General features: G+C 71.5%; 46 protein-coding genes and 3 pseudogenes (2 of these 49 cut by a window edge). 19 read left to right on the top strand and 30 right to left on the bottom strand.

Features of this window, described 5'->3' with window-relative positions; translation table 11 throughout:
- Positions 1 to 392, bottom strand: partial view of an NADPH-dependent F420 reductase gene (locus tag GA0070617_RS19860; protein WP_091440770.1) — the 5' portion only. The gene continues 301 nt to the left of window position 1, outside the view; only the first 392 of its 693 coding nucleotides appear in the window; the start codon lies at positions 390 to 392; the stop codon falls past the left edge of the window.
- Between the two features lie 199 nt (positions 393 to 591).
- Between GA0070617_RS19860 and GA0070617_RS30010 the strand changes: the two genes are divergently transcribed.
- Positions 592 to 1,452 (top strand): hypothetical protein, encoded by an 861-nt coding sequence (locus GA0070617_RS30010; protein WP_139135720.1) that lies wholly within the window; start codon positions 592 to 594, stop codon positions 1,450 to 1,452.
- Here GA0070617_RS30010 and GA0070617_RS32065 read toward each other — a convergent pair.
- The 7 genes from GA0070617_RS32065 to GA0070617_RS19895 all read right to left on the bottom strand — a co-directional run bounded on the left by GA0070617_RS32065 (position 1,436) and on the right by GA0070617_RS19895 (position 9,213).
- Entirely contained in the window at positions 1,436 to 3,160 is a 1,725-nt protein-coding gene (locus GA0070617_RS32065) for an ABC-F family ATP-binding cassette domain-containing protein (protein ID WP_268239643.1), read from the bottom strand. The genes GA0070617_RS30010 and GA0070617_RS32065 overlap by 17 nt on opposite strands.
- A 187-nt stretch (positions 3,161 to 3,347) precedes the next feature.
- Positions 3,348 to 4,244, bottom strand: a complete 897-nt coding sequence (locus GA0070617_RS19870) for a hypothetical protein (RefSeq protein ID WP_091440773.1) — start codon at positions 4,242 to 4,244, stop codon at positions 3,348 to 3,350.
- A gap of 539 nt (positions 4,245 to 4,783) precedes the next feature.
- On the bottom strand, positions 4,784 to 7,174 hold the full coding sequence (locus tag GA0070617_RS19875; RefSeq protein ID WP_091440778.1) for an ATP-binding cassette domain-containing protein: 2,391 nt from the start codon (positions 7,172 to 7,174) through the stop codon (positions 4,784 to 4,786).
- Between the two features lie 64 nt (positions 7,175 to 7,238).
- Positions 7,239 to 7,649 (bottom strand): VOC family protein, encoded by a 411-nt coding sequence (locus tag GA0070617_RS19880; RefSeq protein WP_175440593.1) that lies wholly within the window; start codon positions 7,647 to 7,649, stop codon positions 7,239 to 7,241.
- Positions 7,650 to 7,654: 5 nt separating this feature from the next.
- The gene (locus GA0070617_RS19885) at positions 7,655 to 8,101 is read right to left on the bottom strand and encodes a helix-turn-helix transcriptional regulator (protein ID WP_091440786.1); all 447 of its coding nucleotides are present in this window, start codon (positions 8,099 to 8,101) and stop codon (positions 7,655 to 7,657) included.
- Positions 8,102 to 8,150: 49 nt separating this feature from the next.
- Positions 8,151 to 8,336 carry a DUF397 domain-containing protein gene (locus GA0070617_RS19890; protein WP_091446726.1) on the bottom strand — a complete coding sequence of 62 codons (186 nt, stop codon included), beginning with the start codon at positions 8,334 to 8,336 and terminating at the stop codon, positions 8,151 to 8,153.
- A 22-nt stretch (positions 8,337 to 8,358) separates the two neighbouring features.
- Positions 8,359 to 9,213, bottom strand: a complete 855-nt coding sequence (locus tag GA0070617_RS19895) for a DUF5753 domain-containing protein (protein WP_091446727.1) — start codon at positions 9,211 to 9,213, stop codon at positions 8,359 to 8,361.
- Between the two features lie 179 nt (positions 9,214 to 9,392).
- Between GA0070617_RS19895 and GA0070617_RS19900 the strand changes: the two genes are divergently transcribed.
- The 4 genes from GA0070617_RS19900 to GA0070617_RS19915 are packed head-to-tail and all read left to right on the top strand — an operon-like array spanning position 9,393 to position 13,498.
- Entirely contained in the window at positions 9,393 to 9,887 is a 495-nt protein-coding gene (locus GA0070617_RS19900) for a hypothetical protein (protein WP_229688201.1), read from the top strand.
- Positions 9,888 to 9,896: 9 nt separating this feature from the next.
- Complete coding sequence (locus GA0070617_RS19905) at positions 9,897 to 10,385, top strand: Uma2 family endonuclease (RefSeq protein WP_229688240.1); 489 nt, start codon at positions 9,897 to 9,899, stop codon at positions 10,383 to 10,385.
- Between the two features lie 37 nt (positions 10,386 to 10,422).
- The gene (gene recQ, locus GA0070617_RS19910) at positions 10,423 to 12,363 is read left to right on the top strand and encodes a DNA helicase RecQ (RefSeq protein ID WP_091440796.1); all 1,941 of its coding nucleotides are present in this window, start codon (positions 10,423 to 10,425) and stop codon (positions 12,361 to 12,363) included.
- 34 nt (positions 12,364 to 12,397) lie between these two features.
- Positions 12,398 to 13,498, top strand: coding sequence for a hypothetical protein (locus GA0070617_RS19915; protein WP_091440799.1), 1,101 nt, complete (start codon positions 12,398 to 12,400; stop codon positions 13,496 to 13,498).
- Between the two features lie 12 nt (positions 13,499 to 13,510).
- Here GA0070617_RS19915 and uvrC read toward each other — a convergent pair whose 3' ends face one another.
- Positions 13,511 to 15,442, bottom strand: a complete 1,932-nt coding sequence (gene uvrC, locus GA0070617_RS19920) for an excinuclease ABC subunit UvrC (protein ID WP_091440802.1) — start codon at positions 15,440 to 15,442, stop codon at positions 13,511 to 13,513.
- Between the two features lie 166 nt (positions 15,443 to 15,608).
- Between uvrC and GA0070617_RS19925 the strand changes: the two genes are divergently transcribed.
- Positions 15,609 to 18,458, top strand: coding sequence for a penicillin acylase family protein (locus GA0070617_RS19925; protein ID WP_091446733.1), 2,850 nt, complete (start codon positions 15,609 to 15,611; stop codon positions 18,456 to 18,458).
- Between the two features lie 76 nt (positions 18,459 to 18,534).
- On the opposite strand, the gene GA0070617_RS19930 is transcribed toward GA0070617_RS19925, so the two are convergent.
- The 3 genes and pseudogenes from GA0070617_RS19930 to rsgA form a co-directional block, all read right to left on the bottom strand.
- On the bottom strand, positions 18,535 to 19,008 hold the full coding sequence (locus GA0070617_RS19930; RefSeq protein ID WP_091440806.1) for a Rieske (2Fe-2S) protein: 474 nt from the start codon (positions 19,006 to 19,008) through the stop codon (positions 18,535 to 18,537).
- A gap of 347 nt (positions 19,009 to 19,355) precedes the next feature.
- Positions 19,356 to 22,310, bottom strand: a pseudogene (gene uvrA / locus GA0070617_RS19935) (excinuclease ABC subunit UvrA); the annotation flags it as partial.
- A gap of 216 nt (positions 22,311 to 22,526) precedes the next feature.
- The gene (rsgA, locus tag GA0070617_RS19940) at positions 22,527 to 23,597 is read right to left on the bottom strand and encodes a ribosome small subunit-dependent GTPase A (RefSeq protein ID WP_091440808.1); all 1,071 of its coding nucleotides are present in this window, start codon (positions 23,595 to 23,597) and stop codon (positions 22,527 to 22,529) included.
- A 179-nt stretch (positions 23,598 to 23,776) separates the two neighbouring features.
- On the opposite strand from rsgA, the gene GA0070617_RS19945 reads away from it, so the two are divergent.
- Positions 23,777 to 24,493, top strand: a complete 717-nt coding sequence (locus tag GA0070617_RS19945; protein ID WP_091440811.1) for a maleylpyruvate isomerase family mycothiol-dependent enzyme — start codon at positions 23,777 to 23,779, stop codon at positions 24,491 to 24,493.
- A gap of 8 nt (positions 24,494 to 24,501) precedes the next feature.
- Entirely contained in the window at positions 24,502 to 25,155 is a 654-nt protein-coding gene (locus tag GA0070617_RS19950; RefSeq protein WP_091446736.1) for an MBL fold metallo-hydrolase, read from the top strand.
- 40 nt (positions 25,156 to 25,195) lie between these two features.
- Here the strand turns inward: GA0070617_RS19950 and GA0070617_RS19955 are convergent, their stop codons facing one another.
- On the bottom strand, positions 25,196 to 25,885 hold the full coding sequence (locus GA0070617_RS19955) for a class I SAM-dependent methyltransferase (RefSeq protein WP_091440814.1): 690 nt from the start codon (positions 25,883 to 25,885) through the stop codon (positions 25,196 to 25,198).
- 159 nt (positions 25,886 to 26,044) lie between these two features.
- On the opposite strand from GA0070617_RS19955, the gene GA0070617_RS19960 reads away from it, so the two are divergent.
- Positions 26,045 to 26,248, top strand: a complete 204-nt coding sequence (locus GA0070617_RS19960) for a cold-shock protein (protein WP_091440819.1) — start codon at positions 26,045 to 26,047, stop codon at positions 26,246 to 26,248.
- 215 nt (positions 26,249 to 26,463) lie between these two features.
- Here GA0070617_RS19960 and GA0070617_RS19965 read toward each other — a convergent pair whose 3' ends face one another.
- From GA0070617_RS19965 to GA0070617_RS19975, 3 genes and pseudogenes are all read right to left on the bottom strand, one after another.
- Complete coding sequence (locus GA0070617_RS19965) at positions 26,464 to 27,324, bottom strand: hypothetical protein (RefSeq protein ID WP_091440823.1); 861 nt, start codon at positions 27,322 to 27,324, stop codon at positions 26,464 to 26,466.
- A 261-nt stretch (positions 27,325 to 27,585) separates the two neighbouring features.
- Positions 27,586 to 28,086, bottom strand: a pseudogene (locus GA0070617_RS19970) (MarR family transcriptional regulator); the annotation flags it as partial.
- A gap of 162 nt (positions 28,087 to 28,248) precedes the next feature.
- A complete protein-coding gene (locus GA0070617_RS19975; RefSeq protein WP_091440828.1) occupies positions 28,249 to 28,764 on the bottom strand; it encodes a MarR family winged helix-turn-helix transcriptional regulator in 516 nt (171 codons plus the stop codon).
- A 135-nt stretch (positions 28,765 to 28,899) separates the two neighbouring features.
- On the opposite strand from GA0070617_RS19975, the gene GA0070617_RS19980 reads away from it, so the two are divergent.
- Positions 28,900 to 31,071 (top strand): MMPL family transporter, encoded by a 2,172-nt coding sequence (locus GA0070617_RS19980; protein ID WP_091440833.1) that lies wholly within the window; start codon positions 28,900 to 28,902, stop codon positions 31,069 to 31,071.
- Between the two features lie 31 nt (positions 31,072 to 31,102).
- On the opposite strand, the gene GA0070617_RS19985 is transcribed toward GA0070617_RS19980, so the two are convergent.
- Positions 31,103 to 32,518: a VTT domain-containing protein gene (locus GA0070617_RS19985; protein WP_091440835.1), complete on the bottom strand. Its 1,416-nt coding sequence runs from the start codon at positions 32,516 to 32,518 to the stop codon at positions 31,103 to 31,105.
- 132 nt (positions 32,519 to 32,650) lie between these two features.
- On the opposite strand from GA0070617_RS19985, the gene typA reads away from it, so the two are divergent.
- Complete coding sequence (gene typA, locus GA0070617_RS19990; protein ID WP_091440838.1) at positions 32,651 to 34,519, top strand: translational GTPase TypA; 1,869 nt, start codon at positions 32,651 to 32,653, stop codon at positions 34,517 to 34,519.
- Positions 34,520 to 34,586: 67 nt separating this feature from the next.
- Entirely contained in the window at positions 34,587 to 35,432 is an 846-nt protein-coding gene (locus GA0070617_RS19995; RefSeq protein WP_091446744.1) for a serine hydrolase, read from the top strand.
- A 17-nt stretch (positions 35,433 to 35,449) separates the two neighbouring features.
- Here the strand turns inward: GA0070617_RS19995 and GA0070617_RS20000 are convergent, their stop codons facing one another.
- The 3 genes from GA0070617_RS20000 to pnuC all read right to left on the bottom strand — a co-directional run bounded on the left by GA0070617_RS20000 (position 35,450) and on the right by pnuC (position 38,683).
- On the bottom strand, positions 35,450 to 36,448 hold the full coding sequence (locus tag GA0070617_RS20000) for a TerC family protein (protein WP_091446747.1): 999 nt from the start codon (positions 36,446 to 36,448) through the stop codon (positions 35,450 to 35,452).
- Between the two features lie 418 nt (positions 36,449 to 36,866).
- On the bottom strand, positions 36,867 to 38,033 hold the full coding sequence (locus tag GA0070617_RS20005) for an AAA family ATPase (protein WP_229688202.1): 1,167 nt from the start codon (positions 38,031 to 38,033) through the stop codon (positions 36,867 to 36,869).
- Positions 38,030 to 38,683: a nicotinamide riboside transporter PnuC gene (gene pnuC / locus GA0070617_RS20010; protein ID WP_091440842.1), complete on the bottom strand. Its 654-nt coding sequence runs from the start codon at positions 38,681 to 38,683 to the stop codon at positions 38,030 to 38,032. Before pnuC ends, GA0070617_RS20005 begins: the two co-directional genes overlap by 4 nt.
- A 156-nt stretch (positions 38,684 to 38,839) precedes the next feature.
- Between pnuC and GA0070617_RS20015 the strand changes: the two genes are divergently transcribed.
- The gene (locus tag GA0070617_RS20015) at positions 38,840 to 39,133 is read left to right on the top strand and encodes an antibiotic biosynthesis monooxygenase family protein (RefSeq protein WP_091440845.1); all 294 of its coding nucleotides are present in this window, start codon (positions 38,840 to 38,842) and stop codon (positions 39,131 to 39,133) included.
- Between the two features lie 181 nt (positions 39,134 to 39,314).
- A complete protein-coding gene (locus GA0070617_RS20020) occupies positions 39,315 to 40,076 on the top strand; it encodes an SDR family oxidoreductase (protein ID WP_091440849.1) in 762 nt (253 codons plus the stop codon).
- A 12-nt stretch (positions 40,077 to 40,088) separates the two neighbouring features.
- Here GA0070617_RS20020 and GA0070617_RS20025 read toward each other — a convergent pair whose 3' ends face one another.
- Entirely contained in the window at positions 40,089 to 40,982 is an 894-nt protein-coding gene (locus GA0070617_RS20025; protein WP_091440852.1) for a helix-turn-helix domain-containing protein, read from the bottom strand.
- A 171-nt stretch (positions 40,983 to 41,153) separates the two neighbouring features.
- Positions 41,154 to 43,259, bottom strand: coding sequence for an excinuclease ABC subunit UvrB (uvrB, locus tag GA0070617_RS20030; RefSeq protein WP_091440853.1), 2,106 nt, complete (start codon positions 43,257 to 43,259; stop codon positions 41,154 to 41,156).
- A gap of 300 nt (positions 43,260 to 43,559) precedes the next feature.
- Here uvrB and GA0070617_RS20035 point away from each other — a divergent pair, with 300 nt between their 5' ends.
- Entirely contained in the window at positions 43,560 to 45,179 is a 1,620-nt protein-coding gene (locus GA0070617_RS20035; RefSeq protein WP_091440856.1) for a hypothetical protein, read from the top strand.
- Here GA0070617_RS20035 and coaE read toward each other — a convergent pair.
- Together coaE and rpsA are read right to left on the bottom strand one after the other, a co-directional pair.
- Entirely contained in the window at positions 45,085 to 46,263 is a 1,179-nt protein-coding gene (gene coaE / locus GA0070617_RS20040) for a dephospho-CoA kinase (protein ID WP_091440858.1), read from the bottom strand. The genes GA0070617_RS20035 and coaE overlap by 95 nt on opposite strands.
- Positions 46,264 to 46,425: 162 nt before the next feature.
- Positions 46,426 to 47,925 (bottom strand): 30S ribosomal protein S1, encoded by a 1,500-nt coding sequence (rpsA, locus tag GA0070617_RS20045; RefSeq protein ID WP_091440861.1) that lies wholly within the window; start codon positions 47,923 to 47,925, stop codon positions 46,426 to 46,428.
- 391 nt (positions 47,926 to 48,316) lie between these two features.
- Between rpsA and GA0070617_RS20050 the strand changes: the two genes are divergently transcribed.
- The 4 genes and pseudogenes from GA0070617_RS20050 to GA0070617_RS20065 all read left to right on the top strand — a co-directional run.
- Positions 48,317 to 49,168 (top strand): class I SAM-dependent methyltransferase, encoded by an 852-nt coding sequence (locus GA0070617_RS20050; RefSeq protein WP_091440865.1) that lies wholly within the window; start codon positions 48,317 to 48,319, stop codon positions 49,166 to 49,168.
- Between the two features lie 92 nt (positions 49,169 to 49,260).
- Positions 49,261 to 49,863, top strand: coding sequence for a Uma2 family endonuclease (locus tag GA0070617_RS20055; RefSeq protein WP_229688203.1), 603 nt, complete (start codon positions 49,261 to 49,263; stop codon positions 49,861 to 49,863).
- Between the two features lie 116 nt (positions 49,864 to 49,979).
- The gene (locus tag GA0070617_RS20060; protein ID WP_091440868.1) at positions 49,980 to 50,195 is read left to right on the top strand and encodes a hypervirulence associated TUDOR domain-containing protein; all 216 of its coding nucleotides are present in this window, start codon (positions 49,980 to 49,982) and stop codon (positions 50,193 to 50,195) included.
- Positions 50,185 to 50,523: pseudogene (locus GA0070617_RS20065) on the top strand (DUF3140 domain-containing protein); the annotation flags it as partial. The gene GA0070617_RS20060 and the pseudogene GA0070617_RS20065, both read left to right, overlap by 11 nt.
- A 9-nt stretch (positions 50,524 to 50,532) precedes the next feature.
- Here GA0070617_RS20065 and polA read toward each other — a convergent pair.
- The 6 genes from polA to GA0070617_RS20095 form a co-directional block, all read right to left on the bottom strand.
- The gene (polA, locus tag GA0070617_RS20070; protein WP_091440875.1) at positions 50,533 to 53,232 is read right to left on the bottom strand and encodes a DNA polymerase I; all 2,700 of its coding nucleotides are present in this window, start codon (positions 53,230 to 53,232) and stop codon (positions 50,533 to 50,535) included.
- A gap of 136 nt (positions 53,233 to 53,368) precedes the next feature.
- Complete coding sequence (locus GA0070617_RS20075) at positions 53,369 to 54,079, bottom strand: ABC transporter ATP-binding protein (protein WP_091440878.1); 711 nt, start codon at positions 54,077 to 54,079, stop codon at positions 53,369 to 53,371.
- A complete protein-coding gene (locus GA0070617_RS20080) occupies positions 54,069 to 55,037 on the bottom strand; it encodes an ABC transporter ATP-binding protein (protein WP_229688204.1) in 969 nt (322 codons plus the stop codon). The genes GA0070617_RS20075 and GA0070617_RS20080 overlap by 11 nt, the downstream gene beginning before the upstream one ends.
- Entirely contained in the window at positions 55,030 to 56,184 is a 1,155-nt protein-coding gene (locus tag GA0070617_RS20085) for a branched-chain amino acid ABC transporter permease (RefSeq protein ID WP_091440885.1), read from the bottom strand. Before GA0070617_RS20085 ends, GA0070617_RS20080 begins: the two co-directional genes overlap by 8 nt.
- Positions 56,181 to 57,131, bottom strand: coding sequence for a branched-chain amino acid ABC transporter permease (locus tag GA0070617_RS20090; RefSeq protein ID WP_091440888.1), 951 nt, complete (start codon positions 57,129 to 57,131; stop codon positions 56,181 to 56,183). Before GA0070617_RS20090 ends, GA0070617_RS20085 begins: the two co-directional genes overlap by 4 nt.
- Before the next feature lie 99 nt (positions 57,132 to 57,230).
- A protein-coding gene (locus GA0070617_RS20095) for a branched-chain amino acid ABC transporter substrate-binding protein (RefSeq protein WP_091440891.1) crosses the window boundary here: on the bottom strand, positions 57,231 to 57,671 show its end. The gene runs 723 nt beyond the window's last position; the window shows 441 of its 1,164 coding nt (coding positions 724-1,164); its start codon lies off the right edge, out of view; the stop codon is at positions 57,231 to 57,233.

Here is a 57,671-nt window from a genome sequence, read left to right on the forward strand (position 1 = left end):
TAGATGTTGTTGAACCCCTTGACCACGTACGCCTCCGGCAGGTGCGCCTGGAGCAGCTCACTGGTGGTCGTGGACTCGTCGTCCAGCTCCGCGATCCGCCCGTCGCGGTCCGGGTAGTAGTTGTTGGTGTCGATCACGATCTTGCCGGCCAGCTCCTTGACCGGCACCTGCCGGTAGGCGTGCAGCGGCACGGTCACCACCACGATGTCCCCGGCCGCTGCGGCCTCCGCCGGGGTGGCCGCCCGCGCCCGCGGCCCCAGCTCGGCCACCAGTTCCGCGAGCGTCTCCGGACCACGCGAGTTGCTCAGCACCACGTCGTGACCGGCGGCGACCGCCAGCCGGGCCACGGTGCCGCCGATGTTGCCGCTTCCGATGAGTCCCACAGTCGTCATGCCCGGTGCCAACCCCATCGACCCCGCCCGAATTCCCGGACCGGTGCGCCCCCGTCGACTCCCTGCGGGCGGCGCCACAATCGCGCGGTGCGGTCGAACCGGACCGGGGCGTCCCGCGTAATACGGTCCGGCGCGGGCCGACCACATCTGGGCGGACAGCGCCGACCCGACCACCGGATCCACGCGGGAGGAAACCGACATGTCGCCAGTTCCCACGGACCAGAAGAGACCGACACAGGTACGGCACACATTTTCCACGGCAGAGGTCAAGGAGGGCCTGGAAAAAGCGGCGGAGCTGAGCGTGTTTCCCGGTTTCAGGATCAATCATCCGATCGACCTTCAGAACGGGAAGTCGTTCAATCCGAAAATCTGGCTGAGCAACAAGATGACCCAGCAAGCCCCAATCGACGAGAGCCTGTGGACCGTGGTGGGAAAATTCCGCCACCTGGAGCACCTCCCGGACGGAACGGCAATCATCGTCGCCAAGCCCGGCCCGGACAGCAGCAAGACCCCCTATCAGAAGTTACCGCACCCCGGTCCGCTCCGGTCAAGGCACCCACTCTCGGATACCGACATCCGGGAGGGTCTCGAAAAGGCCCATGAGAAAAGGCAGACGAAGCCCAATTTCAGGTTGGCCGAGGACATCCTGCTCCAGAACGGCAGGAGATTCAATCCTGAGGCCTGGCTGAGTAGCGCACAACAGGCCGGAAGAGCCATCCCCGAAGAATTGCGGCCGGCGGTCGCCAGATTCCGAAACCTGGAATGGTCCGGGCCGCTCATGGTGATCGCCAACTCCCGGCGAGGCCAGGACAGCACCGCACCTACCGACGCCCCGAGCGGTCAGCTGACCGCCGCCGCAGCCGGAGCCCGGATCACTGCCCCGGTCCAGCCGCCACCGGAACCATCGGACCTCCTCAGCCCGGCCAACGCCGCCATGGCCCGGATAGCTCCCGCTGCCCCGCCTCCGCCGGCACCGGCGGATCGCTCGGCCACCAGGCCCGCGGCGGGTGGCCGGGCGGCGTCACCCGACCCGGACGTGCCCGTCAAACGCCGCCGTTGACCGGCTCCGCCTGCACCTGCCCGGTGGGTGCGGCACCCAGGTGCAGGCGGGGCCAGTCCGCCAGGTCCCGGAGGAGTTGCCGGTCGTGGGTGGCGAGGACGACCGCAGCTCCGGTGCCGCGTAGGGCGGCGGTGAGTTCGTCGACCAGGGTGGCCGAGAGATGGTTTGTCGGTTCGTCGAAAATGATCAGCTCGGGGCGACCGGCGAGTTGGACGGCCAGGTCGAGGCGGCGCTGCTGACCCTGTGACATCCGGGACACCGGCACCCGCAGCGCGTCCCGGTCGAGCAGACCGAGGCCGCTCAGCGGGAGCACCGCCCCGGCGCTGACCGTCCCGGCGGCGGCCAGCCGCCCCACCTGCCGGTCGTAGACGTCCCGCGCGGTCCGCTCCGACTCCCACCGGGGCACCTCCTGGGTCAGCACCGCGACGCGTACCCGGTTGGCCCGGGTCACCGTACCGGTGGTGGGTTCCAGGTGCCCGCCGAGCACCGACAGCAGGGTGGACTTGCCGGCGCCGTTGCCCCCGGTGACCAGCAACCGGTCGCCGGCGGTGACGGTGAGCGAGATCGGTCCCGCCAGCCGGCCGGTCACCTCGACGTCGACGGCGCGCAGCAGCGACGCGCCCGCCCGCGCCCCGAGGTGGGGCCAGCGCAGCGTCAGCGGCGGAGGCGGGACGGTGATCCGGTGCGCGTCGAGCGCCTCCTGCTGCCGGTGGAAGGCCTGCACGACGCCGGGGGCCCGGGACTGCCGCTGGTGCTTGCCGGTGCCCTTGTCCGGCCGCCATCCGGTGTGCAGCCGGTCGCGGGCCTGGGCGACGGCCTCCGTGAGTCGGCGGCGCTCACCCTGCTGCCGCTCGTACTCCTGCTCCCAGCGCTGCCGGTCACGGCGGCGTTCGTCCTGCCAGGCGTCGTACCCGCCGGCGTACAGCTGGGCCTGGCCGTCCTGGCTGGGGTCGAGGTCGAGGAACTGGTGGGCCACGTCGCGCAGCAGCGCCCGGTCGTGACTGACCAGCGCGAAGCCGCCGGGATGCTCGCGCAGGCGACGGGTGAGGAACGCCAGCCCGTCCGCGTCGAGGTGGTTGGTGGGTTCGTCGAGCAGCAGGATGTCGTGGCTGGCCCCGAGCAGGCAGGCCAGCCGTACCCGGTAGCGCTGCCCCACCGACAGGGTGGCCAACTCCCGGTCGCGGTCGGTGCAGGCACCGAGCGCCGCCAGCGCGATCTCCACCCGGCGCTCGGCGTCCCAGGCGTCCAGGCGGGTCGCCGCGTCCAGGGCGACGGCGTACCGGTCGTCGGCGCCGGCGGCCCCCTCGGTCAGCGCCAGGGTGGCCGACTCCAACGCGGCCAACGCGGCCAGCGGGGCCCGCAGCGCGGCCGAGGTCAGGGTCCCGACGGTCGCGCTGGCGGCGACCGTCAACTCCTGCTCGACCATACCGACCGTGCCGGTCCGCGCGACGCTACCGCGATCGGGTACGAGCAGACCAGCGAGGACGTGCAGCAGCGTGGTCTTGCCACGGCCGTTCTCGCCGACCACGGCCAGCCGGGACCGGGCGGAGACGGTGACCGAGACGTCGTGCAGGACCCGGCGGCCACCTCGGGTGACGCAGATGTCGTCGGCCCGCAGGTGGGCGCTCGGACCGGCCGGAAGGTCGTCGACCGCTACCGGGCCGGACGGGGTCGACGGGGACAGGGAGAGGTCAGGGGTGTGGGACACGAGGCGCTCCGCAGCTCGGGATCGAGCCGGGCAGCCGGAAACAGCCGCCCGGCGGGGAAGCCGGGACGGCGAGCGCGGATCAGGTCAGAGGTGCGCCGCCGTCAGCGGGCGGAACGCACCTTCTGCGACCACAGGCCTCTACTCATGCCGGGAACGATAACAGGAAGCAACCTCCGTACGTCAGCCGTCAGTACCGACGCCACCCCATGATCCGCTCACGACCGAGCACACCGACATAGTCCCAGGGTTCATCGAGGCAGGACGCCGTGTCGGCCGCACGGATGATCCCGGTCAGCCGTTCCATCAGCTCGTCCGGGTCGGGCTGCGCCTGCTCACAGAGCTGGACGTGCACCGCGCGGATCGCGCCGCCGATCTCAGCCGGCTCTTCCTCGTACGTCTCCCAGGCGTCCATGAGGTGCCCGGCGATCCCGTCCCAGGCGCGGGCCGCCCGTTCGACCACCAGCAGCGTGGCCTCGGTCACCGGGCGGGCGGCCAACGTCTGCACCTCCTCCACGATCGCCTGGCCGGCCTTCGCCACGTCGTGCAGGTCCCAGCGGTATCCGCTGGTCGACTCGTCGGCCAGCCTCTCGACAGTCCGGGCGATGTCCGCCAACTCGGCATCGGTCGGCGGTGCCAGCCGGCCGGTGTGTGCCCGCAGCCGAGCCTCCAACACCCGGTCGGTGGCCGCGTACTCCGCGATCAGGAAGGCCAGCCGGCGGGCAGGCAGCGTGCCCGCCAGGTCGGCCAGCTCGGCCACCTTCGGATCGACGGTCACCGCGGACGGCGGGGTGGCAGCCGACGAGAAGGCGAAGTTGTCGGCCAGGGCGACCGTGGTGACGGCCACCGCGTGTGCGCAGAGTTCCTGCTCGTCCGGGCAGTCACACTCGACGGTGAAGCCCTCCGAGGTGACCCCGACCCAGACCTCGTACGGCGGCTCGTCGGCCGCCCGGAGCACGGCGGACACTCCCCCGCCGGCCGAAACGACCGTTGCCGGCTCACCGGCGGCCCGAAGACGGTCGGCCACCTCGCAGGCCGACGGACCGGCGATGTCGCGCAGGGATTCGATGTCGATGCGTACGGCCATCCCGACATCCAACCCGGTCACCCGATGCCACCGGCATCCGGGGCGACGTCACGGGTGGAGAATCGCCCAGGGCCAGCAGGTCGACATCCTCCAGCGGCCGGGCCGACCACCAACCTGAGCCCCGACCTCGCCGCTCCTGGCTACGGAATCCTGGTCACGGCCGACCTGCACCAGTTGCAGCGCGAAGAGGAACGCCGAGAAAGTCCGGCTTCCACCACGTGCGCTTTCCACAGGTCGGCAACGGGCTGCCGGCGGTGGCCAGCGTGATCGCCACCATCGTGACAGGTCTACCGGCTGTCCTTCCAGAGCTTCAAGCGGACACAACTTCCTTGTTGTAGTGGTCTCCGGAGGGTGCGTGGGGACAACATCCTGGTTGTTGTGGAACATCTGTGACGGACATCGGCCTGGGGCGACGGTGGACGTTGCATCTCAGTTTTCCGGGCCGGGACCTGACGGAGGCTCGCGAGCCGGCGGTGATCGACACGGAGGGGTTGACCGTGCTGCGGTCGGTGACCGCGCCCCCGGGTGCGGGAAGTCGGTCAGCGGCCCACGTACGCGGCGAGGTGTTCGCCGGTCAGGGTGGAGCGCGCGGCGACCAGGTCGGCCGGAGTGCCCTCGAAGACGATCCGGCCGCCATCATGGCCGGCGCCGGGGCCGAGGTCGACGATCCAGTCGGCGTGCGCCATGACGGCCTGGTGATGCTCGATGACGATCACCGACTTGCCGGCGTCCACCAGCCGGTCGAGCAGGCCGAGCAGCTGCTCGACGTCGGCCAGGTGCAGGCCGGTGGTCGGCTCGTCGAGGACGTACACGCCGCCCTTGGCGGACATGTGGGTGGCGAGCTTGAGCCGCTGGCGCTCACCGCCGGAAAGGGTGGTCAGCGGCTGGCCGAGGCTGAGGTAGCCGAGCCCGACGTCGACGAGCCGGTCGAGGATGGTGTGCGCGGCCGGGGTGCGGGCCTCACCGGTGCCGAAGAACTCCTCGGCCTCGGCCACCGACATCGCCAGCACCTCGCTGATGTTGCGCCCGCCGAGCCGGTACTCCAGCACCGAGGCGTCGAACCGGCGGCCCTCGCACTGCTCGCAGACGCTGGCGACACCGGCCATCATCGCCAGGTCGGTGTAGATCACCCCGGCGCCGTTGCAGGTCGGGCAGGCGCCGGCGGAGTTGGCGCTGAACAGCGCGGGCTTGACCCCGTTGGCCTTGGCGAACGCCTTGCGGATCGGCTCCAGCAACCCGGTGTACGTCGCCGGGTTGCTGCGCCGGGAGCCCCGGATCGCACCCTGGTCGATCGAGATCACCTCGGCCCCGGCCGGGATCGACGAGTGGATCAGCGAGCTCTTGCCGGAGCCGGCCACCCCGGTCACCACGACCAGCACGCCGAGCGGGATGTCGACGTCGACATTCTGGAGGTTGTGCGTGTCGGCGCCGCGGATCTGCAGCGCCCCGGTGGGCCTACGGACCTGCTCCTTGCAGCTGGCCCGGTCGTCGAGGTGCCGGCCGGTCAGGGTGTCGCTGGCCCGTAGCCCCTCGACGGTGCCCTCGAAACAGACGGTGCCGCCGGCCGTGCCGGCCCCGGGGCCGAGGTCCACGACGTGGTCGGCGATCGCGATCGTCTCCGGCTTGTGCTCCACCACCAGCACCGTGTTGCCCTTGTCCCGTAGCCGCAGCAGCAGGTCGTTCATCCGGGCGATGTCGTGCGGGTGCAGGCCGGCGGTGGGCTCGTCGAAGACGTACGTGACGTCGGTGAGCGAAGAGCCGAGGTGCCGGATCATCTTGACCCGCTGTGCCTCGCCACCGGAGAGGGTGCCCGCGGGCCGGTCCAGCGAGAGGTAGCCGAGCCCGATCTCCACGAACGAGTCGAGGGTCCGTCCGAGCGTGGTCAGCAGCGGCGTCACCGACGGCTCGGCCAGGCCCCGGATCCAGTCGGCCAGGTCGCTGATCTGCATCGCGCACGCGTCGGCGATGCTGATGCCGGCGATCTTCGACGAGCGGGCGCCGGGGTTGAGCCGGGTGCCGGCGCAGTCGGGGCAGGTGGTGAAGACGACCGCCCGGTCCACGAACGCCCGGATGTGCGGCTGCATCGCCTCCCGGTCCTTGGCCAGGTACGACTTCTGGATCTTCGGGATCAGCCCCTCGTACGTCAGGTTGACGTTGTCGACCTTGATCTTGGTTGGTTCCTTGTGCAGCAGGTCGTGCAGTTCCCGCTCGGTGAACTCGCGGATCGGCTTGTCCGGATCAAAGAAGCCGCAGCCGCTGAAGATCCGGCCGTACCAGCCCTCGACGCTGTAACCGGGCACGGTCAGCGCGCCCTCGTTGAGCGACTTGGTGTCGTCGTAGAGGGCGGAGAGGTCGAAGTCACTCACCCGGCCCAGGCCCTCACAACGCGGGCACATCCCGCCGGTGATGCTGAAGGTACGCCGTTCCTTCGTCGGGCTGCCGCCGCGCTCGACGGTGACCGCGCCGCTGCCGCTGGCCGAGGCGACGTTGAAGGAGAACGCCTGCGGCGAGCCGAGGTGCGGCTGCCCGAGGCGGCTGAACAGGATCCGCAGCATGGCGTTGGCGTCGGTGGCGGTGCCGACGGTGGAGCGCGCGTTGGCCCCCATCCGCTCCTGGTCGACGATGATCGCGGTGGTCAACCCGTCGAGCACGTCGACCTCGGGGCGGGCCAGCGTCGGCATGAACCCCTGCACGAAGGCGCTGTACGTCTCGTTGATCATCCGCTGCGACTCGGCGGCGATGGTGCCGAACACCAGCGAACTCTTGCCGGAACCGGAGACACCGGTGAAGACCGTCAGCCGACGTTTGGGAATCTCGACGCTGACGTCCTTGAGGTTGTTCTCCCGGGCGCCCTGCACACGGATCATCTCGTGGCTGTCGGCGACGTGCCGATCGGACGCCTGCGGCGCGCTGCTCGGGGCCTTGCTCATGGTGTCTCCAGGGTCAGCCACCGGTGCCCGACGAGGCACCGTTGATGCAGGTCAGGGCGGTGGGTCAGCCTAGCTGCTGGATCCGGATCAGGTTGCCCGCCGGATCGCGTACGGCGCAGTCGCGCACCCCGTACGGCTGGTCGGTCGGCTCCTGGACGACATCGGCGTCACCGGCCTGCAACCGCTCGAAGGCACCGGCCAGGTCTTTGCTGGCCAGCAGAATACCGGCGTACGTCCCCTTTGCCATCATCTCGGCGATGGTCCGGCGCTCGTCGTCGGTGACACCGGGGTCGGCCGCCGGCGGGTGCAGCACGATGGAGACGTCGGGCTGTCCGGCGGGGCCGACGGTGAGCCAGCGCATCCCGTCGTAGCCGACGTCGTTGCGGACCTCGAAGCCGAGGGTGTCGCGGTAGAAGGCCAGGGAGGCCTCCGGGTCGGTGTGCGGCAGGAAGCTCGCGTTGATGGTGATGTCCATGCCGGTCACGCTAACTGCGGTTCGGCGGCCCGCGCTTCTCGATTCCTGATCGGTCTGGTGACCTGTCTGGCCAGGCAGGGCGGCAGCTCCGCGGTCGCCCGGTGCCGGTTGCGGTAGACGCCGGGCGGCACCCCGACCAGCTCGGTGAAACGGGTGCTGAAGGTGCCCAGCGAGGCACAACCGACGGCGAGACAGACCTCGGTGACGCTCAGGTCGCCCCGGCGCAGCAGCGCCATCGCCCGCTCGATGCGCCGGGTCATCAGGTACGCGTACGGCGACTCACCGTAGGCGGCCCGGAACTGGCGACTGAGATGCCCGGCCGACAGGTGCACGCCCCGGGCCAGCGACTCGACGTCCAGCGGCTGCGCGTACTCCCGGTCGATCCGGTCGCGCACGCGCCGCAGCCGGGCCAGGTCGCGCAGGTGCTGCGCCTCGGCGGAATTCCTGCTCACCTGCCCGATCGTGCCACGTCCCGCACCGCCTGACTCCTGGGCATGCCGCTCAGAGTCCGCCGACGAAGGACCGCCAGGCATCCCGGCCGAAGCGGAGCACGGGCCCGTCCGGATCCTTGGAATCCCGAACCGCCAACCCGCCGGACAGGTCAGCCACCTCGACACAGTTCGACCCGCTTGCGCTGCTCCGGCTGCTCTTGCGCCACTGCATCGCGTGGACATCGAGAGCAGTCATCGCCTCGCCCCTAATCTGCAGGTCAATCCGGATAGCCCTCGGCCACCCGGGCAAGGAAGGCTGTCGACTCGTCCGGGTCGAGCGCCTTCGCGCGCAGGTGGTCGAACACGAGTCTATATCGCACCACCTGCTTCTCCTCCTCCAGAAGCAGCGTGCTGGAGTCGTTGTCGAGGTAGACCACGGTCGGGTCCAACAATGGGTCGGCATAGTCCAGCAGGGTGAAAGGACCGCCCATGGCCGCATGCGCCCCGGCGGCGAACGGCAGGATCTGCAGCTCGACGGTTGCCAGCTCGGAAACGTCAATCAGGCGTCGGAGTTGCGCCTTCATGACTCTCGGCCCACCGACGACACGACGCACCACCGCCTCGTCGAGCACGACCCACAGCCGGGGCGGTGCGTCTCGGGACAGGAGCACCTTGCGGCTGAGGCGAGCTGCCACCCGTCGGTCGACCTCGTCGTGGTCGGCGGTGGTGCGGCCGGCCTTGACGATGGCGCGGACGTACTCCTCGGTCTGCAGCAGACCGGGAACGTAGAGGCTCTCGAAGGCACTGATCGACGTCGCCTCGGCCTCGAAGCCAACGTAGTCGTCCGGCAGCACGTCGCCGTACGCACTCCACCAGCCCTTCTGCCGCGCCTGTCGGAGCAACCCGGTCAGCGACTCACGCTCCCCCTCGGAGGCGTCGTAGAGGTCGAGCAAGGACTGCATGTCCTTGGGCATCACCCGGGAGTGCCCGAGTTCGAAGCGGATCACCTTGGTCCGGTGCCAGCCCAGGATCTTGGCCACTTCCTCCGCCGTACGCCCGGTCCGGTCGCGTAGCCGACGAAGCTCGCGACGGAGCCGACGTGCTCGGATCGTCGGACTGGGCACCTGAGCCATCGCAGCCACCTCCACCAGGAGTCATCGATTCTTACCACACGGCTAAAAAAGAGTTCAAGCATCTCCGTCAGTAAACACAACGTTGCATTTTCTCTCCTCACGACGCAGACTGTCGGTAAGCGGTAGCACACAGAGCGGAAGGGGTGGGAGTGGACAGCAACGGATCTTCGTGCCGGAGGGTGCCCGGTGGCGGGTTCCAGGAGGAACTGGCTGCCGTGCTCGACCGGGCGGACGTCTCCGAGCAGGTGCGGGCCGCCGTCGCACACGCGCTGACCCGACGGGACCCGCTCTCGTCGTACGTCGAATCGTTGGTGGGCCGGTATGCGACCGAGCGGGAGCGGCGCTCGGGTCCGCCGCTGGTTCCCGCCTCGGTCGCGGACGCGCACCGACGGTGGACCCTGCACCTGAGTTACCTCGCCGACGACCTGCAGGCGGCCCGGGAGCAGGCGGTGGTCTACACGGAAGGGCTGATGATCCTGCGCCCGGAGCTACCCGGCGACGCCGCGCTGCTCTCTCGTGCCGACGCCTGGAACCAGGTCGAGCCGCTCTTCTGCGGCCTGCCCGGCCCGGACGGCGAGGTCTGCGCCGACGTCACCGGTCATCCCGGCTTCCACAGCGCAGCCGGCCTCGGCGGACTCTGCTGGGGCCACGGCGACACCCCGACCACGTCCTGACCGATGAGGATGCCAGCGGACGAACATCACCGATACGAGATCAGTCCTGACGGATTTCTCTCGATCAGGCTGCCGTCAGGGTTCACCGATGCGGTGATCGCGACCCGGTTGACGGTCTGGTTGGCCGCCGCCGGCCTGTCGGCGGACCGGATCGCCCAGGCCGTCGGGTTGGCGATCCCCGGCCGGGACGGTGGTGTCGGCGGACGGATTCCCGACCTGGTCGTGTGGAGCAAGGGCCAGGCCGACGGGGTGTGGCTGCCGGTCACCGACGTACGGCTCGTCGTCGAGATCGTCTCCCCCGGTTCCGAGGGCGTCGACACGGTGACCAAGCGCAACGAGTACGCCTTCGCCGGCATCCCGCAGTACTGGCTGGTGGAGCAGGACTCGACGCAGACCGTCACCATGCACCGGCTGGTCGGCGACCGGTACGTGACGCACGCCAGCATGCCGCTCGCCTGGCTGCTCAACACCGCCCCGGCCGAACACGACCTCGACTGAGCGCGGAGGTGTCGGTGCCCGCTCGTAGAATTCGCGGATGGTCTCCCCCACCGACGTGAGCGACCCCGCCGTGAACGACCCCGCCGTGAACGATCCCGCCGTGAGCGACCCCGGCACGACCGGCGCCGACGCCAGCGACCCCGGCACCGGCGGCCCGACAGCGGCGCTGGACACCCTGCGGCGGGTCTTCGGCTACGACGAGTTCCGGGGCTTCCAGGCCGAGGTCATCGACCACGTGGTGGCCGGCGGGGATGCCCTGGTGCTGATGCCCACCGGCGGCGGCAAGTCGCTGTGCTACCAGATCCCGGCGCTGGTCCGCGACGGCGTCGCGGTGGTGGTCTCGCCGCTGATCGCGCTGATGCAGGACCAGGTCGACGCCCTGCGCGCGGTCGGGGTGAAGGCCGGGTTCCTCAACTCGACGCTGGACCTGGACACCCGGCGGCTGGTCGAGGCGGAGTTCGTCGCCGGTGAGATCGACCTGCTCTACCTCGCCCCGGAGGCGCTGGGCAGCCAGGCCACCCTCCGGCTGCTGGAGCGGGGCCGGATCGCGCTGTTCGCCATCGACGAGGCGCACTGTGTGTCGCAGTGGGGGCACGACTTCCGCCCCGACTACCTGACCCTGTCGATGCTGCACGAGCGCTGGCCGGACGTCCCCCGGATCGCCCTGACCGCCACCGCGACCAGCGCCACCCGGGCCGAGATCGCCACCCGGCTCCAGCTCACCGAGGCCCGGCACTTCGTGGCCAGCTTCGACCGGCCCAACATCCAGTACCGGATCGTGCCGAAGCGGGAGCCACGCAAGCAGCTGTTGGCGCTGCTGCGCGACGAGCACCCCGGCGACGCGGGGATCGTCTACTGCCTGTCCCGGGCCTCGGTGGACAAGACCGCCGAGTTCCTGGTCGCCAACGGGGTGGCCGCGCTGCCGTACCACGCGGGGTTGGACGCGGCGACCCGGGCCCGCAACCAGCAGCGGTTCCTGCGGGAGGACGGCCTGGTCATGGTGGCCACGATCGCCTTCGGGATGGGCATCGACAAGCCGGACGTCCGCTTCGTGGCCCACCTGGACCTGCCCAAGTCGGTCGAGGGCTACTACCAGGAGACCGGGCGGGCCGGCCGGGACGGGTTGCCGTCGACCGCCTGGCTGGCCTACGGGCTGCAGGACGTGGTCCAGCAGCGCAAGATGATCGACACCTCCGAGGGCGACCTGGCCCACCGGCGTAACCTCGCCGCGCACCTGGACGCCATGCTGGCGCTCTGCGAGACGGTCCGCTGCCGCCGGGGCCAACTGCTGGAGTACTTCGGCCAGCCGGCGACGGTGGCCTGCGGCAACTGTGACACCTGCCTGGAGCCGCCGGAGTCCTGGGACGGCACGGTGGCCGCGCAGAAGCTGCTCTCCACGGTGTTCCGGCTGGACCGCGAGCGCAACCAGCGCTTCGGCGCGGGGCACTGCGTGGACATCCTGCTCGGCAAGCAGAACGACAAGGTCACCCAGTTCCGGCACGACCAGCTGAGCGTCTTCGGCATCGGCACCGAGCTGCGGGACACCGAGTGGCGCGGGGTGGTCCGGCAGCTGCTCGCCGAGGGGCTGCTGGCCGTGGAGGGTGACTACGGCACCCTGGCGTTGACCGAGGCCAGCGCCGAGGTGCTGGGTCGCCGCCGGACGGTGATGATGCGCCGGGAGCCGGAGAAGCCGGTCCGCACCGCCAAGCCGCGCGGGTCGGCCACCGTCGTCGCCGAGCTGCCGGCCGGGGCCGCGCCGGTCTTCGAGCGGCTGCGGGCGTGGCGGGCGGCGACCGCCAAGGAACAGGGCGTACCGGCGTACGTGATCTTCCACGACGCCACCCTGCGGCAGATCGCCGCCGACGCCCCGACCTCCCTCGCGCAGCTGGCCACGATCAGCGGCGTCGGCGAGAACAAGCTGGCCAAGTACGGTGAGCCGATTCTCGCCGTGCTCGCCGAGGGTGATCACGCCGGCTGACCGTGGCTTGATCAGCTTTACTATCCTGCCCGCCATGCGACGCCGACAGCTCATCACCGCCACCCTGCTCACCCTCGGCCTGGCCGCCGCCGGCTGTGGAAGCAGCGACGGGGGTGCCGCGCCCGACGGGGGTGGTGACGGCGGCGCAGCGGAGACCGGCTCGTTCGTCGACCGGCTCGCCCTGCTGCCCGGCGCGGTGGCCCAGGGCGACGGCGGCATCCTGGTCACCATGGCCGACATCGAGGCGGCGGCGCGGGCGGCCGGGGTGAGTCCGCCCAGCGGCCCCGAGGACCAGGCGGCGGTGAGCGCCTACGTCAACGCGCTGACGAGCACGGGCACCCCCGGTGGGCCCACGCCGGCGGTGGCCGCCCTGTTGCCGCAGGGGGTCGGTCGGGGCGCGCTCGCCCGGGCCGGGGAGTTCCAGGCCGAGTTGGGCTGGTCGGTGCTGGACCTACGCTGGTTCGTGGAGTACCCGACCGCCCCGAGACCGCTCACCGTGGCCGGTGGCACCTTCACCACGGAACGACTCAGCGCCGCCATGGGCGAGGCCGACGGCGGGCGGTGGCGGGTCGGCGACGGCGAGGACCTGTCGATCGACCCGGGCGCACGCACCGTCGCCCGCCCGCTGGGCCAGCCGCTGACGCTCGCCCTGGACTCGGGCCGGCTCTACGTCTCCCCCGTCTCCGGGCACGTCCAGGCGGCGGTCGGGTCCACCGGCGACACCCTGGCCGACCTGCCCGAACTGCGGGCGCTGGCCGGGGCGATGGACACCCAGGGCGCGTACGCGACGATGCTCAGCGCCCGGGACAACTACCGGGGCGGCGGCGACAACCCGCTGCGCCCGTTCACCGGGGTCGCCACCGGGCTGGCCCACGACGGCGGGCCGGTCCTGCTGCTGGCCTACGCGCACGCCGACGCCGGCAACGCCGAGGCCAACGCGACCGCGCTGCGGACCCTGCTCACCGAGGGCAGCTCGGCGAGGACCCGTCAGCCCTGGTCGGAGTTGCTCTCCGTCACCGACATCACGGTCGACGGCAGCACGGTGGTGGCCCGGTTGACCCTGGGTCAGAGCCACCCCCAGCTCGCCTGGCAGCTGCTGACCAGCCGCGACTCCCTGGTCCAGCACGGCGGCTGACGGCTCGGGCACTCAGGCTTCGGTCTCCGTGCCGGTGAGGGCCTGGATGATCGCCTCGGCGGTGCGGCGGCCCACCCCGGGAACCTCGGTGATCTCCTCCACGGTGGCCGCCGAGAGCCGTTTAAGCGAGCCGAAGTGCCGCAGCAGCGCCTGCCGGCGCACCTCGCCGAGGCCGGCCACGCCGTCCAGCGCCGAGGCGGTCATCCGCTTGGAGCGGCGCTGCCGGTGGAAGGTGATGGCGAACCGGTGCGCCTCGTCCCGGATGCGTTGCAGCAGGTAGAGCGCCTCGGAGGTGCGGGGCAGGATGACCGGGAACTCGTCGTCGGGCAGCCACACCTCCTCCAGCCGTTTGGCCAGCCCGCAGAGCGCCACGTCGTCGACGCCCAACTCGGCCAGGGCCTGGGCGGCGGCGGCGACCTGCGGCGGGCCGCCGTCGACCACGACCAACTGCGGCGGGTACGCGAACCGGCGCGGCCGGCCGGTGGTGGGGTCGATGCCGGGGCGGTCCGGGTCGGCGGCGGTCTCCTCGCCCAGCTCCCCGGTCTCGGCGCGGGCGTCGAGGTAGCGGGCGAAGCGGCGGCGCAGCACCTCCGACATCGCCGACAGGTCGTCGGTGGCGCCCCGGACGATGAACCGGCGGTACTCGCTCTTGCGGGGCAGCCCGTCCTCGAAGACGACCATGCTGGCCACCACGTCGGTGCCCTGGATCTGGGAGACGTCGTAGCACTCGACGCGCAGCGGGGAGGTGCGCATGCCCAGCGCCTCGCCGATCTCGTCCAGGGCCTGGCTGCGGGTGGTCAGGTCACCGGCCCGCTTGAGTTTGTGCCGGGCCAACGCGTCACGGGCGTTGCGGGCGACGGTCTCCAGCAGGTCCTTCTTGTCGCCGCGCTGGGGCACCCGCAGGGTGACCCGGCTGCCCCGGCGGGTGGTCAGCCAGTCGGCCAGCGCCTCGGCGTCCGTCGGCAGCGCGGGCACCAGCAGCTCACGCGGCACGTCGGTCTCGCCCCGCTCCCCGCCGTAGACCTGGGTGCAGAAGTGGTGCACCAGGTCACCGGTGGTCAGCTCCTCGGTCTTCTCCACCACCCAGCCCCGCTGGCCCCGGATCCGCCCGTCCCGGACGTGGAAGACCTGCACTCCGGCCTCCAGCGGGTCGTCGGCGAAGGCGACCACGTCGGCGTCGGTGCCGTCGCCGAGCACCACGGCCTGCTTCTCCATGGCCCGGCGCAGCGCGGCGACGTCGTCGCGCAGCCGGGCCGCCCGCTCGAACTCCAGCGCCTCGCTGGCCTGTGCCATCTCGCGTTCCAGCCGACGGACCATCGGGTCGGCCCGGCCACCCATGAAGTCGCAGAACCCGTCCACGATGCGCCGGTGCTCAGCCGCGGAGACGCTGCCCACGCAGGGTGCCGCGCACTTGCCGATGTAGCCCAGCAGGCACGGGCGGCCGACCTGCCCGGCGCGCTTGAAGACCCCGGCCGAGCAGGTCCGCGCGGGGAAGACCCGCAGCAGCAGGTCGAGGGTCTCGCGGATCGCCCAGGCATGCGAGTACGGCCCGAAGTAGCGCACCCCCTTGCGCTTGGCCCCCCGCATCACCTGCAGGCGCGGGTACTCCTCGTCGACGGTGACCGCGAGGTACGGGTACGACTTGTCGTCGCGGTAGCGGACGTTGAACCTGGGGTCGTACTGCTTGATCCAGGTGAACTCCTGCTGGAGCGCCTCGACCTCGGTGCCGACGGTGATCCAGTCGACCGACTCGGCGGTGGTGACCATCTGCCGGGTCCGCTCGTGCAGGCCGAGCGGGTCGCCGAAGTAGGAGCTGAGCCGGGCCCGCAGGTTCTTCGCCTTGCCGACGTAGATGACCCGACCGGTGCCGTCGCGGAACCGGTAGACCCCCGGGGACTCCGGGATGGTGCCGGGCGCGGGGCGGTAGGTCGACGGATCTGCCACCCTGCCGACACTAGCCCCCACCACCGACAACCTCTCGCACGGTTCCCGGGGTATCGACTTCTTCCGATATCGACAGGCGTCGCTTACCATCCGGTAAGTGAAGGTTCTTCACGTCACCGCCGGTCACCCGTCCCGCGTCATGATCCCCAGCCGCCGGAGGATCACCATGCCCCGTCCCACCACCACCCGACTCCTGGCCGCCGCGACCACCGCCGTCGGCGTGGCCGCCCTGCTCGTGGCCACCCCCACCCCGTCCACCGCGACACCCGCCGATGCGACGCCCGCCGCAGCGCCCGCCACCGCCGCCGCGCCCGGGGACTACTGCCTCGGGCAGTGCGCGGAGATCCTGCCGCCGGGCCAGAACGGCAACGCGACCCTGGTCGAGATCCTCGCCCACCAGACCCTCGGCACCCTCCCCCGGCACTCCGCCGACCAGCTCGGCCGCTACGCCGACCTGGTCTACGGCTACGCCGGGCTGCGCGAGGACCAGATCGACCGGTTCTTCCACGACGCCTCCTTCGGGGTCCCGGCCGGACAGGTCGAACGCTCCTACTCACCCCGCGCCGACGTGCGCATCGTGCGGGACCGGGCCACCGGCGTACCGCACGTCACCGGCACCACCCGGGGCGGCACCATGTACGGGGCCGGGTACGCCGGCGCCGAGGACCGGCTGTTCACCATGGACCTGCTCCGGCACGTCGGCCGGGGCACGTTGACCCCGTTCGCCGGGGGCGCACCGGGCAACCGGGCCCTGGAACAGAGCGTCTGGCGCACCTCGCCGTACACCGAGGCCGACCTGACCGCCCAGGTCGAGGCGCTGCGCGCCAAGGGCCCGCGCGGCCAGCAGCTCTACACCGACGTGCAGGAGTACATCGCCGGCATCAACGCCTACATCGGCGTCTGCATGTCCCGCCGCAACTGCCCAGGCGAGTACGTGCTGACCGGGCACCTCGACGCGATCACCAACGCCGGCGGCCCGGAGCCGTTCCAGCTGACCGACCTGATCGCCATCGCCGGGGTGGTGGGTGGCCTCTTCGGCGGCGGAGGTGGCACCGAGATGCAGTCCGCGCTGGTCCGCATCGCCGCCCGGGCCCGCTACGGGCCGGCCGAGGGCGACCGGGTGTGGGCCGGCTTCCGCAACGAGAACGACCCCGAGACGGTGCTGACCCTGCACGACGGGCAGAGCTTCCGCTACGGCGACGCCGACCCGGACGCGCCGAGCGTGGTGCTGCCCGACGCCGGCACCGCCACCGTCGAACCGATCTTCACCGACCCGACCGGCTCCGCCCGTACCACCGCCGGCACCGGACGCGGCTCCGAGCTGGCCGCCGCGCTGTCCGGGCTGACCATCGACCCGGCGCACCGGGGAATGTCCAACGCGGCCGTGGTCTCCGCCGCACACTCCGCCACCGGCCACCCGATCGCGGTCTTCGGCCCGCAGACCGGCTACTTCTCGCCGCAGTTGCTCATGGTGCAGGAACTGCAGGGCCCCGGCATCAGCGCCCGGGGGGCCGCGTTCGCCGGGCTCAACCTGTACGTGCTGCTCGGTCGGGGACAGGACTACGCCTGGAGCGCCACCTCGTCGGTGCACGACATCACCGACACCTACGCGGTGCCGCTCTGCACCGCCGACGGCAGTACCCCCACCCTGGCCAGCAACCGGTACCGGTACCGGGGGCAGTGCCTGGCCATGGAGGAGCTGTCCCGGGTCAACCGGTGGACCCCGACGGTCGCCGACGGCACGCCGCCCGGGTCGTACAAGCTGGTCTCCTGGCGGACCCGGCTCGGCCTGGTCGGCTGGCGGGCCATGGTGGACGGCCAACCGCACGCCTTCACCCAGCTGCGCTCCACCTACCGGCACGAGGCCGACTCAGCGATCGGCTTCCAGATGTTCAACGACCCCGCCCAGATGGGCTCCGCGGCGGCCTTCCGCACCTCGGCCCAGAACGTCGAGTACGCGTTCAACTGGTTCTACGTCAACTCCACCGAGTCGGGGTACTACAACTCGGGCCTCAACCCGTTGCGCGCCGACGGTACGAACCCGAACCTGCCGATGCGGGCCGACCCGGCGTACGAGTGGCAGGGTTTCGACCCGACGACGAACACCGCCCGCTACGCGCCCGCCGCCGCCCACCCGCAGTCGACCGACCAGGACTACTACGTCAGCTGGAACAACAAGCAGGCGAAGGACTTCGGTGCGGCCGACGGCAACTTCAGCTTCGGCGCGGTGCACCGCGCCGACCTGCTCGACCGGCCGTTGAAGGCGGCGATCGCGGCGGGGCGCACCTTCGACCGGGCCTCGCTGACCGAGCTGGTGCAGCGGGCCGGCCTGACCGACCTGCGCGGGGCCGAGGTGCTCGACGAGCTGATCCGGGTGCTGGAGAGCCAACCCGTCGGTGACCCCGCGCTGGCCGCCGAGATCGGTCGACTCAGGGCGTGGCGGGCCGACGGCGCGCTGCGGGTGGAGACCGCCAAGGGCAGCCGGGTGTACCGGCACGCCGAGGCGATCCGGACCTTCGACGCCTGGTGGCCGCTGCTGGTCCGGGCGATGTTCCGGGCCCCGCTCGGCGCGGAGCTCTACCAGGCGCTCGTCGACACCCTCCAGGTCAACGAGTCACCCTCCGGCCACCAGCGGGGCGACACCTCCACCCTGCCCACCTCGGCCAGCACCGCCCAGACCCACAAGGGCTCGGCTTTCCAGTACGGCTGGTGGGGCTATGTCGACAAGGACCTGCGTGCGGTGCTCGGCGAGCCGGTGGCCGGCGGTCCGGGGCGTACCCACTGCGGTGGGGGCAGCCTGACCGGCTGCCGGCAGCTGCTGCTCGACACCCTGGCCACGGCGGCGGCGACCCCGGCGACCGTCACCTACCCCGGCGACGACAGCTGCCCCGCAGGCGACCAGTGGTGCGCCGACGCGATCGTCCAGGCGCCGCTGGGCGGCATCACCCACGCCACCATCGCCTGGCAGAACCGCCCCACCTACCAGCAGGTCGTCTCCTTCCCCACCCAACGGTAAGGAAGGGCCCCTGCTTAACGCTTTCGGTATAGCAGGGGCCCCTTCTTAACCTGAGGGGAGCGCGGGACCGGCTCGGCTAGGCCAGGGTGATGTCCTCGCCGGAGACGGTGACCTCCTTGGCGGCCAGCGGCCTGGTGGCCGGGCCGCCCTGGACCGAGCCGTCGGTGATGGAGAACTTGCTGCCGTGGCAGGTGCAGTTGATGGTGCCGCCGTCGACGTTGGACACCGGGCAGTTCTGGTGGGTACAGATCGGGTCGAAGGCCTTGAACTCCCCCGCGGTGGGTTGGGTGACGACCACGCCCTGCGGGGCGAAGACCTTCCCGCCGCCGACCGGGATGTCGGCGGTCTTGGCCAGCACCGCCGCGCCGTCGCCGGGGGAACCGTCGCCCCCGGTGGAGCCGTCGCCGTCGGGCTCGTTGTCGGTGGTCGCGGTGGGCCGGTCGCTGCCGCAGGCGGTCAGCACGACGGCCGCCCCGAGGGCACCGGCCCCCGCCAGCAGGGTCCGCCGCGTCTGCGTGACCGGGGCGTCGAACACCTGGTCGTCACTCATGTCTGGCTCCCTCTCTCGGCTGCCGCACCGTGGTGATCGCGGCCTCTCCTGCGTACACGGATGGTGATGGGACCCAGTTCACCCCGAAAGCCTGGGAAATGCCTGAGTGGCCCGTGGTTGTCCGGTCAGCGGGCCTTGGCGGGAGTCCGGCGGGTCGACCGCGACGGGCCGTTGGCGGCACCGGCCGCCTTGCCGGCGCCGTCGGCCGCCGCACCAACCGTCTTACCGGCACCGTCGACCACCGCGGCACCAGCGGCCTTGCCGGCACCAGCAGCCTTGCCGGTGCCATCGGCCTTGCCGGCACCAGCAGCGCGGCCGGCCTTGGTGCCGGTGGCCTTGGTGCCGGTGGCCTTGGTGCCGGTGGCCTTGGTGGCCTTGGTGCTGGTGGCCTTGGTGGCCTTGGTGCCGTTGGCCCTGGCCGCCCGGGTGGTGGCCGCCGCCGCGCCCCGGGCTGCGCCGTCGAGCTTGAGCACCGGACGCAGGAACTGACCGGTGTGGCTCTCGGCGACCTCGGCGACCTCCTCCGGGGTGCCGGTGGCCAGCACCAGACCGCCCCGGTGCCCACCCTCGGGCCCCATGTCGATCAACCAGTCGGCGGTCTTGATCACGTCGAGGTTGTGCTCGATGGTGATCACCGTGTTGCCCTTGTCGACCAGGCCCTCCAGGACCATCAGCAGCTTGCGGATGTCCTCGAAGTGCAGCCCGGTGGTCGGCTCGTCGAGCACGTAGACGGTCCGCCCGGTGGAGCGCTTCTGCAGCTCCGAGGCGAGCTTGACCCGCTGCGCCTCGCCACCGGAGAGCGTCGGCGCGCTCTGACCCAACCGGACGTAGCCCAGACCGACGTCGACAAGCGTCTTCAGATGCCGGTGGATGGCCGGGATGGCGGAGAAGAACTCGGCCGCCTCCTCGATCGGCATCTCCAGCACGTCGGAGACGGTCTTGCCCTTGTAGTGCACCTCCAGGGTCTCCCGGTTGTACCGGGCGCCCTTGCACACCTCGCAGGGCACGTACACGTCGGGCAGGAAGTTCATCTCGATCTTCAGGGTGCCGTCGCCGGAGCAGGCCTCGCAGCGGCCACCCTTGACGTTGAACGAGAACCGGCCCGGCCCGTACCCCCGGACCTTGGCCTCGGTGGTCTCGGCGAAGAGCTTCCGGACGTGGTCCCAGACCCCGGTGTAGGTGGCGGGGTTGGAGCGCGGGGTCCGGCCGATCGGCGACTGGTCCACGCCGACGACCTTGTCCACGTGCTCCAGGCCACTGACCCGGGTGTGCCGGCCGGGCACCAGCCGGGCGCCGTTGATCTGGTTGGCCAGCACCGCGTAGAGGATGTCGTTGACAAGCGTCGACTTGCCGGAGCCGCTGACCCCGGTGACCGCGATCAGCTGACCGAGCGGGAACGACACGTTCAGGTTGCGCAGGTTGTGCTCCCGGGCGCCGTGCACCACCAGCTCCCGGCCGGCGGTCTGCGGACGCCGCCGCGCCGGGGTGGGGATCTCCCGCCGCCCGGACAGGTACGCCCCGGTCACCGACTCCGGGTTGGTCAGCAGCTCCGGCACCGAGCCGGAGTGCACGATCCGACCGCCGTGCTCGCCCGCGCCGGGGCCGATGTCGACGATCCAGTCGGCGGTGCGGATGGTGTCCTCGTCGTGCTCCACCACGATCAGCGTGTTGCCGAGCCCGCGCAGCCGGATCAGCGTCTCGATCAGCCGGTGGTTGTCCCGCTGGTGCAGGCCGATCGACGGCTCGTCGAGCACGTAGAGGACACCGACCAGGCCGGAGCCGATCTGGGTGGCCAGCCGGATGCGCTGGGCCTCCCCGCCGGAGAGGGTGCCGGCCGCCCGGTCCAGGGAGAGGTAGTCCAGGCCCACGTCGAGCAGGAACCGCAGCCGGGCGTTGATCTCCTTGAGCACCCGCTCGGCGATCATCTTCTGCCGGTCGGTCAACTCGATGCCGGCCAGCAGGTCGGCCGCCTCCCCCACCGACAGGTTGCAGACCTCGGCGATGCTGCGGCCGGCCAGGGTGACCGCGAGCACCTCCGGCTTGAGCCGGGCCCCGCCGCAGGCCGCGCAGGGCACGTCACGCATGTAGCCCTCGTACTTCTCCCGGGACCACTCGCTCTCGGTGTCGGTGTGCCGGCGTTCGATCCACTGCACCACGCCCTCGAAGCCGGTGAAGTAGGAGCGCTCGCGGCCGTACTTGTTGCGGTACCGCACGTGCACCTGGTCGTCGGAGCCGTGCAGGATCGTCTTCTGCGCCCGCGACGGCAGCGCCCGCCAGGGCGTGTCCAGGTCGAAGTGCTCGGCGTCGCCGAGGGCCTCCAGCAGCCGGAGGAAGTACTCCAGGGTCTGCCCGCCGGACCAGGGCTGGATGGCGCCCTCCCGCAGGGACCGCTCCGGATCGGGAATGAGCAGCTCCGGGTCGACCTCCTTCTTGGTGCCCAGACCGGTGCACTCCGGGCAGGCGCCGTAGGGCGCGTTGAAGGAGAAGACCCGGGGTTCCAGGTCCTCGATCGCCAGGGGATGGTCGTTGGGGCAGGCCAGGTGCTCGGAGTAACGCCGCTCCCGGTCCGGGTCGTCCTCGGCCAGGTCGACGAAGTCGAGCAGTACGATGCCGCCGGCGAGCCCGAGGGCGGCCTCCACCGAGTCGGTCAGCCGCTGCTTGGCGCTGGCCTTGACGGTGAGCCGGTCGATCACCACCTCGATGGTGTGCTTCTCCTGCTTCTTGAGCTTCGGCGGCTCGGTCAGCGGGTGCACCACCCCGTCGATGCGGGCCCGGGCGTAGCCCTTGGACTGCAGCTCGGCGAAGAGGTCGACGTACTCGCCCTTGCGGCCCCGGATCACCGGGGCGAGCACCATGAACCGGGTGCCCTCGGCCATGGCGAGGACCCGGTCGACGATCTGCTGGGGGCTCTGCCGGGAGATCAGCTCCCCGCAGACCGGGCAGTGCGGCACCCCGACCCGGGCGAAGAGCAGCCGCAGGTAGTCGTAGACCTCGGTGATCGTGCCCACGGTGGAGCGCGGGTTGCGGGAGGTGGACTTCTGGTCGATGGACACCGCCGGGCTGAGGCCCTCGATGAAGTCGACGTCCGGTTTGTCCATCTGGCCGAGGAACTGCCTGGCGTACGACGACAGCGACTCCACGTACCGACGCTGCCCCTCGGCGAAGATCGTGTCGAAGGCCAGGCTGGACTTGCCCGAGCCGGAGAGCCCGGTGAACACGATCAGGGCGTCCCGAGGCAGGTCGAGACTCACGTCACGCAGGTTGTGCTCGCGCGCGCCACGGATGATCAGACGGTCGGCCACGGTACGTGTGCTCCCGGGTGCAGAAGATGAGGCGGGTCTGTGCCGCTCTGGCGGGATCTGTACGGCTCTGATGGATCCGTACGGCTTTGTGGACTCCGTACGGGGGATCCGCGAGCGGTTGTCGGGGCGCAGGAAGACGCCTCGGCAACTCTAGCCCCGAGGTACGACACTTTCCCGCACGCCGCCATTCCCCCAGCTCAACCCGGTCGGGCGGGGTCAGAAGCCGCCCGGGGTGGCCGGGCGGGGCGCCCGGCGTCGCCCGTTGCGCCAGCCGCCGCGCCGCTCGGCGGCCAACCGGGCCTGGCGGCGACCCGACTCGAAGGCCACCTCCCCCCGCAGCCGACGCCAGCTCTCCCAACGCCGGACGCTCAACTCACCGCTGTCCACCGCCGCCCGCACCGCGCAGGCCGGCTCGGCCTCGTGGGCGCAGTCGCCGTACCGGCAGCCGGTGGCCAGCTCGGCGATGTCGGTGAAGGCGCGGTCCAGCCCGGCCGAGCCGTCCAGCAGACCCACCGCCCGTACCCCGGGGGTGTCCACGACCGCGCCACCGCGCGGGACGGGCACCAACGCCCGCCACCCGGTGGTGTGCCGACCCTTGCCGTCGACCCGGCGGATCGCCTGGGTCGGCATCACCGTCGCCCCGGCCAACGCGTTGACCAGGCTCGACTTGCCCGCACCGGAGGGCCCCAGCAGCCCCAGGGTGCGGCCGGCGGCGACCAGCGGGCGCAGCGGGCCCAGCCCGGTGCCCCGCTCGGCGCTGACCGGCAGCACCGGCACCCCGGGGGCGACCTCGGCGAGCTGCCGGGCGATGGTGGCGGCGTCGGCGGCCAGGTCGGCCTTGGTGAGCACCACCACCGGCCGTGCCCCCGACTCGTGGACCAGGGCGAGCAGCCGTTCGATCCGGCCGTTGTCCGGCTCGGGGTGCACCGGCTCGACCACGGCGGCGGTGTCCAGGTTGGCGGCGAGCACCTGACCGCTGGCGTCCTTGCCGGCGGTCCGACGGATCAACGCGGTACGGCGCGGCAGCACCGTCTCGATGGTGGCCCGGCCGTCCGGCCAGGCACCCAGCAGCACCCAGTCGCCGACGCAGGGCAACCGGGTCAGGTCCCGGGCGGCGTCGGCCAGCACCGCGCCACCGAGGGTGGCGCGCACCGGACCGTCCGCGCCGAGCACGGTGCAGACCCCCCGGTCGACCCGGGTGACCCGGCCGGGCCGCCGACCGGTACGCCGGTACGGAAGGCTCGCCCATCCGGCGTCCCAGCCGAGGGCGGTCAAGTCGACGGTCATCGCATCCTCATCACGGTCGAGAGCTGGTCGTGGCGGTGTCCGCGTGCTGCCACCGGCATGCCACCACCCCCCTGTGCCGTCGCGGTGCCGCGTACCACGCCGACGGTAGGGGCCGGACCGCCGCGCCGAAAGCGATTTCCCCGACGACACGGGCCGGCCCGGACCGATAGGGTCGACGGGTGACCACCGATCCGCTCCTGCTGACCGGAGCGGTGGCCGAGGCCACGGCCCGCCTGCTGGACACCGCAGCCACCTTCGACACCGCCGGCGTCACGGCCGGATCGGCGCTGCCCGGCTGGACCCGTGGCCACGTGCTGACCCACCTGGCCCGCAACGCCGACGGCTTCGTCAACCTGCTCACCGCCGCCCGCACCGGCCAACGCATCCCGATGTACGCCAGCGCGGCGAGCCGTACCGCCGACATCCAGGTCGGTGCCGCCCGACCGCCCGCCGCCCACCTCGACGACCTGCGCCGTAGCGCGGACCGGTTCACCGAGGCGGTCGCCGCGATGCCGGTACGGGCATGGGCGGCCACCGTCGAGACCCGGCGCGGCCCGTGGCCCGCCGCCCAGCTGGTCTGGGGGCGGCTGCGCGAGCTGGAGGTGCACCACGTCGACCTGGCGGCCGGCTACCGGCCGACCGACTGGACACCTGCCTTCGCCCACCGGCTCCTGCACGACGTGACCACCACCATGGCCGACCGGACGGACGTGCCGGCCATGGTCCTGCGCGTCGACGGCAGCCGGCACGAGCTGGCGCTCGGCGACCGCGCCGGGGCACCCACCGTGCGGGGCCCCGTCCACGACCTCGCCGCCTGGCTGATCGGCCGGTCCGGTGGCGACCTGCTCACCGTCGATCCCGACGGCCCGTTGCCCATCCCACCGGAATGGATCTGAAGAACACGATGACCTACCGCGGAGACGTCACCGTCGGCGGCGCGCCGGCCGTACGCGAACTCGACCAGCTCACCATCACCAAGGTGGCGGTCGGGCCGATGGAGAACAACGCCTACCTGCTGCGCTGCCGGTCCACCGGTGAGCAGGCGCTGATCGACGCGGCGAACGAAGCGCCCCGACTGCTCGACCTGGTCGGCGACGCCGGGCTCGCCACCGTGGTCACCACCCACCAGCACATGGACCACTGGGTGGCCCTGGAGGAGGTGGTCGCCAAGACCGGCGCCCGGGCGCTGGCCCACGTCGACGACGCGGCCGGCCTGCCGATCCCCACCCAACCGCTCACCGACGGCGACACCGTCACCGTCGGTGACTGCACCCTGGAGGTCATCCACCTCGTCGGCCACACCCCCGGCTCGATCGCGCTGCTCTACCGCGACCCGGCCGGCAGCCCGCACCTGTTCACCGGGGACTCACTTTTTCCCGGTGGCGTGGGCAACACCGACCGGGACCCGGAGCGTTTCGGCAGCCTCATCGACGACGTCGAGCAGAAGCTCTTCGCCCGGCTGCCGGACGAGACCTGGTTCTATCCCGGGCACGGCCGGGACAGCACGATCGGCGCGGAGCGGCCCTCGCTGCCGCAGTGGCGTACCCGGGGCTGGTGACCCGGGTCGGTGCGCCGGGTGCCGCCCGGCGCACCACCGGTCAGCCGCCCCGCAGCACCTGCACCCGGCGCACCGGCGAGTCGACGAACGGTTCGGTGGTCGGTACCGAGTAGCTGGCGACCACCGACAACCGGTGCGGTGGCAGCTCGCCACGGCCGGGATCGCCGACCAGCACCTCGACCCCGGCGGCGGAGATCCGGTCCAGGAAGGCCAGCATCCGGGCGGTCATCGCCGGGGTGTAGAAGACGTCCCCGGCCACCAGCAGGTCCGCCGCCGGTCGGGGTGCGTCCAGCAGGTCACCGCTGCTGGTCACGACGGTGACCCCGTTGGCCCGGGCGTTGACGGTCGCGGCAGCCAGCGCGTACGGGTCGATGTCGTTGGCCTCGACCCGCTCGGCCCCGGCCAGGGCGGCGGCGATGGCGACCAGCCCGGAGCCCGTGGCCAGGTCCAGCACCCGACGCCCGGCGACCAGCTCGGGGTGGTCGAGCAGGTGGCGGGCCAGGGCCTGACCGCCGGCCCAGGCCGAGGCCCAGTACGGCGCCGGCAGCGCGTTGCCGGCACTGGCCTCCATCCGGGCCCACCAGACGATCGCGTCCTCGGCCAGGTGTAGTCGCACCTCCGGCACGAACGGGGTGGGCATCAGCCGGAGCCGGTCCATGCCCGCACCGGGCACACCGATCTCGTTTTCCAGCTCCGTCAGTGCGGCACCTGTTCTCACCGGGGCAAGCATGCCCCACCGGAGGGCCGGCCGGAGGCAGATCCCCCTTCGTCGGCGCGGCCTGCGGCACTTCGGCCAGCGAATCGGGCCTCGGCCGGCTACTGTTCGGGGTGGAACAGGCGATCATCGACCAATGGCCGGTGGTCAGCCGCAGGAAACAGGGAGAGATGCATGGCAACCGGCACGGTCAAGTGGTTCAACTCGGAAAAGGGCTTCGGCTTCATCGAGCAGGACGGCGGAGGCCCCGACGTCTTCGTGCACTACTCGGCGATCGCTTCGAGCGGCTACCGGGAACTGCATGAGGCGCAGAAGGTCGAGTTCGAGGTGACCCAGGGGCAGAAGGGTCCGCAGGCGGACAACGTCCGTCCGCTGTAAGTCTGTGTGCCGGTGGCGGCGGCCGGGTTCCGACCGTCGCCACGGCTCGGACTCGCCGCCGGCACCCGGCTCAGGTCACGTCACCGCCCGGGTGACGATCGCGACAAACCCGTAGTCGCCGCTGACGCACAGCCGCAGCGGCCATCGCGCAACGGGTGTTGCGCAATGCTCGCTGCCGACTGCGCCCGACCGTGGTCACCCGGTCGGCCGTGGTGTCACGCCATCCGGCGGTCGATCTCGTCGGCGACCTGGGTGACCAGGCTCGACGGGAGCAGCGCGGCGAGCTTCTCGGGGGTCAGCCCGGCGAGGACGCCGGCGATCACCGCCTGCTCGTTGACTGCCTGCCTGGGCAGTTGGCTGACCTGCGCCACGAGCGCGTCCAGCCGCAACATCGTGTAGTCCAGCTTGGCGACCATGCTGTTGGCTGCCTCAGCGCCACCCGGCCCGTCCGGGTCGACCTTGCGCCCCATGCTCGTACCGCCGTAGAACATCCCGAGGTAGACGTTGTGGATCTCGTTCTCGGCCTGCTCGCTCATGTCTTCCTCCAGTAGTCCGATGCTGGTCAGGTAGCGGCGGAACAGCGGGGTCTGGTCCCGCCCCGCCTTCGTGGCGTCCCGGAAGAAACTGACGTGGGTGTGCCAGAGATGGGAGTTGTCGCCGGTGGTACGCCGGCCCAGCCGGTCCCACCGCCGCACGACCCGCCCGTCCGGGGAGTAGATGATTTCGCGGATGTCGCGGGTGTCGGCCGCGCCGGCAACGCACTGGGAGACGCACCAGACCGAGAAACTTCGCAGGTCATGGGTACGTCCGCGGGACGTGACGCGGAACATGCCGACGTCCAGCGCCGAGGCGTCGAGGGTCAGGCCGTTGCGGTCGCGCGTCGACTCGACCACCGAGTAGTCGTTGGTCACCACCCGGTCCGAGCCACAGTGGTAGCCACCCCGGTGGTTGGCGTCGCCGACGATACCGACCTCGTTGGGCTCCAGGTCGTCGTCCCGAACCCGGTCCGGATCGGTGTTGAGATGTCGTAGCAGCAGGCTGCGCACAGCCAGCAGATTCGCCGGTGCCCGAGTCATCGATTACCTCCTCTGGTGCGGCCGGAGCGGCACGGGGAACCACCCCTGGCCACCGTGGAGCTCCGGTACGGATGCCCGATCAGGATCATCAGGCGATGACCCAAAGTTACTTACGGGCATCGAAAGGTAACAACGTCAAATGTCCGTTTTTCTCACCGAAGCACCCCGCGAGTCCCGCTCACGAACCACCGCACCCTGATCCGCACCGGAAGCGGGCTGAGCTGGGATTATCTCGGACACTCGCGAGGGTGCCCGGCCGCTGCGGCCACGCCGGGCGGCATCCCGCTGCGCCCGTAGACCATCCGCCACGGCGGCCAGGAAACGACTCACCACTACCAACTCATCGTCACTCAAGGTAGCCATAGCCGCGTCTGCGGCGGTGTCCAGCGGCCGGCGGAACTCCTCGGCGAGGCTGGTCCCCTGCACCGCGTCACGCAGCAGCAGCCGTCGCCGGTCGGCGCCGTCGCGGTCGCGGCGCAGGTGTCCGGCCCGTTCCAGCCGGTCGAGCAGGGCCGTCACCGACCCCGGGGAGAGGTCCAGATGGTCGGCGAGACGGCCGGGGGTGAGCGGATCGGCGGCCGATTCGGCGTCCCGGACCGCGATCAACGCCCGCAGATCGGTGTCGACGAGGCCGTGCAGCTGGGCGAAGGCAGCCCCGGCCTGCTGCCCGTGGGTCAGCAGCCGGCGCAGACCGGCCACGGCCTCGCCGGTGAGCCGCGCCCGGGCCGCGCCCTGCGACGGACGGCTGCCGGACGCTGCCACCCTGGCCACCTCCGGGTGACGTCGGACCCCTCACGGGCATGGCATCCAGCATAAAACCGGCAACGCGGATTCCGGTCTCTTCCCGGCCGCGCCACGGCGCGCAATTGCCCGGCCGCCTGCTGCCGAGCGAGTCGACCGGGCGCCCGGCCAGCGGTGGGCCGGTCAACCGGTGCGGTGGCGGGGCTGCTCCGGTCGGGCGGTGCGCACCGAGTCGCGGTGCTCGGCCATCGAGGTCACCATCGCGGCCAGGAACCGGTGCACCACCTCCAGCTCGGCGTCACTGAAGGCGTCCATCACCTGGTCGGTGCGGCGGCCCAGCGGACGGAAGAAGTCCATGGCCAGGGCGGCACCCCGGTCGGCGTACCGGAGGAAGACCTTGCGGCGGTCGGCGGTGTCCCGGTCCCGGCGGACGTGACCGCCCCGCTCCAACCGGTCGACCAGGGCGGTCACCGAGCCCGAGGAGAGGTTGAGGTGCTCACCCAGGCGACCCGGGGTGATCGGGTCGTCGGCCAGCTCGGCGTCCATCACGGCGAGCAGGGCCTGCAGGTCGGTGGCGTTGAGGCCGTGCAGGTTGGCGAAGGCGTGCCCGACGTGCTGGGCGTCACCGCTGTAGCGCCGCAGGTCGGCCGCGATCTCCGCGACGAGGTGCGCCCGCCGGGTGTCCCTGCGCCGGTACATGCCGTGCCCTGCCACGTCCGTCACCCCCTCGCCGCGGGTTGCAGCATAACTCAACTGCCGATAATCTCGCCTATCAAGATATTCGACTGTCGGGAGATGCCAGGTGGCCTCCTGCGAGAGACCTTGAGGCATTGGATGTCCGTGTTCACCCGCGTCGTGCGCGGCCGGTTGGCCGCCTGGCTCACCGTGGCCGCCGCGATCGCTCTCGGCGCGGCCGTCTTCGCGCTGCCCACGCCCGACAACCCGGCCCCGGTCTCCTCGACCGGGCTCTCCACCCAGTGGCAGTCCACCCAGGTCCAGCGCCTCCAGGACGAGTTGCCCTCGCGCGACGTCCAACCGGCGATCGTCGTGGTCAGCCGCGCCGACCGCGCCGCGCTCACCGAGGAAGACCGCGCGGCGGTAGCCGGCACCACCGACCCGCTGAACTCCTTCGCCGTCGGCGGCCGGACCAGCTCACCCCAGTTCTCCCCGGACGGCACGGTCGCCCTGGTCGCCGTGCCGTTGTCCACCAGCGGCGGCCAGGAGCAGGTCGCCGACACCGTCAAGGAGCTACGGGCCGGCCTGACCGGACTGCCCGACGTCCTCACCGTCGAGGTGACCGGTCCCCCGGCGTTCACCACCGACCTCACCAACGTCTTCGAGGGTGCGGACACCACCCTGCTGGCCTTCACCGCCGCCGTGGTCGCCCTGCTCCTGCTGGTCACCTACCGCAGCCCGTTCCTGTGGATCGTGCCGCTGCTGGTGGTGGCGGCGACCGAGCAGCTCACCCTGCGGGCCATCGAGACCATCGTGCCGGCCGTCGGGATCCACTTCGCCGGTGGCGCCGTCACCGGCATCGCCAGCGTCCTGGTCTTCGGCGCCGCCACCAACTACGCCCTGCTGCTGATCGCCCGCTACCGGGAGGAGCTGCGCCGCGAGGAGGACCGCTTCGTCGCCATGCGCGCGGCGCTGCGCCGCACCGCCGAGCCGATCCTCGCCAGCGGCTCCACCGTCGTGCTCGGCGTGCTCACCCTGCTGCTGTCCGAGCAGGAAACCAACCGGGCCCTGGCGGTGGCCTGCGCCACCGGTGTCGTCTTCGCCATGGCGTCGGCGTTGTTCGTCCTCCCCGCCGCACTGGTGATCTTCGGCCGGGGGCTGTTCTGGCCCTTCGTGCCCCGCGTCGGCGGACCAGCCCGCGAGGGTCGGCTCTGGGGCCGGCTCGGCGCGCTCGTGGAGCGCCGCCCGGTCCCGGTGGCGCTGCTGGCCACCCTGCTCCTGGCCGGCCTCGCCCTGGGCGGCCTCGGCATCCGCACCGGCCTGTCCGAGACCGAGCAGTTCCGGGTCAAACCGGAGGCGGTCGCCGGCGCGGAAACCCTCGCGCGGGCCTTCCCGGCCGGGACGACCCAACCCGTCACCGTCCTGACCACCCCCGCGGCGGCGCAGGCCGTCACCGCCACCGCCGCCGAGGTGGACGGGGTGGCCTCCGCCCGCCCCGGCGACGCGGGCGACACCGTCGCCCAGATCGACGTGGTGATCGAGGCCGAGCCGGGCACCGCCGCCTCCGACCGGACCATCGAGGCGCTGCGCGACGCCGTCGCCGCCGTACCCGGCTCCGCGCCACCGGCGGTCGAGGGCGCCGGGAGCTTCGACGGCGCCCTGGTCGGCGGCACCGTCGCCGCCACCTACGACTCCGCCCAGGCCGACCGCAAGGACCTGCAGCTCATCCTGCCGCTGATCCTGCTCCTGGTCGGCAGCGTCCTGGTGCTGCTCCTGCGCGGCATCGTCGCCCCCATCCTGCTGGTGCTCACCGTCATCGCGTCCTTCTTCGCCAGCATCGGCGCGGGCTGGCTGCTCTTCGACCACGTGCTCGGCTTCCCCGCCCTCGACAGCGGGGTGCTCCTGCTGGGCTTCGTGTTCCTGGTCGCCCTCGGCGTGGACTACAACATCTTCCTGGTCACCCGGGCCCGGGAGGATGCCCGGCGCACCGGCACCCGCGCCGGCATGCTCTCCGCGCTCCGGGTCACCGGCGGGGTCATCACCAGCGCCGGCGTGCTGCTCGCCGCGGTCTTCGCCGTCCTCGGCGTACTGCCGCTGCTCACGCTCACCCAGATCGGGATCATCGTCTGCATCGGCGTCCTGCTCGACACGCTGCTGGTCCGCACCGTGCTCGTACCGGCGCTGGTGTTCCTGCTCGGTGACCGCTTCTGGTGGCCGGGCCGGATCAACCGCACCGCCTCGGCAGCGCACCCGGCTGACGAGCCGGGCCCACCAGCCAACCGGCCCGACCAGACAGCCGGTGCGCCGGCGCCGGTGACCAGCCGGGATTGACCGGACGACCACCGTGGGGCGGGGACGGACCTCATCCGGCCCCGCCCCGCTCCCTCTCCCCCTGCCGGGCGGCGTCCTCGGCACCGACAGCCAGCTGCCGCGGCGGCGTCGGGCCCGGGGTGAGCCGCGCGCGGGTCGCCCAGGCGACCATGAACACCGCCGGCCACGCCGCCCCGAGCAGGACCGCCGTCGCCGTGCCGCTGGCCGTACTGACCCCCAGGTACAGGCGGGCCAGCCCGATGCCGACCACGCCGGCCACCGCCGCGGTCCAGACCGCCACCGCCACCGGCCACCGGGTGCCCCGGGCCAGCAACCAGGCCAACGTGCACAGGCTCGCGGTCGTCACCGCGCCCTGGGTCGGAAACCACAGCTCCGCCCCGTCCGCACCGATGGTGTCGGTGGCCACCGCCAGGACCAGCAGCGGCACGAACGCCCCGACGGTGCCCAGGAGCCCGAGCAGATCCGCCCGCCACGTCCGGTGCCGCCAGGCCAGCACCGCGGCCACCAACGCCACCACCACGATCAGGTACGACCCCCGCAGCACCGACACCACCAGCATCGTCACGTCGACCGCCCCCGGGGTCCGCCGCTGGGCGAACCAGGCGGCGATCGCACCGTCGACCAGCGCCAGCCCGCTGTTGCGGACCACCACCCCGAGCAGCCAGGTCACGGCGAACCCGGCGGCCACGACCAGCGCCAGCCCGGCGGTCAGGTTCAACAGGAACGTCCAGACCGGCCCGACCCGCATGGCGACCAGGAAGAACAACACCCCGTACCGGTCCCGCAGCCAACGCACCGGGGGCAGCGCCACGGCCCGGGACAACAGGGCCCGCGCCGGATCGGGATTGCGCCCCAGCCACCGGCCGGTCAACACCACCGCCACCAGGCAGACCACCAACAGCAGCAACGCACCGGTGGCCTGCCCCAGCAGCCGGGACACCGTCTCGTAGGACTCCCCGGCCAGATACCCCACCAGCACCGACCCGCCCACCCAGGTCAGCACGCCACCGACGTTCCAGGGCAGGAACCGCCGGTACGGCATGCCGGAGGCGCCCGCCAGGCGGGGCACCAGGGTACGGGCGAAGGCCAGCCACCGGGCCCCGAAGATGCCGCGCCCACCCAGCCGGCCCAGCATCGCGTCCGCCCGGTCCCACCGGGCCGCCCCGACCCGGGTGCCCAGCCCGCTGGCCCGCAGCCTCGGTCCGTACCGGCGACCGGAGCGGAAGGCCAGCGTGTCACCGGTCACCGCTGCGACAATCATCACCAACAGCGCCGGCCCCAGCCGCAGCGTGCCGGCGTAGGTGAGGAAACCGACAAGCAGCAGCGTCGCCTCGGCCGGCACCAACAAACCGAAGATCACCGCGGTCTCCCCGGCCACCAACACCGCGGCGATCACGTAGATCGCCAGGGACGGCAGTCCCTGCAGGGAATTCAGCAGATCGTGCACGACGGCTTCCGCATCACGCGGCCAGCATGCCAGCCGCCGTACCGATGACGGCAGGAGTTACGACAGAGATCCGGGGGAACCGGGGGTGACCCCGATTCGGCCCCGGAACCGAGCAGGCGGGAGGATGGACCCATGCAGCTTCGCACCGACCTCCGCAACGTCGCCATCATCGCTCACGTCGACCACGGCAAGACCACCCTGGTCGACGCCATGTTGCGGCAGGCCGGCGCCTACGGCGCCCGCGGCGAGACGACCGAGCGGGTGATGGACTCGATGGACCTGGAACGGGAGAAGGGCATCACCATCCTGGCCAAGAACACCGGCGTGCGGTACCTGCCGGCGGACGGCTCGGAGCCGGTCACCATCAACATCATCGACACTCCCGGGCACGCCGACTTCGGTGGCGAGGTGGAGCGGGGCCTGACCATGGTCGACGGGGTGGTGCTGCTGGTCGACGCCAGCGAGGGACCGCTGCCGCAGACCCGGTTCGTGCTGCGCAAGGCACTGCGGGCCCGGCTGCCGATCATCCTGGTGATCAACAAGGTGGACCGTCCCGACGCCCGGATCAAGGAGGTCGTGGACGACACCTACGAGCTCTTCCTCGACCTGGACGCCGACGAGACCCAGATCGACTTCCCGATCGTCTACGCCTGCGCCCGCGACGGCATCGCCTCGCTGACCCAGCCGGCCGACGGGGCCGTACCGGACGACAGCAACTCCCTGGAGCCGTTCTTCCGGACCCTGCTCGACACCATCCCGCCCCCCGCCTACGACCAGGACGCCCCGCTGCAGGCGCACGTCACCAACCTCGACGCCTCCCCCTTCCTGGGTCGGCTCGCGCTGTGCCGGGTCCGGCAGGGCACCATCGCCAAGGGCCAGTCCGTCGCCTGGTGCCGCACCGACGGCAGCACCCAGCGGGTCCGCATCTCCGAACTGCTGATGACCGAGGGGCTGGAGCGCAAGCCCGCCGAGTCCGCCGGCCCCGGTGACATCATCGCCGTCGCCGGCATCCCGGAGATCATGATCGGCGAGACCCTCGCCGACGCCGAGGACCCCCGGCCGCTGCCCCTGATCACCGTCGACGAGCCGGCCATCTCGATGACCATCGGCACCAACACCTCGCCCCTGGTGGGCCGGGTCAAGGGCGCCAAGGTCACCGCCCGGATGGTCAAGGACCGGCTCGACAAGGAGCTGATCGGCAACGTCTCGCTGCGGGTTCTGCCCACCGAGCGCCCCGACGCGTGGGAGGTGCAGGGCCGGGGCGAGCTGGCCCTGGCGATCCTGGTCGAGCAGATGCGCCGGGAGTCCTACGAGCTGACCGTCGGCAAGCCGCAGGTGGTCACCCGGGAGATCGACGGCAAGGTCTGCGAGCCGGTCGAGCGGCTCACCATCGACTCCCCCGAGGAGTACCTCGGCGCGATCACCCAGCTGCTGGCCACCCGCAAGGGCCGGATGGAGCAGCTGGTCAACCATGGCACCGGCTGGATCCGGATGGAGTGGCTGGTCCCGGCGCGTGGCCTGATCGGTTTCCGCACCGAGTTCCTCACCGACACCCGGGGCACCGGCATCCTGCACCACGTCTTCGAGTCCTACGAGCCCTGGTTCGGTGAGCTGCGCACCCGGCAGAACGGCTCCCTGGTGGCCGACCGGGCCGGCGCGGTGACCTCGTTCGCGATGATCAACCTGCAGGAGCGCGGCCAGCTCTTCGTCGAGCCCACCACCGAGGTCTACGAGGGCATGATCGTCGGAGAGAACTCCCGTTCCGACGACATGGACGTCAACATCACCAAGGAGAAGAAGCTCACCAACATGCGGGCCTCGACCTCCGACGAGACCGAGAAGCTGATCCCGCCACGCAAACTCTCCCTGGAGCAGGCCCTGGAGTTCTGCCGGGAGGACGAGTGCGTCGAGGTGACCCCGGCCGCGGTGCGGATCCGCAAGGTCGTGCTCGACCAGACCACGCGGGGGCGGGCCGCCGCCCGCCGCAAGCACGCCGGCTGAGGTACCCGTCGAACGGGCCCCGCCACCACACCGGGGGTGGGGCCCGGCCAGGTCAGGAGTGGGCGTGGTGAACTTCGCCGAGGTCGACCGGGAACTCGACGGACTCGGCGGGAGCGTGTCGGCGTACCTGGGTCGACTCGACGCCCCACCCACCTGGACGCGGCGGGCCGACGCCACCCACTACGCGGCGAGCACGATGAAGGTCGCCGTGCTCGCCGCGCTGCACCGGGCCGCCGAGTCCGGCCGGCTCGACCTGGACGCCCCCGTCGAGGTGGTCAACGACTTCGCCTCCGCCCGTCCGGACGCGCCCCGGTTCTCCTGCGCCCCGCACTTCGACAACGACCAGGCCGTCTGGGCCCGCCTCGGCACCGGGGCGACGCTGCGCTGGCTCGCCGAACGCATGATCGTCCGCTCCAGCAACCTGGCCACCAACATCCTGCTCGACCACGTCGGGCTGCCGGCGGTCGCCCGGGTCTGGGCGGCAGCCGGTGCCCGGCACAGCGTCACCGGCCGGGGCATCGAGGACTTCGCCGCCCGGGACGCCGGCATCGCCAACCTGGTCACCGTCGCCGATCTCGCCGCCCTGCTCGCGGCGATCGCCACCGGTGCCACCCGCCGGGGACCGCTGGCCTCCCCCGCCCACTGTGCGGCCATGCGCGACGTGCTCCTGGCCCAGCAGCACCGCGACGACCTCGCCGCCGGGCTACCCGAAGGTACCCCGATCGCACACAAGAGCGGCTGGGTACGCGGCGTCCGGCACGGCGCCGGGGTGGTCTACCCCGACGACGCCCCGCCGTACGTGCTGGTCGTCTGCACCACCACCGAGGGCCGCGACGTGGACGCCTGCCGGCTGCTCGCGGACCTCTCGGCCCGGTCGTGGCAGGCCCGGCAGCAACTGACCCCCGCCCACTGACCCCAGACGGCGACCGGTCAGTACGGGCTCTTGGCCAGCGCGCGGCGACGGTCCACGGAGGACTTGACCAGGCTGGCCACGGTGGCCACGGCGAGGGTGCTCAGGATCACCACCAGGGACAGCCAGATCGGCATGTGTGGGGCCCAGCCGACGTGCTCGCCACCGTTGATGAACGGCACCCGGTTGTCGGCCAGCGCCTCCAGCACCAGTTTGACGCCGATGAACCCGAGCACCACGGCCAGCCCGTAGGTCAGGTAGACCAGCCGGTCGAGCAGACCGCCGAGGAGAAAATAGAGCTGCCGCAGCCCCATCAACGCGAAGACGTTGGCGGTGAAGACCAGATACGGCTCCTGGGTGATACCGAAGATCGCCGGGATCGAGTCGAGAGCGAAGATCAGGTCGGTGGTGCCGATGGCGATCATCACGATCAGCATCGGGGTGAACAACCGGCGGCCGTGCTCCCGCTTGGTAAGCCTGGCGTCGTGGTAGTCGCCGGAGATGGGCAGCACCCGACGGCTCCAACGGATCAGGACGTTCTCCTTGAACTCGTCCTCCTCCTGCTCGCCCTGCCGGGCCAGGTTGACCGCGGTGTAGATCAGGAACGCTCCGAACAGGTAGAAGACCCAGGAGAACTGGGTGATCAGGGCCGCACCGGCGGCGATGAAGCCACCGCGCATCACCAGCGCCAGCACGATGCCGATCAGCAGCACCTTCTGCTGGTACTGCCGGGGCACCGCGAACCGGGCCATGATGATCACGAAGACGAAGAGGTTGTCGACCGAGAGGCTGTACTCGGTGAGCCAGCCGGTGAAGAACTCGCCGGCCGGGCGCGCTCCGGCGACGAACCAGAGCCCCGCGCCGAAGATCAGGGCCAGTCCGACGTAGAGGCTGACCCAGATGCTCGACTCGCGAATGCTCGGCTCGTGCGGGCGACGACCGATGATCAGCAGGTCGACCGCCAGGACGACGGCCAGCACGAGCAGCGTCGCCGCCCACACCCATACGGAAACGGTCACGTTCATCCTCCGGCAGACCCGCAACGTCGGGCACACCGTACTGCCCCGGCGGGGCTGGCATACCGGCGACGCTGACTCTGGTGGGTGGCGGAGGTCTCTTCCGTCACCGACGCGGGTGCGAGCCGGTGACCGACGACGCCGGGTCGGCCACCGGGACCGGCGACCGGCCGTGCTGACGACCTCGTCGTAGGGGAATACTCCCCTCCTCGCGGGCCATTGTTCACCATCGTTGGCTTCCGTCGCATCCCGGTGGCGTCGAATGCCGAACAGATCACGTGGTGCCGGTGCCGTACGGCACCACGCCTAGAGCATCCTAGGAGACTGGGCCGAGGCGACTGCCGGGGTGGCCCGGCGGCTGTCGTCGTCAGGGTGGACCGGGCCGCTGCGGATCGTCAGGCCGGGGCGGTGACTGCGGTCGTCAGGCCGGTGGGAGCAACGGATCGGCCAGCGACCAACCGGCGGCCAGCACCGCGTCGCAGGCCGCCACGGCCCGCGCCAACCGTTGCCGGTGGCTGCCGGTCAGCTCCACCACCGGTACGCCACTGGTCGCCAGCTCGGCCCGGAACCGCCCGGTCATCCAGACGCGCAGGTGTTCCCCGTCGCGCAGCCCGTCGTCGGTGAAGGGCACCTGCCGGTGATCGGTCAGCAGGTACAGCGCCGGACGCCGGGCCGCCGCCCGCACCTCTGCCGATGTCGAGCCGAGGTACCGCTCCTCCCACAGGGCGGTCGCCCGGGTGTCGGTGTCGCAGATCAACAGCGGGCCGGACGAGCGGGCGGCGGCGTCCTCGGCAGCCTGCTGTTCCCGGACCACCTCGGCGAAGTCGTCCCGGTCCCACGTCACGTCGGCGACCGTCGCCTCCGGTCGGTCCCGGCGCAGCCGGTCGAGCTTGCGGGCGGTCAACTCCCGGCCGTACTCGGGCACCCAGCCGGTGCCGTAGTGCTCGGCGAGGGCCCTGGCCATGGTGGTGGTGCCGGTCGACTCCGCGCCGAGAACCACCACCCGCCGCACGAACCACGCCCGCACCGGCGGACTCAGCCAACGCCAGTGCCCGACCGGGTCGGCCCGCACCGACGTACCGGAGACCGGCACGGCCCGGCGGTCCACGTCCACGCAGACCGGCACCGCGTCGAACCGGCGCGCCAGCTCCTCGCCGTACGGCTCGGAGGAGAAGACCGCGTCGACCGGGTCCGGCCCGACCGCCTCGCGGAACACCGCGCAGTGCGCGTCCCAGGCGACCGGATCGGTGTAGTCGACCGGATGGTCGTCGTACCGGCCGACCACCCGGACCCGCCCGGTGCTGGCGTGCACCTCGCGCAGCCACGCCACCCGCAGGTCCAGCGGGATCGACTCGCGCCGGGACGGGGCCACCACCACGGTCACCCGGGCACACCGGGCCGCCGCCGCCTCGATCAACGCGTGGTGCCCGGCGTGCGGCGGATAGAACTTGCCCACCACCATCGCGTGCCGGAACTCCAGGTCGGCCACCGCAGGCTGCCGGGCGATCGGCCCGCCGTCGGTACGCACGCCGTCGGTGCTCACGCCGTCGGTGCTCACGCCGTCGGTACGCACGCCGTCGGTGCTCACGCCGCCGCCGGAGCGGGGCCGGGCTGCACCGGGGTGGCCGGTGCCGCGGCCCGCAGGTCGGCCCGCCAGGCCCGCAGGCCCAGCACACAGAGGGCCAGGAAGATCAGGTAGAGCCCGGCGGTGAGCCAGAGCCCCTTGTACGCGTACAACGGGATGTAGATCAGGTCCGCAGCGATCCACACCCACCAACTCTCCACCAGCTTGCGGGTCTGTCCGTAGGTGGCCAGCAGGGACAGGGCGGTGGTCAGCGCGTCGGCCAGCGGCACGGTCGAGTCGGTGGCCCGTTCCAGCAGGGTCCAGAGCCCGCCGGTGAGCAGCGCGCCGGCCACCGCCAGCAGCAGCCACTCCCGCCGGCCGGTACGGCTGACCGTGAGCCGGCTGCGCTGCTCGCCGCCGAACAGCCAGTGCCACCAGCCGTACAGCCCCAGCCCGACGTAGACGATCTGCAGGCCGGCGTCGGCGTACAGACCGGCGGTCCAGAAGAGCACCATCAGCAGCAGCACGTTGGCGATGCCGACCGGCCAGTTCGCGATCCGTTGCCGGGCCACCAGCCAGACGTTGAGCACGCCGGTGACGAACCCGAGCACCTCGGCCCGGGTGGTGCCGACCCCGGCCACCTCGAACACCGGGACCGTCAGCCAGTCGATCATCAAACTCTCCCCATTCGCGCGAGCCCACCCTAGACGAGCTGCCCCTGGGGCGGCGATAGCCGTTTCGGCCCGTCGAGCACCGCCGCCTCGGCCCCTCCTGCGGGTGGGCGGACCCCGGCGGGCACGGTGGTCGGGTCCACGTGGGAGGCTTTCGACATGGTGCTTGAGGTCGCGCTCATCGACGTACTGCCCGGACACGAGGACGACTTCGCCGCCGCGTACGCCGAAGGTCATCCGGTTCTCGCCGGGGCCCCGGGCTGCCGGTCGGTGCGGATGACCCGGGGGATCGAGTCCCCCACCCGGTTCGTGCTGCTGGTGGAGTGGGACTCGGTCGAGGCGCACGAGGAGAACTTCCGCGCCACCGAGCGGTTCCAGCGGTGGCGCTCGCTGATCGGCCCGCACTTCGCCGGCCCGCCGGTGGTCGAGCACTTCGTCGACGTACCCGCCTGAAACTTCGACGGACCGGCCGGAACTGTCGTACCCCGGGGTACCGTCCGCCGGCGGTCGCCAGTCCCGGCGGGCTACGGGGGCGTCGGGCCCGGCGACCGCGCCCGGATGACATCGGCCGGCGTCGTGCCGACGCAGGCAATCGACTGGACTCGCCACGGCGAGAGGCGATTGACTGTCGACCATGACGGAGCGGGTCGTGCTGGTGACCGGGGTGAGCAGACGGATCGGCATCGGCGCGGCCGTCGCCCGGATGTTCGCCGCCGACGGGTGGCGGTTGCTGCTGACCGGATTGCCGGCGTACGACGACGCCCAGCCCTACGGCGGGGATCCCGATGGGGTGCCCGCGCTCCTGAGTGAGCTGGGTGACCGGGCCGGGTTCGTCCCCGCCGACCTGCTCGACGCGGCCGCCCCCGGCGAGTTGGTCACCGAGGCGGTCCGCCGGCACGGCCGCCTCGACGCGGTGGTGGCCGTGCACGCCTACTCCACCCGCACCGAGCTCGGGTCGCTGGACGCCACGGAGATCGACCGGCACCTGCTGGTCAACGTACGGGCCACGCTACTGCTCGCCGAGGCGTTCGGCGCGGCGTTCAGCGGCGACTCCGGTGGCCGGTTGGTGCTCTTCTCCAGCGGGCAGCGGCTCGGTCCGATGCCCGCCGAGCTGGCCTACGCCGCCAGCAAGGCCGCGGTGGAGAATCTGACCACCCAACTCTCCGTGCTGCTGACGCCCCGCGGGATCACCGTCAACTGCGTGAATCCGGGGCCGACCGACACCGGTTACGCCACGCCGGACGCGCACGCCGCCGTGGCGGAGCTCTTCCCCGGCAGGCGCTGGGGCACCCCGCAGGACGCGGCCCGACTGGTCCGTTTCCTCTGCTCGCCGGAGGCGAGCTGGATCACCGGCCAGGTGATCGACTCGGAGGGCGGTTTCCACCGGTACCGGTGACGGCCGTCGGGCTCACTCCGGGTCGGCCGGACGGTGGCCGTTGGACGGGTCGACCAGCTGCTCGCGCAGCCACGCCAGCGTCTCCCCCGCGTCCAGCGCGAGCGCGGCCAGCCACTCGGCCGTCCGCTGGTACCGCTCGACGTCGGCCTCCGTGCCCAGCCGCACGTCGGTGGTCAACGTCTCCAGCATCACGGTGCGCGGGTCGGCGGGGTCGGGAAACGAGTAGCAGGAGAACGGGGCGAGTGGATGCAGCCCGGCCCGTAGTGCGGCTCCCCGGGGCAGCACCCGTACCGTCACGTTCGGCCGGCCGGCGAGGCCGAGGAGGTGTCGCAGCTGCTCCTGCCACACCTCCTCGGGCACACCGAGCGGGTCGCAGGCGGCCTCGTCGAGCAGCGCTGTGTAGTCCGGCGGGTGGGGTCGGCCCAGCACCTCCTGGCGAGCGAGCCGGGCCCGCACGTCGGCCTCCACGTCGATGTCCGGGCTGACCAGCCGGCCCGCCTCGACCCGGAGGCGGGCGTACGCGGCGCTCTGCAGCAGACCGGGCAGCACCGCCGGCTGGTACTCCACGATGGCCGCCGCGCCGGCCTCCAGCTCGGCGTAGGTGCGCTGGCGCTCACTCATCTCGCTCAGCGACTTCCACCAGCCGCGGCCGGTCGCCGCGTCCCGGGCGATGACGATGAGCGCCTCCCGTTGGGCCGTCGGCACCTGGTAGACGTCGAGCAGGTCCAGCACGTCGGCGAGGTCCGGCCGGCTCTGCCCCAACTCGATGCGGGACAGCTTCGACGTCGACGCCCACCCCAGTCGGTCGCAGACCTGTTCCAGGGTGAGCGTCGCGTGTCGGCGCAGTTGACGCAGCTCGGCGCCCAGGCGCGCACGGCGGATGACAGGACTCGTTGGCAACGGCATGCGGCCTCCCCAGGTGGCAGACTACGCAGGTCCGTCACTCAGGGCAATACTTCCCTTGCTGTTAGCTACCGCCCTTAATGGGACGGTTACGTCGTTTCACCGGGAGCCCTCGGCCGCTCCCACGATCCGCCCCGACCCACCGGCGCTGCCGTCCGGGGGAACGCCCCGGCATCACGTCACCCCGGCGGCGTCCATGCCGCGCAGCTCCTTCTTGAGGTCGGCGACCTCGTCACGGATCCGGGCGGCCAACTCGAACTGCAGCTCCCGGGCGGCGGCGAGCATCTGGTCGTTGAGCTCCTGGATGAGCTGGGCGAGGTCGGCCCGGGCCATTCCCTCTCTCGACGGGGTGGTGTCCGTCCGGCTGCGGCTGCGGGTCTGGCCCACCGGCGCCTTGCCCCGGGACAACTGCCGGGCCGCGCCACCGACCCGGGTGTTCTCGGTGTCCTCGGCCTCGCGGTAGATGTCGTCCAGGATGTCGTGGATCTTCTTCCGCAACGGCTCCGGGCTGATCCCGTGCGCCTCGTTGTGCGCGATCTGCTTGGCCCGCCGCCGGTTGGTCTCCTCGATCGCGCCCGCCATCGACGGGGTCACCTTGTCGGCGTACATGTGGACCTGACCGGAGACGTTACGGGCGGCCCGACCGATGGTCTGGATCAGCGACCGGCCGCTGCGCAGGAAACCCTCCTTGTCGGCGTCGAGGATCGCCACCAGCGAGACCTCTGGCAGGTCGAGCCCCTCCCGCAGCAGGTTGATGCCGACCAGCACGTCGTAGTCGCCCTTGCGCAACTCGCGCAGCAGCTCCACCCGGCGCAGCGTGTCGACCTCGGAGTGCAGGTAGCGCACCCGGATGCCGTTCTCCAGCAGGTAGTCCGACAGGTCCTCGGCCATCTTCTTGGTCAGGGTGGTGACCAGCACCCGCTCGTCGCGCTCGGTGCGCAGCTTGATCTCGTGCATCAGGTCGTCGATCTGCCCCTTGGTCGGCTTGACGACGACCTCCGGGTCGACCAGGCCGGTCGGGCGGATCACCTGCTCGACGTACTCCCCCTGGGCCTGCTCCAGCTCCCAGGAGCCGGGGGTCGCCGACAGGAAGACCATCTGCCCGACCCGCTCCAGGAACTCGTCGAAGCGCAGCGGCCGGTTGTCGGCGGCGCTGGGCAGCCGGAAGCCGTGGTCGATCAGCATCCGCTTACGCGACGCGTCGCCCTCGAACATGCCGCCGATCTGGGGAATCGTCACGTGCGACTCGTCGACCACGGTCAGGAAGTCGTCCGGGAAGTAGTCGAGCAGACAGTGCGGCGGGCTGCCGGGCAACCGACCGTCCATGTGCATGGAGTAGTTCTCGATGCCGGAGCAGAAGCCGACCTGGCGCATCATCTCGATGTCGTAGGTGGTGCGCATCCGCAGCCGCTGGGCCTCCAGCAGCTTGCCCTGCCGGTCCAGCTCGGCCAACCGCTCGGCCAGCTCGGCCTCGATGTCGCCGATGGCCCGCTCCATCCGCTCCGGCCCGGCCGCGTAGTGGGTGGCCGGGAAGATCATCAGCCCGTCGACCTCACGGACCACGTCCCCGGTGAGCGGATTGAGGTAGTAGAGCTTCTCCACCTCGTCGCCGAAGAGCTCGATCCGGACCGCCATCTCCTCGTACGCCGGAATGATCTCCAGCGTGTCGCCCCGGACCCGGAAGGTGCCCCGGTTGAAGGCCACGTCGTTGCGGGTGTAACGGTTGTCGACCAGCCGACGGAGCAACTCGTCGCGGTCCAACTCCTGCCCGACGGCGATCCGGACGGCCTGGTCGAGATACTCCTCCGGGGTGCCCAGGCCGTAGATCGCCGAGACGGTGGCGACCACGATCACGTCCCGACGGGTGAGCAGCGACATGGTGGCCGAGTGCCGCAGCCGCTCCACCTCCTCGTTGATCGAGGAGTCCTTCTCGATGTAGGTGTCGGTCTGCGGAATGTAGGCCTCGGGCTGGTAGTAGTCGTAGTAGGAGACGAAGTACTCCACCGCGTTGTGCGGGAGCAACTCGCTGAACTCCTTGGCCAGCTGCGCGCAGAGCGTCTTGTTGGGGGCGAGCACCAGCGTCGGGCGCTGCAACCGCTCGACCAGCCACGCGGTGGTGGCGCTCTTGCCGGTGCCGGTCGCGCCGAGCAGCACCGTGTTGCGGTCACCGCGGCGGACCCGCCGCTCCAGATCGTCGATCGCCGCCGGTTGGTCACCGGCCGGCTGGAACTCGCTGACGACCTGGAAACGGCCGTCGAGCCGAGGAATGTCGAGCGCCATGACCCCACCGTACGCCGGGGGTCCGACACCCTCGGCCGGCTACCGAGAGTTGGTGATCGGCTTCTATATTCGCATTGTGTGGCGCATTTCACCGCGCTAGGGTATGAGCCGTAGGCCGCTCGCGGCGGCCGACCGGGCCGGCGGCCAGGCTTCATCGGCCGGCTGCCCCCGGCACAGAGGGTCGCAGCACCCGGTTCATCCCGGCGTGCGCACCGGACGTGGTCGCGCCTGGCGCGCAGACCGGCCGCCGCGGGCGCCCCTGCTCGTCACCCACCGGTCACCCCGACAGTTCAACCCTGCGTGACCAACTCAGCCCGATCCGGGCGCGTCAGCCCCCCGGCGTCCGCCGGCAACGGCACGGCGGTCAGCAGCCCCGCCGGCAACGGCACGGCGGTCCGTGGCCCGGCCGGCAACGGCACAACGGTCAGCAGCCCCGCCGCCGGCGGCGACCACGACCACGATGGCCCGGACGACGACGCCGGCACCCCGGCGGAGCTCGTCCGCCTGCGGCGGCGGATGCTGGTGGCCCTGACCACCACGGCTGCCGCCTCCGCCGTCGCGCTGGTCGCCGTCCTGCTGACCTGGGTGCCCGAACCGCCCGCCGCCGACCGGGCGGCCACCGCCGCCGAAGCCGAACGGCTCGCCGCGATGCGGGTCACCAACCACCGGGACGTCCGTGCCGGCCTGCGGGTCGTCATCGGCGCCGGTGGCAACCGCACCGACCTGCTCGGCTGGATCGACTGGGCCCGCCCACTTGTCTACCTCGATGTCGGCGGTCCCGGCGCCGGTGACGAACGAGGGCTGCTCCAGGCCACCCCCACCGTGGCGCTGACCCGGCCGGACCCCACCGCGGTGCCCACCCCCGCGCTGCCCCCGCTGCTGCCCCCGGCCGACCGCTGGCGGCTGCGCGAGCCGTCTGCCGAGCGTGCCCTGGACGTCGTGCTCCGCCTGGTGTTCGCCCTGGCCGCACCGCAACCCGACCCGGTCGCCACCGGCGACGAGGCCCGGTGGCTGGGCCGTGCCGACGCCGCCGGTGGACCACTGGACATCCTCCGGGCCGCGCTGCCCGGCGCCCCGGCGCTCGACGACCAGCCGCGCCTCTGGCTCGACCGGGACGCCCGCCTGCACCGCCTGACGACCCGCCTGCCCGGAGGCGTACCGCTGACCGTGGAGCTGCTGCGCGCGGACCGTCCGGTGCTGCGGCCGGTGCCCGCCCTGGGCGGCCGGCCCGGACTGCCCCGGGCGCTCACCGAGGTCGAACGACGGCGGTTCACCCGGCTGGCGACCCGGCTGCGCGCCACCGGCGGCGCCCGGCTGACCCTGACCGCGCCGGTCACCGCGTCGACCAATCTGCGCGGCGCCGGCTGGGTGAGCTGGACCGAGCGGTCGGCGTACCTGTCGGTCGCCGACCTGGCCACACCGGGTCAGCGGACGCTGCTGCGACACGACCGGACCGGGGCGGCCAGGTTGGTGACCCGGGCCGCAGCCGCCGACGGCACCGCCGAGGCGCCGGGGCGGCCGCCGCTGCCGCCACCGACGACCGGCTGGCGGTCCATCCGCACCGACCGGACCGACCCCGACCGGCTGCTCGCGGCGGCGCTGCGGGCCGGCCGGACGGACGTGTCCGAGGCGTCGGCCGTGCGGCTGCGCGAGGACCGGCTCGCGGAACGGACCGTGGACGTCATCGAGGTGCCCGACGGTGCGGCCCCGCTGCGCTACTGGATCGACCGCGACGGCCTGCTCCGCCGGTTGGAGCTGCGCACCGCCGCCAGCACCTGGAGTCAGCTCGACCTGGTGCCCGGGCCGGTGCCACGCCTGTCGGCGCTCACGGCCGCCACCCCGTCCGCTCGGCCCACCGCTCGGCCCGTCGGTGCTCCTCCTCGCACCCCGGATCCCGCGCCGTCGGGCAGCCGCCGGTAGCCGGCGCGGCGGTCGGCTCCCGGCCCGGCGCCGGATACCCGACCCGCTGGTCGGGGGCGGCACGCAGGTGGTCGCGGAGCAGCAGAGCGCAACGCCAGGTCGGCGCGTCGACCTGGCGCAGGTGCAGGCGTACCGGACGACCCGGGTCGGCGCTGCCGTGCAGCCGCTTCGCCACCCGCTCGCCGCCGGCCGACCCGGCCCGGTCCCACCACTGTCCGGGCCGGCGGGGAAAACCGGCGTCGACGAGCCGGTCGGCGAGCGGCCCGTCCGCGTCGGCAAGGGTTTCCACGGTGAGCTGGATGTCGATGACGTCCGGGGCGGCCAGACCCGGCACGGCGGTCGGACCGATGTGGTCGACGCGGGGCTCGGCCGGGGCGAGCGCGTGCCGGATCCGGGCCGCCAGCCGCGCGTACTGCTGCGGCCAGGTCGGGTCCGGCCCGGTCAATCCGGTCCGCGGTGGGCTGACCGCCCGGCGGCGGCGCAGGTTCTCCGCGTAGGGCAGCAGCCGCTCCCGCCAGAGCGCGTCCACCTGTTCGTGCAGCTCGGCCAGGCTCCCGTCGTTGGTCACCAGGACGTCCGCGACCGCGCGGCGTCGCTCGTCGTCGGCCTGCGCGGCGATCCGCCGCTCGGCCTCCGCCCGGCTCATCCCCCGGTCACGGGCCAGCCGCGCCAACCGGACGGGCACGGCCGTCTGCACCACCACCACCAGGTGGTACGTCGGCGCGAGCCCCACCTCGACCAGCAGCGGTACGTCGTTGACCACGATCGCGTCCGGCGCTGCGGCAGCGACCAGTTCGGCGGTACGGACCCGGACCCGGGGATGGGTGATCGCCTCCAACCGCCGTCGGGCCGTCTCGTCGCCGAACACCACCGCGCCCAGGGCGGCCCGGTCCAGTGCCCCGTCGGGGCCGAGCACCCGTTCGGAGAAGGTGGCCACCACCTCGGCCAGGCCGTCGGTGCCGGGGGCCACCACCTCGCGGGCCACCCGGTCGGCGTCGACGAGCACCGCGCCCAGCTCCCGCAGGCGGCTCGCCACGGCACTCTTACCCGATCCGATCCCGCCGGTCAGTCCCACGCGCAGCATCAGCCCAGTCAACCCGATCGGCACCGGTGCGCCAACGCCTTCGCCCGGTTCACCCCGCGGCGACCACCGGGACGCGGAAACGGGCAGGGCCCCGCCCCGACGGTCCGGGGGTACCGGATCGTCGCGGCGGGGCCCGTTGTCCTCAGCGAGCGCCCTCAGCGGTCACTTGCCGCCGGCGAGCTTCTCCCGCAGGGCGGCGAGCGCCTCGTCGGTGGCCAGCGTGCCGGCCGGCTCCTCGTTCTGCCGGCTCGGCGCCGACGACGAGGTCGAGGTGGTGGTGCCGGCACCGGCCGACACGACCGGAGCCGGGTTCGCAGCGGCCTCGGCGTCGGCGGCCCGGGAGGTCTGCACCTGCTTGGTGTGTGCCTCCCAGCGCTGACGGGCCTCGGCGTACTGCGTCTCCCACTCCTCGCGCTGCTTGTCGTAGCCCTCGAGCCACTCCCCGGTCTCCGGGTCGAAGCCTTCGGGGTACTTGTAGTTGCCCTGGTCGTCGTACTCGGCGGCCATGCCGTAGAGGGTCGGGTCGAAGTGCTCCTCGCCCTCGACGAAGCCCTCGTTGGCCTGCTTGAGCGAGAGCGAGATCCGGCGACGCTCCAGGTCGATGTCGATGACCTTGACCATGACCTCGGAGCCGACCTGGACGACCTGCTCCGGGATCTCCACGTGGCGCTCGGCCAGCTCGGAGATGTGGACCAGGCCCTCGATGCCGTCGTCGACCCGGACGAAGGCACCGAACGGCACCAGCTTGGTGACCTTACCCGGCACGATCTGCTGGATCGCGTGGGTCCGGGCGAACTGCCGCCACGGGTCCTCCTGGGTCGCCTTCAGCGACAGCGAGACGCGCTCGCGGTCCAGGTCGACGTCGAGCACCTCGACCTCGACCTCCTGGCCGACCTCGACCACCTCGGACGGGTGGTCGATGTGCTTCCAGGACAGCTCGGAGACGTGCACCAGGCCGTCCACGCCGCCGAGGTCGACGAACGCGCCGAAGTTGACGATCGAGGAGACGACGCCCTTGCGGACCTGCCCCTTCTGGAGCTTGTTGAGGAACTCGGTGCGCACCTCGGACTGCGTCTGCTCCAGCCAGGCCCGGCGGGACAGGACCACGTTGTTGCGGTTCTTGTCCAGCTCGATGATCTTGGCTTCGAGCTCGCGGCCGACGTAGGGCTGCAGGTCACGCACGCGCCGCATCTCGACCAGAGAGGCGGGCAGGAAGCCGCGCAGCCCGATGTCGAGGATGAGGCCACCCTTGACCACCTCGATGACCGAACCGCGGACGACCCCGTCCTCGTCCTTGATCTTCTCGATCGTGCCCCACGCCCGCTCGTACTGCGCGCGCTTCTTCGAGAGGATCAGACGCCCCTCCTTGTCCTCCTTCTGGAGGACAAGGGCCTCGATGTGGTCGCCCACCGACACGACCTCGGCCGGGTCCACGTCGTGCTTGATCGACAACTCCCGAGAGGGGATGACACCCTCGGTCTTGTAGCCGATGTCGAGCAGGACCTCGTCCCGATCGACCTTGACGACGGTGCCTTCGACAATGTCGCCGTCGTTGAAGTACTTGATGGTCTCGTCGATCGCGGCGAGGAAAGCTTCCTCGGAACCGATGTCGTCGACGGTGACCTTGTTGGCGCTCGAGGGGGCCTCGATGCTGCTCGTCATGTGGGCGGTTGCTCCGGTCGGATGGTGTGTCACAGCAGGCTGGTGTGTTGCGGTGACCTGTTCGCGCCAACGGATCCGCCTGCCGGGGCACACCGAACGATCGCCGTCAGAAGATCATTAGTGGCTCCGGTGGCCGCGCACCTGCTCCCTGCCGAGGCACACGATCCGCGAGCGCATCCACCACCCTACCGTGTGCATTACCACAGCGTGCAAGCCCCGGGGTACGTGATCCGGCCCGCTTTGTGGCCCGAGCGGTCCGCTCTGCGCCGAAAAAGGGGCACACAGGCGAAAGGTCCCGCTGATCGCAGCCCGGGAATCCGGCCACCAGACCCGCGACACCCCCGGTCCACGCGTGCCGGGGACCGGCCCGGACGGCCCCTAGACTGCCGGGGTGACCGACGACCAGCCCGGCAACACCGGACCGGACGAGCCGGCCGGATCCGAGGATCCGGGTGTGCTGCGCCGCCCGGTGACCGACACGGATGCCCGCCGGGCCAGCCGGGTCTGGTGGGACGTCGACGCCGACAACTACCAGGCCGAGCACGGCGCCTTCCTCGGTGACCTGGACTTCGTGTGGTGTCCGGAGGGGGTACGCGAGGCCGATGCCCGGTTGCTCGGCAAACTGGCCGGCCGGCGGATCCTCGAGGTCGGCTGCGGTGCTGCCGCCGCCGCCCGCTGGCTGGCCACCCAGGGCGCCCAGGCGGTGGCCGTGGACCTCTCCGCCGGCATGTTGCGCCACGCCCGCCAGGCCGCCGACCGCACCGGGGTACGGGTGCCGCTGGTGCAGGCCGACGCCCTGGCGTTGCCCTTCGGCGACGCCGCCTTCGACACCGCCTGCACCGCGTTCGGGGCGATCCCCTTCGTGGCCGACTCGGCCGCGGTGATGCGCGAGGTGCACCGGGTGCTGCGCCCGGGCGGCCGGTGGGTCTTCTCGGTCACCCACCCGATGCGGTGGATCTTCCTCGACGACCCGGGCGAGGGCGGCCTGCGGGCCGTGCACTCGTACTTCGACCGCAGCCCGTACGTCGAACAGGACGCCACCGGCACGCCCACCTACGTCGAGCAGCACCGCACCCTCGGTGACCGGATCCGGGAGCTGGTCGACGCCGGGTTCCGCCTGACCGACCTGGTGGAGCCGGAGTGGCCGGCGGGTCACGAGGGCGTCTGGGGACAGTGGAGCCCGCTGCGCGGCCGGCTCTTCCCCGGTACCGCCATCTTCGTCGCCGAGAAGCCCGCGCCGTGACCCGGCCGGGTGCCGGTGCCGGTGCCGGTCCAACGGAACCGTCGCACCGGCGGTGCGACGTCGGCGGGCCGGAGCGGGGCTACGCTGAGCCGGTGAGTGCCGAACCGATCCCGACATCACCTGGCCCCTGGTGTCCGGACCCGATCCGGCAGCAGCGTGCCGACTACACGCTTGCCGACCTGCGCAACCTGCCGGACGACGCCCCCCGCGTCGAACTCGTCGACGGAGTCATTCGGGTGACACCCTCCCCCACCCTGGGCCACCAGGACATCGCCAGTCTGCTGTGGCGCTGGCTGGCCGAACACGCGCCGCGCCACCTGCGCGCCTCGCAGGCAGTCGGCGTGGCCCTCTCGGCCAACACCAGCCGCCAACCCGACGTCCTGCTGCGCCACGCCGAGGTGGACCGGGACCGGTCCCTGCTGCATCCGGCGGACGTCGTGCTCGCCGTCGAGATCGTCTCCCCCGGCACCCGGTGGACCGACCGGTTCGCCAAACCCGGCGAGTACGCCGCCGTCGGGATCGCCCACTACTGGCGGATCGAGCAGAACCCGGTGCACGTCTACGCGTACCGGCTCGGCGAGCAGCCCGGTCCGGCCGGTGTGCCCCAGTACGAGCTGGTCACCGACAGCGCCGACGTGATCGAGCTGACCGAGCCGTTCGTCCTCAAGCTCCCGGTCGCCGACATCACCCCCTGACCCCGACCAGCACCTCCCCGGCCCGGGCACGCGTCGCCGGCAACGCCACGGCACCCTGGGGTGGCCGGGCCGAAGCGCGGTCGTTATTCCGCCGCCACGGCGGGTACCCGCCGGTCATGGCCGAGCAGAGGTTCCGCAAGGGTGACCACGTCTCCTGGGCCAGCCACAGCGGCCGGGGACGCGGGGTGGTCACCGAGGAGTTGACCGAACGGACCCGGGTGAGTGGACGCGCCGTCGACGCCAGTCCGCAGCAGCCCCAGTACCGCATTCGCAACGACCACTCGGGCCGGGACGTCGCACACCGACCGGAGGCGCTACGCCATGAGTCGTGACCAGGGACGCGACACCTACCGCGAGTTCGGCGAGGCGGTCAACATGACCCCCGGTGAACTGTCGGCGTGGTTGGCCAGCGACGAGTCCGCACACGTCGGCTGGCGGAAGAAGGGCACCAAGGGCGGCGAGTCGGTCGGACACGCCTCCGGCCGGCGGATCGTCGACCTGCTGCGGCGCAAACGCGCCGACCTGACCGCCCAGGACTACGCACACATGCGCAAGGTCATCGGGTACGTGCACCGGCACCTCGCCCAACGCCCGTCCGGCGACGTCCGGGACACCCGGTGGCGCTGGTCGCTGATGAACTGGGGCCACGATCCACTACGGTGACCCGGCTCAGTGGTCGGCGCTGTTCCAGTCGGTGCCCTCACCGACGGAGACCTCCAGCGGCACCGAGAGCGGGTACGCCGCGCCCATCTCCTTGCGGACCAACGCCTCCAGCGCCTCCCGCTCGCCCGGCGCGACCTCGAAGACCAACTCGTCGTGCACCTGCAGCAGCATCCGTGACCGCAGGCCGGCGGAGCGCAGCGCGGTGTCCACGTGCAGCATGGCCAGCTTGATGAGGTCGGCGGCCGAGCCCTGGATCGGGGCGTTGAGCGCCATCCGTTCGGCCATCTCCCGGCGCTGCCGGTTGTCGCTCACCAGATCGGGAAGGTACCGCCGGCGGCCGAGGACGGTGGAGGTGTAGCCGTCCTGTCGGGCCTTGGCGACCACCTCGTGCAGGTAGTCGCGGACCCCACCGAAGCCGGCGAAGTAGTTCTCCATCAGCGCCCGGGCCTCCTCGGCGGTGATGCCGAGCTGCTGGGAGAGACCGAACGCGCTCAGCCCGTACGCCAGGCCGTAGTTCATCGCCTTGATCTTGCGACGCTGGTCGGCGGTGACCGTCTCGACGGCGACCTCGAAGACCGAGGAGGCGGTGGCGGCGTGGAAGTCGTGACCGGAGTTGAACGCCTCGATCAGCGCCTCGTCCGACGACAGGTGCGCCATGATCCGCATCTCGATCTGGCTGTAGTCGGCGGTCAGCAGACAGTCGTAGCCCTGCCCCACGACGAAGGCCCGACGGATCCGCCGGCCCTCCTCGGTGCGGATCGGGATGTTCTGCAGGTTGGGTTCGGTGGAGGAGAGCCGACCGGTGGCCGCCACCGTCTGGTTGAAGGTGGTGTGGATCCGCCCGTCGTCGGAGATCGACTTGAGCAGACCGTCCACGGTGGACTTGAGCCTGGCCACGTCCCGGTGCCGCAGCAGGTGGTGCAACAACGGGTGCTCGGTCTGCGCGTAGAGCCAGCCCAGCGCGTCGGCGTCGGTGGTGTACCCGGTCTTGATCTTCTTGGTCTTGGGCAGACCCAGCTCACCGAAGAGGATCTCCTGCAGCTGCTTCGGCGAGCCCAGGTTGAACTCCCGGTCCACCACCCGGTACGCGGCCTGCGCGGCGGCCTTCACCTCAGCGGCGAAGTGCGCCTCCAGCTCCGTCAGGTAGTCGGTGTCGGCGGCGATGCCGATCCGTTCCATGTCGGCCAGGACCCGCATCAGCGGCAACTCCACCTCGGCCATCAACCGGGCCGACTGCTCGCCGTCGCGGGACAGCTCCGCGTCGATGGCGTCGGCCAGGTCGAGGGTGGCGCGGGCCTGGAGCATCAGGTTCTCCTCGGCCTGCCCGTCGTCGCCCAGCCCGTCCAGGGTCAGTTGCCCGGTCTCCGGCGCGTCCACCCGCAGCTCCCGGTGCAGGTAGCGCAGGGCCAGGTCGGTCAGGTCGTAGGACCGCTGGTCGGGGCGGGCCAGGTAGGCGGCGATCTGGGTGTCCCGGGCGATGCCGGCCAACGACCAGCCGGCGGCGGCGAACGCGAGCACCGCAGGCTTGCTGTCGTGCAGGACCTTCGGCCGGGCCGGATCGGCCAGCCAGCCGGCCAGGGCGTTCTCGTCGGTCGCCTCGAGGGTGGCCGGGTCGACCCAGGCCGCGGCGGCGTCGGCGGTGGCCAGGGCCAGGCCGAGCACCCCGGCGGTGTGCCGCCGGTTGGGGCCGGTGTCCAGCTTGACCGCCACCCCGACCGGGGTGCCGGCGGGGGCGTGGGTCTCCAGCCAGTCGGCCAGGGCGCCCGGCGCGGTGAGCACCTGCCCGGTCAGGTCGAACCCGGACTCGGCCTCCGGCTCGACGGCGTCGAGGTACTGGTAGAGGCGGTCCCGCAGGATCCGGAACTCCAGGGTGTCGAAGACCTGGTGCACGGCCTCCCGGTCCCAGCCGGTCCAGCGGGCGTCCTCCGGGCGCAGCGGCAGCTCCAGGTCACTGACCAACCGGTTGAGCTCGTAGTTGCGGATCACGTCGGCGAGCCGCTCCCGCAGACTCTCGCCGGCCTTGCCCTTGATCTCGTCGGCGCGGGCGACGACCCCCTCCACCCCACCGTAGGTGTTGATCCACTTGGCGGCGGTCTTCGGCCCGACCCCGGGAATCCCGGGCAGGTTGTCGCTGGTCTCGCCGACCAGAGCGGCCAGGTCACGGTAACGCTGCGGGCCGACACCGTACTTCGCCTCGACCGCGGCGGCGTCCATCCGGGCCAGGTCGGAGACGCCCTTGCGCGGGTAGAGCACGGTGATCCGGTCGTCGACGAGCTGGAAGGCGTCCCGGTCGCCGCTGCTGACCAGCACCGACATGCCCTGGTCCCGGCCCTGGCAGGCGAGGGTGGCCAGCACGTCGTCGGCCTCGTAGCCCTCCTTCTCCACCACCGGGATGCGCAGCGCGGCCAGCACCTCCTTGACCAGACTGACCTGGCCCTTGAAGTCGTCCGGGGTCTCGCTGCGGCCGGCCTTGTACTCGGCGTACCGCTCGGTGCGGAAGGAGCGGCGGGAGACGTCGAAGGCGACCACGATGTGGGTGGGCCGTTCGTCGCGCAACACGTTGATCAACATCGAGGTGAAGCCGTACACCGCGTTGGTCGGCTGCCCGGTCGTGGTGGAGAAGTTCTCCACCGGCAGGGCGAAGAAGGCCCGGTATGCCAGGGAGTGTCCGTCGACGAGGAGCAGGCGCGGCGTAGTAGCTGTCACGCAGGCGACTCTAGTCCGCCGGTGTGACAACCCCCTCGGCCGCTCCGCCCGTGTCGGGACCGACCCGCCGACAGGCACACACGACGAAGCCGGTGGAGGCGCGAGCGCGCCCCCACCGGCTTGCCGGTGCCACGGGTCAGGCCACGCCGAGGTACGCCTCCTTGACCGCCGGGTCGTGCAGGAGCTCCTGACCGGTGCCCTCCTTGACGATCCGACCGGTCTCCAGCACGTAGCCCCGGTGCGCCCGGGACAGCGCCTGCTGGGCGTTCTGCTCGACCAGCAGGATCGTGGTCCCCTGCTGGTTGATCTGCGTGATGATCTCGAAGATCTGCTGGATCAGCATGGGGGCCAGCCCCATCGAGGGCTCGTCGAGCAGCAGCAGCTTGGGCCGGGCCATCAGCGCCCGCCCCACGGCCAGCATCTGCTGCTCACCACCGGAGAGGGTGCCACCGGCCTGCTTGCGCCGCTCCTTGAGCCGGGGGAAGAGACCCATGACCATGTCCAGGTCCTTGTGGATCTCCGCCCGGTCCTTGCGGGTGTAGGCACCCATCTCCAGGTTCTCCATCACCGTCATGCCGGGGAACACCCCCCGGCCCTCGGGTGCCTGCCCGATGCCCCGGATGACCCGCAGGTCGGCGCGCATCTTGGTGACGTCGGTGCCGTCGAAGACGATCGAGCCGGCCGCCACCGGGCGCAGCCCGGAGATGGCCCGCATGGTGGTGGTCTTACCGGCGCCGTTGGCGCCGATCAGTGCCACCACCTCGCCCTCGTTGACCGCCAGGCTGATCCCGTGCAGCGCCTGGATCCGCCCGTACAGCAGGGTCAGGTCCTTGATCTCAAGCAGCATCGGTCGGCACCCCCAGGTACGCGGCGATCACCTTCGGGTCGTCCCGCACGTCGGCGGGCAGACCATCGGCGATCTTCTTGCCGAACTCCAGCACGACGATCCGGTCGGTGACCCCCATGACCAGGCGCATGTCGTGCTCGATCAGCAGCACGGTGGTGCCACTGTCACGGATCTTGCGGATGAGGACGAGCAACTCCTCCTTCTCCGCCGGGGTGAAGCCGGCGGCCGGCTCGTCCAGGCAGAGCAGGGTCGGGTCGGTGGCCAACGCCCGGGCGATCTCCAACCGGCGCTGCTCGCCGTAGGAGAGGTTGCGGGCCAGGTCCCCGGCACGACGCGGGATCCCCACGAACTTCAGCAGGTCGTGGGCCTTGTCCCGGCCGTGCCGCTCCTCCTTCCAGTGCCGCGGCAGGCGCAGCATGGCGGAGATGACGCTGGTCTTGTGGTGGGCGTCCGCACCCACCATCACGTTCTCCAGCGCGGTCATCTCCGGGAAGAGCCGGATGTTCTGGAACGTCCGGGCGATGCCCGCCTTGGTGATCCACGACCGCTGCCGACCGCTCACCCGCTCCCCCTTGAACCGGATCTCACCCTCGGTCGGGCGGTAGACGCCGGTCATGGCGTTGAAGCAGGTCGTCTTGCCGGCGCCGTTCGGCCCGATCAGACCGAGGATCTCCCCCTTGTACAGGGTGAAGTTGACGTCGTTGAGGGCGACCACGCCGCCGAAACGGAGCGTGACGTGGTCGACCTCCAGCAGTGGCTCCCGCCCGGCCGCGCCCGGCGTCGCCGGAGCCGGCTCCGCCGCGGTGGCCGGGGTCGGCTCCGCCGGGGTGGCCGGCACAACCGGCTTGGCCTCGTCCGACGGTGGCTCCGGCGGTACCCCGACCGTGGCCCGCCCGTCGGCGGTGATGTCGCGGTCGCTGGACTCGTCCCGCTCGCTGTTCATCTTCGGCTCACTCACTGGGCACCGTCTCCTGGGGAACCGCTTCCTTACGCCGGTCGGCGAACTCCGCCGCCCGCCGCCGGTTCGGCACCAGACCCTGCGGCCGGAAGATCATCATCACGATGATGATCAGACCGAAGATCAGGATGCGGTACTCGGCGGTGTCGAACTCCAACCCGATGATCTCACCGAAGCCACGGAACCACTCCGGCAGATACCAGGTCAGCGCACCACCGATGATGGCTCCCTTGATACCACCGGCACCACCGAGGATGACCGCGGCGAGCACCAGGATCGAGCTCTCCAGCAGGAAGCTGTCCGAGTTGATGAAGGTCTGCTTCCCGGCGAAGATCGCCCCGGTCAGACCACCCACCGCCGCGCCGATGGCGAACGCCCAGAGCTTGTACTTGAAGGTGGGCACGCCCATGATCTCGGCGGCGTCCTCGTCCTCCCGGATGGCCACCCAGGCCCGACCCACCCGGCTGCGCTCCAGGTTCCGCATCAGGAAGATGACCAGGATGATCACGGTGAGGATCAGCCAGTAGTACGGCTTGGAGTCGACCACCCCGAACAGCGGCTTGCCGTCCACCACCGGGCCCGGCGGGTGCTGCACCTCCGGAATGCCCCGCTGGCCCTGCAGCAGGCCGTCGGTGCGGGCGGCGTAGAGCCGGATCATCTCGGCGAAGCCGAGCGTCACGATCGCCAGGTAGTCACCGCGCAACCGCAGCGTCGGCGTACCGAGGATGACACCGGAGATCATCGTGACCACGATCGCCACCGGCACCGCCGCCAGCCACGGCCAGGTCAGGTCCAGCCGGCTCGCCGGCGAGGTCAACAACGCCACCGTGTACGCGCCGATGGCGTAGAAGCCGAAGTACCCCAGGTCGAGCAGACCGGTGAAGCCGACCACCACGTTCAGGCCGACCGCCAGCAGCACGAAGACCGAGGTGTCGAAGAGCACCGCGGCGAAGTCCGACCGGGTGGTGTAGAACGCGAAGTACTCGCTGCCGATCGGGAAGCCCAGGTACTCGTAGAACCACCGGTTCGGCAGGATGTAGAAGAAGGCGACCAGCGCCACCAGCCCTGCCCACCGCACCTGCTTGGGCATGTTCGACCAGCGCTGCCTCATCTGGGACAGCTTTCCCTTGTCCGCGGTCGCGGTCATGCGCGGGCCCTCCCCAGCGACTCGCCGAGCAGACCGGTCGGCCGGAACATCAGCAACACGACCAGCAGCACGAACCCGGTGAAGTCCTTCCACTCACCGCCGAACAGGCCGGCGGCGTAGTTCTCCGCGATCCCGAGCAGGAGGCCACCGAGCAGCGCCCCGCGCAGGTTTCCGATGCCGCCGAGGACAGCGGCGGAGAACGCCTTCAGCCCGATGAGGAAGCCGACGTTGAACTTGGTGTAGCCGTACCGCAGGCTCCACAGCAGCGCGGCCACGCCGGCCATCAGACCACCGAGGATGAACACCAGCATGATGACCCGGTTCTTGTTGACACCCATCAGGGCCGCCGTGTCGGCGTCCTGGGCCACCGCCCGGATACCACGGCCGAGCCGGCTGCGGTTCACGAACTGGTCGAGCGCCACCATCATCGCCAGGGTGACGCCGAGGACCAGCAACTGGATGTTGGTGACCGCGGCACCGAAGACGGTGAACAGGGTCTCCGAGGGGATCATCACCGGCATGCCGAACGGCGCCCGGTTGGTACCGACACCGAAGGCCTCGGCGATCACGAACGACGCGCCGATCGCGGTGATCAGGAAGGCCAGCGGCGGAGCGTTGCGCTTGCGCAGCGGGCGGTACGCCACCACCTCGACGGTCACCGCGGTGAGGGCGGAGGCCGCCGCCGCCGCGAGCAGACCGATGATCACCGCCACCAGCATGGCGCCGAACGCCGGAGCGGCGGAGTTCTGGCTGTAGCCAAGCGCCTGCCAGGTCCACAGGGCGGTGAAGGTACCGACCATGAAGACCTCGGAGTGGGCAAAGTTGATCAGGCGGAGAACGCCGTAGACCAGGGTGTAGCCGAGGGCCACGAGCGCATAGATCGCGCCCTGCTCCAACCCGGTTATGGTGAGTGCGGGAAAGTTCCCGAAGAACTCAGCGAAGTTCACGTGAGGGCTCCAACTGTGCGGCCACACGGCGCGGCCGGGAGCAGAACTCCCGGCCGCATCGTGATGGCGTCCCGGTGAGGCGGGACCGGATTACTCCGGTCAGGCCTTCGGGATCTCGATGTCCGGAACGACCTGGCCTGCGTTGACCTTGAACGCCCAGACCACGACCTGAGCCGGGTCCAGCTCGCCGTTGGACTCGAACTTGTAGGTCACCCCGGTGGCGGAGCCAGCCTTGTTGTAGGCCTTGATGAAGGCCAGGATGTCCTCGCGGCTCGACTTCCCGTCCTTGATGGCCTCAAGGAAGATCTTGGTGATGTCGTACGACACGTCGCCGTAGGTGCCCGGGTCGGCGTTGAACGCGGCCTTGTAGTCGGTCACGAACGAACCCTCGGCCGCGGTGGCCGGGGCGCACGGGCAGGTCAGGATGGTGCCCTCGGCGACCTGCTCACCGGCGACCTTGATGAAGTTGGCGTCGTTGACGCCGTCACCGGCGACCATCGTGCCCTTCCAACCGGCCTCCTTCAGCTGCTTGATCAGCAG

This window comes from Micromonospora yangpuensis, assembly GCF_900091615.1.
Taxonomy (GTDB): domain Bacteria; phylum Actinomycetota; class Actinomycetes; order Mycobacteriales; family Micromonosporaceae; genus Micromonospora; species Micromonospora yangpuensis.

Excerpts from the sequence above, each read along its gene's own strand:
- GA0070617_RS19955 (WP_091440814.1), bottom strand. The coding sequence starts at position 25,885 with ATGCTTGCCCCGGTGAGAACAGGTGCCGCACTGACGGAGCTGGAAAAC.
- rpsA (WP_091440861.1), bottom strand. The coding sequence starts at position 47,925 with ATGACGAGCAGCATCGAGGCCCCCTCGAGCGCCAACAAGGTCACCGTC.
- GA0070617_RS20085 (WP_091440885.1), bottom strand. The coding sequence starts at position 56,184 with ATGACCGCGACCGCGGACAAGGGAAAGCTGTCCCAGATGAGGCAGCGC.
- GA0070617_RS20025 (WP_091440852.1), bottom strand. The coding sequence starts at position 40,982 with ATGCCGTTGCCAACGAGTCCTGTCATCCGCCGTGCGCGCCTGGGCGCC.
- pnuC (WP_091440842.1), bottom strand. The coding sequence starts at position 38,683 with ATGATCGACTGGCTGACGGTCCCGGTGTTCGAGGTGGCCGGGGTCGGC.
- GA0070617_RS19870 (WP_091440773.1), bottom strand. The coding sequence starts at position 4,244 with ATGGCCGTACGCATCGACATCGAATCCCTGCGCGACATCGCCGGTCCG.
- GA0070617_RS19895 (WP_091446727.1), bottom strand. The coding sequence starts at position 9,213 with ATGGCTCAGGTGCCCAGTCCGACGATCCGAGCACGTCGGCTCCGTCGC.
- GA0070617_RS19880 (WP_175440593.1), bottom strand. The coding sequence starts at position 7,649 with ATGGACATCACCATCAACGCGAGCTTCCTGCCGCACACCGACCCGGAG.
- GA0070617_RS19965 (WP_091440823.1), bottom strand. The coding sequence starts at position 27,324 with ATGACTCGGGCACCGGCGAATCTGCTGGCTGTGCGCAGCCTGCTGCTA.
- GA0070617_RS19930 (WP_091440806.1), bottom strand. The coding sequence starts at position 19,008 with ATGAGTGACGACCAGGTGTTCGACGCCCCGGTCACGCAGACGCGGCGG.
- recQ (WP_091440796.1), top strand. The coding sequence starts at position 10,423 with ATGGTCTCCCCCACCGACGTGAGCGACCCCGCCGTGAACGACCCCGCC.
- GA0070617_RS19905 (WP_229688240.1), top strand. The coding sequence starts at position 9,897 with ATGCCAGCGGACGAACATCACCGATACGAGATCAGTCCTGACGGATTT.
- GA0070617_RS19890 (WP_091446726.1), bottom strand. The coding sequence starts at position 8,336 with ATGACTGCTCTCGATGTCCACGCGATGCAGTGGCGCAAGAGCAGCCGG.
- GA0070617_RS19950 (WP_091446736.1), top strand. The coding sequence starts at position 24,502 with ATGACCTACCGCGGAGACGTCACCGTCGGCGGCGCGCCGGCCGTACGC.
- GA0070617_RS20015 (WP_091440845.1), top strand. The coding sequence starts at position 38,840 with ATGGTGCTTGAGGTCGCGCTCATCGACGTACTGCCCGGACACGAGGAC.
- GA0070617_RS19975 (WP_091440828.1), bottom strand. The coding sequence starts at position 28,764 with ATGTACCGGCGCAGGGACACCCGGCGGGCGCACCTCGTCGCGGAGATC.
- rsgA (WP_091440808.1), bottom strand. The coding sequence starts at position 23,597 with ATGACCGTCGACTTGACCGCCCTCGGCTGGGACGCCGGATGGGCGAGC.
- GA0070617_RS20020 (WP_091440849.1), top strand. The coding sequence starts at position 39,315 with ATGACGGAGCGGGTCGTGCTGGTGACCGGGGTGAGCAGACGGATCGGC.
- uvrB (WP_091440853.1), bottom strand. The coding sequence starts at position 43,259 with ATGGCGCTCGACATTCCTCGGCTCGACGGCCGTTTCCAGGTCGTCAGC.
- GA0070617_RS20075 (WP_091440878.1), bottom strand. The coding sequence starts at position 54,079 with ATGCTGCTTGAGATCAAGGACCTGACCCTGCTGTACGGGCGGATCCAG.
- GA0070617_RS19915 (WP_091440799.1), top strand. The coding sequence starts at position 12,398 with ATGCGACGCCGACAGCTCATCACCGCCACCCTGCTCACCCTCGGCCTG.
- GA0070617_RS19875 (WP_091440778.1), bottom strand. The coding sequence starts at position 7,174 with ATGAGCAAGGCCCCGAGCAGCGCGCCGCAGGCGTCCGATCGGCACGTC.
- coaE (WP_091440858.1), bottom strand. The coding sequence starts at position 46,263 with ATGCTGCGCGTGGGACTGACCGGCGGGATCGGATCGGGTAAGAGTGCC.
- GA0070617_RS19925 (WP_091446733.1), top strand. The coding sequence starts at position 15,609 with ATGCCCCGTCCCACCACCACCCGACTCCTGGCCGCCGCGACCACCGCC.
- GA0070617_RS19980 (WP_091440833.1), top strand. The coding sequence starts at position 28,900 with ATGTCCGTGTTCACCCGCGTCGTGCGCGGCCGGTTGGCCGCCTGGCTC.
- GA0070617_RS30010 (WP_139135720.1), top strand. The coding sequence starts at position 592 with ATGTCGCCAGTTCCCACGGACCAGAAGAGACCGACACAGGTACGGCAC.
- typA (WP_091440838.1), top strand. The coding sequence starts at position 32,651 with ATGCAGCTTCGCACCGACCTCCGCAACGTCGCCATCATCGCTCACGTC.
- GA0070617_RS19960 (WP_091440819.1), top strand. The coding sequence starts at position 26,045 with ATGGCAACCGGCACGGTCAAGTGGTTCAACTCGGAAAAGGGCTTCGGC.
- GA0070617_RS20060 (WP_091440868.1), top strand. The coding sequence starts at position 49,980 with ATGGCCGAGCAGAGGTTCCGCAAGGGTGACCACGTCTCCTGGGCCAGC.